The 42,210-nt window shown below is 63.6% G+C and carries 41 protein-coding genes; 19 read left to right on the top strand and 22 right to left on the bottom strand.

Features of this window, described 5'->3' with window-relative positions; all coding sequences use genetic code 11:
• Positions 1–98: 98 nt before the first annotated feature.
• The 5 genes from Q0L57_RS09875 to Q0L57_RS09895 all read right to left on the bottom strand — a co-directional run bounded on the left by Q0L57_RS09875 (position 99) and on the right by Q0L57_RS09895 (position 3,324).
• Positions 99–695: a methylenetetrahydrofolate reductase C-terminal domain-containing protein gene (locus tag Q0L57_RS09875; protein ID WP_296741726.1), complete on the bottom strand. Its 597-nt coding sequence runs from the start codon at positions 693–695 to the stop codon at positions 99–101.
• Positions 688–990: a virulence factor gene (locus tag Q0L57_RS09880; RefSeq protein ID WP_296741729.1), complete on the bottom strand. Its 303-nt coding sequence runs from the start codon at positions 988–990 to the stop codon at positions 688–690. The genes Q0L57_RS09875 and Q0L57_RS09880 overlap by 8 nt, the downstream gene beginning before the upstream one ends.
• Positions 991–1,123: 133 nt before the next feature.
• Positions 1,124–1,906 carry a formyl transferase gene (locus Q0L57_RS09885; RefSeq protein ID WP_296741732.1) on the bottom strand — a complete coding sequence of 261 codons (783 nt, stop codon included), beginning with the start codon at positions 1,904–1,906 and terminating at the stop codon, positions 1,124–1,126.
• A gap of 96 nt (positions 1,907–2,002) precedes the next feature.
• Positions 2,003–2,578 carry a DUF4893 domain-containing protein gene (locus Q0L57_RS09890; protein WP_296741734.1) on the bottom strand — a complete coding sequence of 192 codons (576 nt, stop codon included), beginning with the start codon at positions 2,576–2,578 and terminating at the stop codon, positions 2,003–2,005.
• Between the two features lie 113 nt (positions 2,579–2,691).
• The gene (locus Q0L57_RS09895; protein WP_296741736.1) at positions 2,692–3,324 is read right to left on the bottom strand and encodes a DUF1638 domain-containing protein; all 633 of its coding nucleotides are present in this window, start codon (positions 3,322–3,324) and stop codon (positions 2,692–2,694) included.
• A gap of 53 nt (positions 3,325–3,377) precedes the next feature.
• Between Q0L57_RS09895 and Q0L57_RS09900 the strand changes: the two genes are divergently transcribed.
• Positions 3,378–3,512: an entericidin A/B family lipoprotein gene (locus tag Q0L57_RS09900; protein ID WP_041003961.1), complete on the top strand. Its 135-nt coding sequence runs from the start codon at positions 3,378–3,380 to the stop codon at positions 3,510–3,512.
• Between the two features lie 78 nt (positions 3,513–3,590).
• Here Q0L57_RS09900 and Q0L57_RS09905 read toward each other — a convergent pair whose 3' ends face one another.
• The gene (locus Q0L57_RS09905) at positions 3,591–4,289 is read right to left on the bottom strand and encodes a B12-binding domain-containing protein (protein WP_296741759.1); all 699 of its coding nucleotides are present in this window, start codon (positions 4,287–4,289) and stop codon (positions 3,591–3,593) included.
• Between the two features lie 269 nt (positions 4,290–4,558).
• Here Q0L57_RS09905 and Q0L57_RS09910 point away from each other — a divergent pair, with 269 nt between their 5' ends.
• The 5 genes from Q0L57_RS09910 to Q0L57_RS09930 all read left to right on the top strand — a co-directional run bounded on the left by Q0L57_RS09910 (position 4,559) and on the right by Q0L57_RS09930 (position 9,894).
• Positions 4,559–6,133, top strand: coding sequence for a trimethylamine methyltransferase family protein (locus Q0L57_RS09910; RefSeq protein ID WP_296741762.1), 1,575 nt, complete (start codon positions 4,559–4,561; stop codon positions 6,131–6,133).
• Between the two features lie 89 nt (positions 6,134–6,222).
• The gene (locus Q0L57_RS09915) at positions 6,223–6,918 is read left to right on the top strand and encodes a hypothetical protein (protein WP_296741764.1); all 696 of its coding nucleotides are present in this window, start codon (positions 6,223–6,225) and stop codon (positions 6,916–6,918) included.
• Positions 6,919–7,041: 123 nt separating this feature from the next.
• Complete coding sequence (locus Q0L57_RS09920; protein ID WP_296741766.1) at positions 7,042–7,719, top strand: FadR/GntR family transcriptional regulator; 678 nt, start codon at positions 7,042–7,044, stop codon at positions 7,717–7,719.
• Entirely contained in the window at positions 7,716–9,017 is a 1,302-nt protein-coding gene (locus Q0L57_RS09925) for an MFS transporter (protein WP_296741769.1), read from the top strand. The genes Q0L57_RS09920 and Q0L57_RS09925 overlap by 4 nt, the downstream gene beginning before the upstream one ends.
• 139 nt (positions 9,018–9,156) lie before the next feature.
• Entirely contained in the window at positions 9,157–9,894 is a 738-nt protein-coding gene (locus tag Q0L57_RS09930; RefSeq protein ID WP_296741770.1) for a dienelactone hydrolase family protein, read from the top strand.
• A 52-nt stretch (positions 9,895–9,946) separates the two neighbouring features.
• On the opposite strand, the gene Q0L57_RS09935 is transcribed toward Q0L57_RS09930, so the two are convergent.
• From Q0L57_RS09935 to Q0L57_RS09945, 3 genes are read right to left on the bottom strand one after another with little or no spacing between them, the layout of a single operon-like run.
• Complete coding sequence (locus Q0L57_RS09935; RefSeq protein WP_296741773.1) at positions 9,947–10,504, bottom strand: chromate transporter; 558 nt, start codon at positions 10,502–10,504, stop codon at positions 9,947–9,949.
• Positions 10,504–11,088, bottom strand: coding sequence for a chromate transporter (locus Q0L57_RS09940; RefSeq protein ID WP_366940887.1), 585 nt, complete (start codon positions 11,086–11,088; stop codon positions 10,504–10,506). The genes Q0L57_RS09935 and Q0L57_RS09940 overlap by 1 nt, the downstream gene beginning before the upstream one ends.
• A gap of 57 nt (positions 11,089–11,145) precedes the next feature.
• Positions 11,146–11,286: a hypothetical protein gene (locus Q0L57_RS09945; protein ID WP_296741779.1), complete on the bottom strand. Its 141-nt coding sequence runs from the start codon at positions 11,284–11,286 to the stop codon at positions 11,146–11,148.
• Positions 11,287–11,309: 23 nt separating this feature from the next.
• On the opposite strand from Q0L57_RS09945, the gene Q0L57_RS09950 reads away from it, so the two are divergent.
• The 3 genes from Q0L57_RS09950 to Q0L57_RS09960 all read left to right on the top strand — a co-directional run bounded on the left by Q0L57_RS09950 (position 11,310) and on the right by Q0L57_RS09960 (position 14,468).
• A complete protein-coding gene (locus tag Q0L57_RS09950) occupies positions 11,310–11,870 on the top strand; it encodes an RNA polymerase sigma factor (protein WP_296741782.1) in 561 nt (186 codons plus the stop codon).
• Between the two features lie 2 nt (positions 11,871–11,872).
• Positions 11,873–14,044: a VWA domain-containing protein gene (locus tag Q0L57_RS09955; protein ID WP_296741785.1), complete on the top strand. Its 2,172-nt coding sequence runs from the start codon at positions 11,873–11,875 to the stop codon at positions 14,042–14,044.
• Between the two features lie 139 nt (positions 14,045–14,183).
• A complete protein-coding gene (locus tag Q0L57_RS09960) occupies positions 14,184–14,468 on the top strand; it encodes a hypothetical protein (RefSeq protein WP_296741787.1) in 285 nt (94 codons plus the stop codon).
• A 10-nt stretch (positions 14,469–14,478) separates the two neighbouring features.
• Here the strand turns inward: Q0L57_RS09960 and bmt are convergent, their stop codons facing one another.
• The 3 genes from bmt to Q0L57_RS09975 form a co-directional block, all read right to left on the bottom strand.
• On the bottom strand, positions 14,479–15,495 hold the full coding sequence (gene bmt, locus Q0L57_RS09965) for a betaine--homocysteine S-methyltransferase (RefSeq protein WP_296741789.1): 1,017 nt from the start codon (positions 15,493–15,495) through the stop codon (positions 14,479–14,481).
• An 88-nt stretch (positions 15,496–15,583) separates the two neighbouring features.
• Positions 15,584–16,186 (bottom strand): urea carboxylase-associated family protein, encoded by a 603-nt coding sequence (locus Q0L57_RS09970; RefSeq protein WP_296741792.1) that lies wholly within the window; start codon positions 16,184–16,186, stop codon positions 15,584–15,586.
• Between the two features lie 68 nt (positions 16,187–16,254).
• Positions 16,255–17,112, bottom strand: a complete 858-nt coding sequence (locus Q0L57_RS09975) for a helix-turn-helix transcriptional regulator (RefSeq protein WP_296741795.1) — start codon at positions 17,110–17,112, stop codon at positions 16,255–16,257.
• Positions 17,113–17,341: 229 nt separating this feature from the next.
• Here Q0L57_RS09975 and Q0L57_RS09980 point away from each other — a divergent pair, with 229 nt between their 5' ends.
• A complete protein-coding gene (locus Q0L57_RS09980; protein WP_296741797.1) occupies positions 17,342–18,352 on the top strand; it encodes a fatty acid desaturase in 1,011 nt (336 codons plus the stop codon).
• Between the two features lie 84 nt (positions 18,353–18,436).
• Positions 18,437–19,255, top strand: a complete 819-nt coding sequence (locus Q0L57_RS09985) for a PhnD/SsuA/transferrin family substrate-binding protein (protein ID WP_296741799.1) — start codon at positions 18,437–18,439, stop codon at positions 19,253–19,255.
• Here the strand turns inward: Q0L57_RS09985 and Q0L57_RS09990 are convergent.
• From Q0L57_RS09990 to Q0L57_RS10000, 3 genes are all read right to left on the bottom strand, one after another.
• The gene (locus tag Q0L57_RS09990; protein ID WP_296741802.1) at positions 19,244–20,602 is read right to left on the bottom strand and encodes a Xaa-Pro peptidase family protein; all 1,359 of its coding nucleotides are present in this window, start codon (positions 20,600–20,602) and stop codon (positions 19,244–19,246) included. The genes Q0L57_RS09985 and Q0L57_RS09990 overlap by 12 nt on opposite strands.
• A gap of 13 nt (positions 20,603–20,615) precedes the next feature.
• Positions 20,616–23,186, bottom strand: a complete 2,571-nt coding sequence (locus Q0L57_RS09995; RefSeq protein ID WP_296741805.1) for an FAD-dependent oxidoreductase — start codon at positions 23,184–23,186, stop codon at positions 20,616–20,618.
• Between the two features lie 81 nt (positions 23,187–23,267).
• On the bottom strand, positions 23,268–24,845 hold the full coding sequence (locus Q0L57_RS10000; RefSeq protein WP_296741808.1) for a trimethylamine methyltransferase family protein: 1,578 nt from the start codon (positions 24,843–24,845) through the stop codon (positions 23,268–23,270).
• Positions 24,846–25,040: 195 nt separating this feature from the next.
• On the opposite strand from Q0L57_RS10000, the gene Q0L57_RS10005 reads away from it, so the two are divergent.
• From Q0L57_RS10005 to Q0L57_RS10025, 5 genes are all read left to right on the top strand, one after another.
• Positions 25,041–26,216 (top strand): MFS transporter, encoded by a 1,176-nt coding sequence (locus Q0L57_RS10005; RefSeq protein WP_296741811.1) that lies wholly within the window; start codon positions 25,041–25,043, stop codon positions 26,214–26,216.
• A gap of 92 nt (positions 26,217–26,308) precedes the next feature.
• Positions 26,309–27,469, top strand: coding sequence for an MFS transporter (locus tag Q0L57_RS10010; protein WP_296741814.1), 1,161 nt, complete (start codon positions 26,309–26,311; stop codon positions 27,467–27,469).
• A gap of 102 nt (positions 27,470–27,571) precedes the next feature.
• Positions 27,572–29,641, top strand: coding sequence for a prolyl oligopeptidase family protein (locus Q0L57_RS10015; protein WP_296741817.1), 2,070 nt, complete (start codon positions 27,572–27,574; stop codon positions 29,639–29,641).
• 220 nt (positions 29,642–29,861) lie between these two features.
• Positions 29,862–31,241 (top strand): aspartate aminotransferase family protein, encoded by a 1,380-nt coding sequence (locus Q0L57_RS10020; protein WP_296741819.1) that lies wholly within the window; start codon positions 29,862–29,864, stop codon positions 31,239–31,241.
• Positions 31,242–31,917: 676 nt separating this feature from the next.
• Positions 31,918–32,553: a cytochrome c oxidase assembly factor Coa1 family protein gene (locus Q0L57_RS10025; RefSeq protein ID WP_296741821.1), complete on the top strand. Its 636-nt coding sequence runs from the start codon at positions 31,918–31,920 to the stop codon at positions 32,551–32,553.
• Between the two features lie 324 nt (positions 32,554–32,877).
• On the opposite strand, the gene mmsB is transcribed toward Q0L57_RS10025, so the two are convergent.
• Both mmsB and Q0L57_RS10035 read right to left on the bottom strand, forming a co-directional pair.
• The gene (mmsB, locus tag Q0L57_RS10030; protein ID WP_296741824.1) at positions 32,878–33,762 is read right to left on the bottom strand and encodes a 3-hydroxyisobutyrate dehydrogenase; all 885 of its coding nucleotides are present in this window, start codon (positions 33,760–33,762) and stop codon (positions 32,878–32,880) included.
• Positions 33,763–33,785: 23 nt separating this feature from the next.
• Positions 33,786–34,952 (bottom strand): isobutyryl-CoA dehydrogenase, encoded by a 1,167-nt coding sequence (locus Q0L57_RS10035; RefSeq protein WP_296741826.1) that lies wholly within the window; start codon positions 34,950–34,952, stop codon positions 33,786–33,788.
• 125 nt (positions 34,953–35,077) lie between these two features.
• Here Q0L57_RS10035 and Q0L57_RS10040 point away from each other — a divergent pair, with 125 nt between their 5' ends.
• Both Q0L57_RS10040 and Q0L57_RS10045 read left to right on the top strand, forming a co-directional pair.
• The gene (locus tag Q0L57_RS10040; RefSeq protein ID WP_296741828.1) at positions 35,078–35,680 is read left to right on the top strand and encodes a dimethylsulfonioproprionate lyase family protein; all 603 of its coding nucleotides are present in this window, start codon (positions 35,078–35,080) and stop codon (positions 35,678–35,680) included.
• The gene (locus tag Q0L57_RS10045; protein ID WP_296741831.1) at positions 35,680–37,155 is read left to right on the top strand and encodes a cobyric acid synthase; all 1,476 of its coding nucleotides are present in this window, start codon (positions 35,680–35,682) and stop codon (positions 37,153–37,155) included. Before Q0L57_RS10040 ends, Q0L57_RS10045 begins: the two co-directional genes overlap by 1 nt.
• A gap of 9 nt (positions 37,156–37,164) precedes the next feature.
• Here Q0L57_RS10045 and Q0L57_RS10050 read toward each other — a convergent pair whose 3' ends face one another.
• From Q0L57_RS10050 to Q0L57_RS10060, 3 genes are all read right to left on the bottom strand, one after another.
• Positions 37,165–37,584 carry a VOC family protein gene (locus tag Q0L57_RS10050; protein WP_296741834.1) on the bottom strand — a complete coding sequence of 140 codons (420 nt, stop codon included), beginning with the start codon at positions 37,582–37,584 and terminating at the stop codon, positions 37,165–37,167.
• Positions 37,585–37,673: 89 nt separating this feature from the next.
• On the bottom strand, positions 37,674–38,507 hold the full coding sequence (locus Q0L57_RS10055; protein WP_296741837.1) for an AraC family transcriptional regulator: 834 nt from the start codon (positions 38,505–38,507) through the stop codon (positions 37,674–37,676).
• 64 nt (positions 38,508–38,571) lie between these two features.
• On the bottom strand, positions 38,572–39,357 hold the full coding sequence (locus Q0L57_RS10060) for a TSUP family transporter (protein WP_296741839.1): 786 nt from the start codon (positions 39,355–39,357) through the stop codon (positions 38,572–38,574).
• A gap of 108 nt (positions 39,358–39,465) precedes the next feature.
• On the opposite strand from Q0L57_RS10060, the gene Q0L57_RS10065 reads away from it, so the two are divergent.
• Positions 39,466–39,897 (top strand): TerB family tellurite resistance protein, encoded by a 432-nt coding sequence (locus Q0L57_RS10065; protein WP_296741847.1) that lies wholly within the window; start codon positions 39,466–39,468, stop codon positions 39,895–39,897.
• A 15-nt stretch (positions 39,898–39,912) separates the two neighbouring features.
• Here Q0L57_RS10065 and Q0L57_RS10070 read toward each other — a convergent pair whose 3' ends face one another.
• Together Q0L57_RS10070 and Q0L57_RS10075 are read right to left on the bottom strand one after the other, a co-directional pair.
• Complete coding sequence (locus tag Q0L57_RS10070) at positions 39,913–41,535, bottom strand: ABC transporter ATP-binding protein (protein WP_296741842.1); 1,623 nt, start codon at positions 41,533–41,535, stop codon at positions 39,913–39,915.
• Positions 41,532–42,210 (bottom strand): ABC transporter permease (locus Q0L57_RS10075; RefSeq protein WP_296741845.1); only part of this gene is annotated, 679 nt, incomplete at its 5' end. The genes Q0L57_RS10070 and Q0L57_RS10075, both read right to left, overlap by 4 nt.

Below are 42,210 nucleotides of genomic sequence, written 5' to 3' on the forward strand. Positions count from 1 at the left end.
CCGCAGCACGCGCTCCAGCCGGCCACGCGAAGAATGGCCGGGCAGGGGGTCGAGCGGCAGATGGATGCCGGCGGGGTTCTCGTCGCGCTGGCGGGCGGTCATGCGGCGGCTCCGGTCTTGGGCGCGTCGGCGACTTCACGCGCCGCCGCTGCCTGCGCGGTAACCCGCAGCCAGGCCGACGTTTCGCGCAGCGACTGGTCGACAGGCTTCTGCACGGTGAGGATCTTCTCGCTGTGCACCATGTTCTGCGAGCCTTCCCACGCCTTCACCCAGACACACGGCATGTCGGGCTCGACCTCGCAATTGCCGTTGGCGCGCACGCCGCCACACGGACCGTTGCGCAGCTGTTTGGGGCAATTCATCGGGCACGACATGCCTGTCGAAGACAGGATGCATTGGCCGCACATGCGGCAGTCGAACATGAAGCCCTTGACGCGCTTCTCGACGAATTTCACCGGAGCTTCCACACGGCCGTAGCCGATGCCTTTCCACAAAGGGTGCAGCAGCAGGAAGGTATCGGCGAAGCGGGCGTAAAACCATTCGAGCAGGCGCGAATGACGGATCGACCAGAGCCGCACCGCAAAGGTGCGCTGGACGCGCCGCTGCGGCGACACGTCGGCCGGTTTATAGTCGGACTTCGGCGCTGCCTTCTTGACCAGGGTGGCCTGGGTAACCGCCGGCTGTTTCTCAGACATTTTCTTTTCCGCCCGCCTTGACCAGGGCGACCAGCCGCTCCCGGTCGTATTTTGCGTCGAGTTCCTGGTAGGCCTTCTCGACTTCGGCCTCGAGGTCGTCGCCGACCGCAACCGGGTCGGCCTTGCGCCATTCGGCCAGGTAGTCGTCGGTGCCGCCGGCGCCGGTGCGCATGGCGCACATGTCGATCGCCTCGGTGAAGCGCAACGGCAGTTCGCGCTTGGCATTCTGCCTGCCCTTCTTGACGATGACTTGGGCAGGGATGTCGCGCCAATAGACGACGATCAGGTCGGCCATGAAATCTTACTCCTCAATGGTTGGAGCATTGCCGCATGCGTCATGGGGCCGCTTGTTATGGGACGACGCGCGCGCCTTCAAAAGCGACGCTGTGGATGACGCAAAGCGGATGGCGAAATTTGGTGCCGGCTGATTACCAGACACGCTTGGTCAATCCGGTCCAGAGATAGAACCAGATCGTCGGGTGAAACCACTGCTTTGACGGCAGGCCGGGATCGATCGTCACGAGCTTTCCGGCCAGCGCATCGTTCACCGCCTCGACACAGATGTCACGGGAAAACACGGCCTGCCGCAGCGCATGGGTGGCGATGGTATCCCCCGGCTTCTGCTTGCCGCGCGCCTGTTTCAGCACCGCACCGGTGTCGACCCCGGCATCGACGAGGTGGACAGTGGTGCCGAAGTTCTGGGCGTCGCCGGAAGCCAGCGCCCAGTAGCCGCCGTTCATGCCGCGATATTTCGGGTTGATGCCTGCGTGATAGTTGAGCACCGGGCAAGGCATCTTCGCCAGCGTGCCTTTCGACAACATCCTGCAGCCGGCAAGCAGAACGACACCCGGGCCGATCCTCTCGATCGCCTGCAGGCATTCCGGTCCGTCGGCGGACGGTACATGGACGATCGCCTGGCCCTGGCGCGGCCTGATTTCGAGTTTCTCGTCGGCAATCAGGCGCTCGGCATGGCTGGCGAAGAACCGTTTGCCGGCCCTGGTCAGCGCCATCGTACCGAGCTGGCCGATGGCCGAGATCCAGCCTTGGCGGCGGGCGCGTCCGAGCAGCAAACGCTTTTTCGATTCAGGGGTTTCGAGGATGACGCTGACATGGCCGACGCGGTCGGCGAGCGTATTGACGATGGCCCAGATATGCGGGCCGCCTTCGGTGACGACCACGACCGGTCGCAGACCGGACTCCGACGCTGTCATGGCGAGGCCCCGTTCTCAAAATCGGGCGCATGCTAGGCGGGGACGGGTTAATCCTTGGTGTGCCGGCAGCCTTCGGCCCGGATGCGAAGGCGCAGCTCAGCGCCTGAATTCCATGATGTCGAGCTTCGATTCGTAGTAGGGCGCGGGAAACTCGATCCGCCATTCGGTGGCGCTGTTGCGGAAGGCGTAGCCAACCTGGTCGCTCTCCGGGCCACTGCCATAAGGCTTGGCCTTGTCGTTGTTCACGGAGAACGAGCCGAGATAGATAGCGCGCTTCTCGCCATCGTCGAAGAAGCGCCCCGTCGTGCGCTGAGAGCCGCTGGTCTTCTCGAGCTTCCAGCCCGAGCCGTCGTCGGTCACCTTGCATTTGAACCAGCCATAAATGACGAGCGGGCTGATCCCGCCCACCTTGATGGTGCGGCATTTCCAATTGCCGGTCAGATCATTCTCGGAAAAGGCGACCAACGGCCCGGCGAGCAGGTCGTCCAGTTGCTTGACCTCGGCGGGTTTGCCGGCACTTGCTTCCGCAAGGGCCGCCTTGCGCGTCTCGTCATATTTGTCGAGCCGCGCCTTGTCCGCGGTCGTGATCAGCTTCTGAACTTGACCGTCGGCAAAGGCCGGCGCCGTGACACTGATGAGGCCAAGAGCGGCAAGCAGCAGACGAGGGATCATAGAGGGGTTCCCGTGTCGTTAGATGCTCAAAGCCGCGAAGCGTACACAGCTTTTGGCAACAACGCCAACTTCGGCCAGGGCAGCTGAAGCAAGGATCTGAGCGCGGGACAACTTCAGGCGGCGTTTGTCGCCGCTCGCGCCAGCTCGCCGGTCAGATCGCCATAGCCGGTCGAGCGGCGCTCGTAAGCAAGTCCAAGCATGGCTGCGGCCTTCTCAGCAACCTTGTCGAGTTCCGGGTCGTCGGTCTGGGCGAGGTAGATCAGCTTCTCGTAATTGCCGAAATAGTCCTTGATCAGCTCGGGATGCCTGTCGAGGCCGAGCGGCTTGATGAAGAAGGAGTCGAACTGACGGCAGAGGAAGTCGGTCATGTAAAACGACATCATGTCGTCGTCGGCGACCTTCGCGTAGGCCTCCATGCCCTGGTAGAAGGCAAAGCAGTGAGGCCCGGCCATGCGCTCGACGCCGTGCTTTTCGATGACGCGGTCGAGCAGGCCGCCGGTGCCGCAATCGGCATAGCCGACGAAGATATGCTCGTAGCCTTCCGCCTTGGCCTTCTCGATCGCCTTGTCCATCGCCGGGGCGATGCGGTCCGGGTAGAAATGGAACTCTGCCGGCAGGCAGGTCAGTTCGAGATGGTCGAGCTTTAGCTGTTGCTTGACGGCCAAAACTTCGCGCGCAATCATCCCGCAGGCGATGACGAGCAGCCTGTCTGTTTGATTCGGTTGTGTTTTTTGCGTTTTGACCAAGTCGGGCCGGCTTTCGCTGCGGGGCTTAATATCTGTCGAGGGAGACACTGTTCATGAAACTGCTACGCATCGCGCCGATCGCCATCCTGGCCTGCGCGCTTGCCCTCACGGCCTGCGCCAATACCATTCGGGGCGTCGGCAAAGACGTCAAATCGACGGCAAGGGCGGTCAAAGACACTGTCAACTGATCGGCACCTCTTCCATCATCTGGAACAAAAAAGCCGCGCTGCAAGGCGCGGCTTTTCAATTCATCCTGATGCCTTGGATCAGGCCGAAGCGCGCACGTTGTGCTTGCGCTTCATGAAGTCCTTGGCGGTCTCGACCGCCACCGCCGCGTCGCGGCAGTAGGCGTCGGCGCCGACGGCCTTTCCGAATTCCTCATTGAGCGGCGCGCCGCCGACCAGCACGACGTAGTCGTCGCGGATGCCCTTTTCCTTCATGGTGTCGATGACGACCTTCATGTAGGGCATGGTGGTGGTGAGCAGCGCCGACATGCCGATGATGTCGGGCTGATGCTGCTCGATGGCGTCGAGATATTTTTCGACCGCGTTGTTGATGCCGAGGTCGATGACGTCGAAGCCGGCGCCTTCCATCATCATGCCGACGAGGTTCTTGCCGATGTCGTGGATGTCGCCCTTGACGGTGCCGATCACCATCTTGCCCTGCTTGGGCGCGCCGGTGGCGGCGAGCAGCGGGCGCAGGATGGCCATGCCGGCCTTCATGGCGTTGGCCGAGAGCAGCACTTCCGGCACGAACAGGATGCCGTCGCGGAAATCCTCGCCGACGATGCGCATGCCTTCGACGAGAGCCTCGGTCAGCACCTTGTAGGGAACCCAGCCGCGCTCGAGGAGGATGTGGGTGCCTTCCTCGATCTCTTCCTTCAGTCCGTCGTAGAGGTCGTCATGCATCTGCTGCACGAGTTCGTCGTCGGAAAGCTCGGAGAGGATGATCTCGTCGTCGGCCATTTTTTTCTCGGGCTCCTTGCTGCTCGCAATGATTACGGCAGCCTAAAAATCGATGCGCCAATACCTAACCCGCGAAGGCAACATAGCCATAGCTGATTTGCGACTTCCCGCAAAAGGAAAGCGACTGAAAAGTTAGCGCTTTTCTTGTCGATTTTGCGACAGGCGTTGGCGCTGGCTGGCCGTTTCCAATAGGGTGCATGGTTACGATCCGGCAAGAAGCGGCGCGACGGGCCGCGAACCAATTCAGGTCAAGTTTAGGATGAACGATCATGAGCGATAACGCGGCAGTCGATCACGAGGCGTCAGGCGGGCGACGCGGACGCGGCGCCAGCGGCGGAGCGGCGGCGAGACGCGCGGCGCGCTCCGGCGGCGGCCCCGGCACACAGCTCACCTACATCAAGCGCAAGATCAATGTTTACGAGGTCCTCAACGAGGAAGGCCTCGCGTTGATCGAGAAGAACACCGACACGGTGCTGGAAGAAATCGGCATCATCTTCCGCGACGACGCCGAGGCGCTCGCGCTCTGGAAGGAGGCCGGCGCGGACGTGAAGGGCGAGCGGGTGCACTTCCCGAAGGGGCTTTGCCGCTCGCTGCTCAAGACCGCGCCTTCGATCTACACGCAACATGCGCGCAATCCGGAACGCTCGGTGCAGATCGGCGGCAACGCCACGGTGTTCGCACCGGTCTATGGTCCGCCCTTCGTGCGCGATCTCGACGGCAATCGCCGCTATGCGACGATCGAGGATTTCCAGAATTTCGTGAAGCTCGCCTACATGGCGCCGTCGATCCACCACTCGGGCGGCACGGTGTGCGAGCCCGTCGACGTGCCGGTGAACAAGCGCCATCTGGACATGATCTACGCCCACATCAAATACTCCGACAAACCCTTCATGGGTTCGGTGACCGCGCCGGAGCGCGCGGAAGATACGGTGGCGATGGCCAAGATCGTCTTCGGTGACGACTTCGTCGAGAACAACACCGTGCTCACCAGCCTGATCAACGCCAATTCGCCGATGGTGTTCGACGAAACCATGCTCGGCGCCCTGAAAGTCTATTCACGCCACAACCAGGCCTGCATCGTCACGCCGTTCATCCTGGCCGGCGCGATGAGCCCGGTGACGGTCGCCGGCACGCTGACGCAGGTGCTGGCCGAAGTGCTGGCGGGCGCGTCGTTCACGCAGCTGATCAAGCCCGGCGCGCCGGTGCTGTTCGGCACCTTCGCCTCGTCGATCTCGATGCAGTCGGGCGCACCGACCTTCGGCACGCCGGAGCCGTCGCTGGTCTCCTACGGCGCCGCGCAGCTGGCCCGGCGGCTTGGCCTGCCGTTCCGCACCGGCGGTTCGCTGTGCGCCTCGAAGGTTCCCGATGCGCAGGCGGCCTATGAGAGCGCCAACACGCTGAACTCGACGATCCTCGCCGGCACCAATTTCGTGCTGCATTCGGCCGGCTGGCTCGAGGGCGGTCTCGCCTCCTGCTACGAAAAGTTCATGATGGACATCGACCAGCTCGGCATGCAGCAGAAATTCTGCGAAGGCGTCGACCTGTCGGAAAACGGCCAGGCGATGGACGCCATCCGCCAGGTCGGCCCGGGCAGCCACTATCTCGGCTGCGACCACACCCAGGCGAATTTCCAGACCGCGTTCTATCGCTCGAATATCGCCGACAACAATTCCTTCGAGCAGTGGCTGGCCGAAGGCGAGAAGACGGCGCCGCAGCGCGCCAACGAGCTCGCCCGCCGCTGGCTGGAGACTTACGAAGCACCACACCTCGATCCGAGCATCGACGAAGCCCTGAAGGACTTCATCGCCAAGAAGAAGGGCTCGATGGCCGACGCCTTCACTTGAAAGGAGCCCGATTCAGGCGGGGCTAAAGTCGCCAACATCATCCACAAGGAAGTCTGGCGGAGCGCGTTCTCCGACCCGGACAAGAAGGGATGACGTCCGCATACCGCAGCGCTGGGTCCATCGCTGCGGCGCTTTCCGCGCACGGCCTCATCCTTCGCGGCGGCCTCAATTTCACGGCGGACGATGCGCCACCGGCCGGCCCCTCGGGCGTTCCGGCCCGATCCGCCCTGCTGGTCGGGCAAGCGGGCGCGGCGCCGTGGCCGCATTTCCTGCGCTGGCGCGAGCAGCAACCACAGGCGATCGCCAATCCGCTCGATACGTGGTCGCGCCAGGTGATCGGCGCGGTCGCAAACGAGTTCGGCGCTCGCGCCGCTTCACCGTCGGACAAGCCATATCTGCCGTTCCAGCAATGGGCGATGCGGGCGGAAGGGCTGAAGCCGTCGCCGCTCGGTATCCTCATGCATCCGGAATATGGGCTTTGGCACGCCTATCGCGGCGCGCTGCTGTTCGAGGATGAGATTGCGATCCCGGAACCTCAGGTGGTGTTTCATCTTTGCGATACATGCATCGATAAACCCTGCCTGAAATCCTGTCCGGTCAACGCCTATTCTATGGAAGGGTTCGCATATCAGTCCTGCCTGGCGCATGTGCGCGGACCCGAAGGCGAACCCTGCCGCAGCGGCGGCTGCCTTGACCGCAACGCTTGCCCGTACGGCGCTGACTATCGCTATCCGGCCGAAGTGCAGGCATTTCACATGGCGAGCTTCGCGCCGATGGCGGGCTGATCGGAGAACCGCCTCTCAATAGGTCCTTGCTGGCGGATATCGCGGCGCCTTTGTTGGTCGCCTTGACTGCGGGCGCGAGTGGGCCTATTCATCAAATCATCAGATGACTTTATGAATAGGCCGATGCAACCTGCCACCAGAACCAATCTTGCCGCCAGCGCCACCGAAAGCCTGCGTGCCGAAATCATCGGCGGTCGCTGGAGCCTTGGCGAGCGCATTCCCAACGAAGCGGCCCTTGCCAACCTCCTGTCGGTCAGTCGCGGCACGGTGCGCGAAGCGGTGAGGGTGCTTGTCGCGCAAGGGCTGCTGGATACGCGACAGGGTTCGGGCACCTATGTGCGTTCGACCGTGGATTCGTCGGCCGCGCTCGATCGCGTCAAGCGCACCGGCCTGCGCGATCAATGGGAGGCGCGGGCAGCGCTGGACCTCGAAGCGGCACGGCTTGCCGCCATCCGTCGCACGCCCGCCGATCTCGACCGTATGCGCCAGCTGCTCGCCGAGCGCGGCACCGTTGGCGATGGCGGGGGCGAAGCGTTCATCCGGCGGGATCTCGCCTTCCACAAGTCGGTCGTCGCCGCGTCCGGCAACAAGGCGATGATGGAGCTCTACGACTTCTTCACCGCCGCCATCACCGAAACCATCCAGGCCACGCTAGGCGGCGATCTTCCGGAACCCGATCAGCAGGCGCATGCCGCCATCGTCAACGCCATCGCCGCGAGCGATCCGGAGCGCGCGGTTGCCGCCGTCCGCGCTTTCATGGCGCCGGTGCTTGCCCAACTTGGAAGATTGCTTTCCCAATGAACCAGACGTTTCGCCAGCCCGCACCGAAGCGGCAATCCGGGGCCGTCGAGGGGCTGGAACTGATCGACGCGGAGGCCGACAGCCTGCCCAGGCCGCAACCTCCCGAACTGCGCAGCCGAGCCGCCCGGCTTGTGCTTGGCGCGAGCCTCGTCCTGATCGCCTTCAACCTGCGGCCGTTGTTTTCCAGCCTGTCGGTGCTGTTGCCCGAGGTGATGCAGGCAACCGGGCTCTCGACGGCGGGCGCCAGCCTGCTGACCACGCTGCCGGTCCTGTGCCTGGGCCTGTTTGCGCCGTTTGCGCCAAGGCTCGCCCAGCGCTACGGGGCTGAGCGCGCCTTGCTCGGCGCCCTTGCGCTGCTGGCTGTGGGAACAGGCCTGCGGTGGTTCGAATCGGTGCCCTTGCTGTTTGTCGCGACTTTCCTCGCCGGTGGAGCCATCGCCATCGGCAACGTGCTGCTGCCGGGATTGGTCAAGCGCGATTTCGCTGGTAGCGCCGCTGTCATGACCGGACTGTATACGATGGCGCTGTGCGCCGGTTCGGCCGCGGCTGCCGGGTTCACCCTGCCGATCGAGCGCCTTGTCACGGGTTCATGGTCCGGCGCCCTCGCGGCGTGGGCCGTGCCGACATTGCTGGTGTTGTTGATCTGGATCCCGCAAGCGCTGGGCAACCGGCAGCAGGTCAGTCATCGCGGGTTCCGCGTGGTGGGCCTCTGGCGCGATAGGCTGGCCTGGCAGGTGACTTTGTTCATGGGGCTGCAATCGGCGCTTGCCTACTGCATCTTCGGCTGGCTGGCGCCGATCCTGCGCGAGCGCGGCTTCGATGCCGCCGCCGCCGGCGCCATCGCTTCGGTTTCGGTGATGGCGCAGGTCATCACCTGCCTCGCCGTGCCGTCGGTTGCGGTCCGGCTGAAGGACCAGCGCGGCATCAATGTCGCGCTCGTCGCCATAGCGGTGGTCGCGCTGCTCGGCATCCTGTTCGCGCCGACCTCCACCGTGCTATTCTGGGCGGTTCTGCAGGGTATCGGGCAGGGCGGTCTGATCGCCGCCGCCATGACCCTGATCGTGCTGCGCTCGCCGGATTCGCATGTCGCGGCGCATCTTTCGGGCATGGCGCAGGGCGTGGGCTACGTGCTCGCCGCATTCGGCCCGCTGCTGGTAGGCCTGATCCGCAGCTGGACCGGCAGCTTTTCGGAGTCGGCCTTCCTGTTTGTCGCGCTCGGACTTGGCGCGGCCGTCATGGGGTTCGGCGCCGGCCGGGCGCTGCATGTCGGCGCGCGGGCTGAGCGCCTGGACGGCTGATCCGCGCAAGCCTCCAGCCCGTAGGCCTGCAGTCGTGTCACGTGGCCTTGCACAAAATGTTGACCGCCACCTTCAGGGAACGCCTTGTCGCGTCCGCCCGCGCGGATATGTATCGCACAGCTGACAAACGGAGCAGGCAATGACGAAGCAGGACCTTCAGATCAAGACCCGTGACGGCATGGCGAAGGCGGGCCTGTTCCGCTCGACCAAGGCTTCCCCGACAAAGGCCGGCGTCATCCTGTACATGGATGCTTTCGGGCCGCGCCCGGCGCTCGACGAAATGGCGGAGCGTCTTGCCGGCGACGGCTATGCGGTGCTGGTGCCGGATCTCTTCCATCGCAATGCGCCTTATGGGCCGTTCGACGCCAAAACAGCGTTTACCGTGGAAAAGACCAAGATAGAGCTGATGGCCCTGGTCACCGGGACCACGCAGGAGATGACGATCCGCGACAGCGAGGGCTTCCTCGAGGCGCTCACCGCCGAAGGCATCAGCGGACCGATTGGGGTCGTCGGCTATTGCATGGGCGGCGCGCGTGCGCTGAATGCGGCCGCGACCTATCCCGAGCGTATCGTTGCCGCAGCCAGCTTCCACGGCGGCAATCTGGCGAGCGACGCTGCAGACAGCCCGCATCGTAAGGCGGCGTCGATCAAGGCGCGCGTCTATGTCGGCGTGGCCGGCGTCGACCGCAGCTTCCCGCCGGATCAGTCGGCGCGACTGGCTGAGGCGCTGCGCGTGGCCGAAGTCGACCATGCGATCGAGAACTATGTCGGCGTCGGTCACGGCTGGTGCGTCAAGGACCACAGCGTCTATGACAAAGCTGGCGCCGAACGTCACTGGAAGCGGCTGACGACGCTTTTCGCCGAAACGCTGATCTGAGTTTGCGGCTTGGATGCCTTGGTCGTTCGCGGCATCCGGCGGCCCCGGCGTTTCAAGCCTGTACGAAGCCAATTAGGTGCAGCCCGACGAAGACCGCCACGCCGGCACCGATCAGGACAAGCGGGTTCACCCTGGTCAGCAGCAGCACGGCCGTCGAAGCGAATGCGATGGCGCGCGCCAACCAGCCACCGTCGATAGCCTGCAGCAGCACGTAGGTCGCCGCGAGGATCATGCCCGCGGCAACCGGCATCAGTCCGGTCTCCAGCGCCCGCTTCCAGCGCGCCTCGCGGTTGCGGGACCAGACATGGGCAACGGCATAGATAAGAAAGGTTGTCGGGCCGAAAATAGCTGCCGTCGAGACAACGGCGCCCCAGAAACCCGCCACTTGCCATCCAATCAAGGTGACCAGGAGGGACCCAGGTCCCGGGGCCATTCGCGAGATGGCGAATGCGTCGACGAATTGCGACTGGCTCATCCAATGGTGGACGTCGACAACCTGCCAGTTGATATCGGCGATGGCGCTCTGTCCGCCGCCGATGGTCACCAGGGAGAGTGGGGCAAATACCGCCAGCAGGCTCAGCAACAAAGAGGTGTGCGGCGTCTCGCTCATCACGTCCTCCTGACGAAGGCATGGGCCACGCTGATGAATCCGGCAACGAGAACGACCCAGAAGAGAGGCCAGTGCAGGATTGCCACTGCGTTGAATGTGGCGACCATGATCGTGAGGGCGACGGCGTTTCGAGGGACCGCCCGCACGGCCGTGATACCCATCGACAGCGAAAGGCCGACAACGGCGGCCGCGGCTCCGGTCAGCGCCACATGCGTCAGCGGATAGCCCGACAATGACGAGAACACCGTTCCCAGGAGAACAATGACGACCGCGGGCGGGATGATGATGCCGACAAATCCGACAACGGCGCCACGCCAGCCCTGAAGTCTGTAACCGATCCAGACGGCCATGTTCTTGACGTTCACGCCCGGCAGAGCCTGGGAAATTGAAAGGCCGTTCAGGAACTCTTCCTGCGTCATCCACTTGCGGTTTTGAACGAATTCCCGCAACAGCCAGCCGCTCAGTCCACCACCGAAACTGGTCAAGCCGATGCGCGTGAAAATCCAAAACAGCTGCGCGCAACTGGGAGCGGATGGTGATTCCGGTTTCGACATCTTCGACGTTCTGGCCGTGGCCACTGGCATGGAAACCAGAGACCGAGTCGAGCCGGAATTGCCAGCGCCATGCCCGCCGGCAAAAGGTCAATCTTTCTTGCGTTTGTCGTGAGAACCTTTTGAAAAACCTTCGCTTCGCAAAGGATCCAAGTCCTGCCGACGGATTTCGGGATGGGCAAAAATCGCCGGGATGAAAAATTTCTTCCCATCGCCCCAAGGAATCGCCATCAGCCTTCGTCCAAGAGACAATGATGGCGATGATGCTGGATGAGGGCGAAGCCTCCGACGCTGAACTGATCGGGCGGGCGAAGGGCGGAGACAGGGAGGCATTCAGCTTGTTGCTGGAGCGCCACTATGACTTCGTCTATCGCGCCGCCTACCGCTGGTGCAGGGCAAAGGCGGATGCCGAAGACATTGCCCAGGACGTCTGCGTCCGGCTCGGCCGGGCTATCCGCGACTACAACGGCGGTGGCGCGTTCACGACATGGCTTTACGCCATGACGCTCAATGCCGTGCGCGACAGGATGCGCAAGGCCGCCCGTGAGACTGCCAAAACCGAGGCCTACGGCGTCCACGCGCTCATGGCCGGCGAGGCCGCCTTCGAGGTCGAGGAACCCGTCGAGGCGCTCTGGGCGGCGGTGCGCTTGCTGCCGGACAAGCAGCGCGACGCGGTGCTCCTTGTCCATGGCGAAGGGTTGAGCCATGCCGCGGCAGCCGAGGTGATGGCGATCTCGGAGACGACGGTTTCCTGGCACATCCATGAAGCGAAGAAACGGCTGAGGATGCTGATGCGCTCAGCCGGGGAAGTGTGACCATGGTCGACGACAACGAACTCGGAAGGCTGCGCGACCTCGCCGTGCCGGCGCCTGACGGCGAAGCGAAGGCGCGCGCCTTCGCCGCGGCGATGCAGGCCTTCGACATGGGCGAAGAAAAATCGACCGCCACCCAAGGATCGGCGAGAAGCCTTCGTCTCACGGAGCGAGCAAGAAAGCTCTGGAGAGACATCATGCAACGGAAACTCATTGCCACGCCGGCCATCACCGCGCTGGTTGCGCTGCCTATCGCCGGCTATGCCGCTTTCGAGATGCTGAAGGAGCAGCAGCCGGTCGTCAGTGACAGGGCGAAGATCACCGAGACCGTGGCCGACAAACCGGCAGTGCGGAAGCTGGCAACAGAGCAGCCCGCGATTGCCGAACCACTGGCCGCCGCGCCCGCCGCTGGTAAGAAGACCGATGCGGACAGTGAAAGGCGCGCCGCAGATGGGACGCAGCTTGCACCGACGCCAGCGCCGAAAGCTGAATTGGGCCGATCCGATGACCAGGCGAGCCAAGAATCCGGAACGTTGAAGGATTATGCCAGGCAGACGCCCGAGGCGCTGCCCGCGCCGTCGCCTGCTCCTGCGAGGGTTGACCAACTGGCCGCTGGCGGGAGTGCAAACGCCCAGGCGCCTGCAGGCAGCGCGGCCGCCATACCTGCGTCTCCCCCGGCGATGGCCGAATCCAGGCTGATGGTGCAGCCTGCGCCCCTGCCGGCCGACCAGATGCAGGCGCAGGAGGAAAACCGTGATCGCATCCAGAGCTTCAACACCAATCCGGTGCACGAAACCGCGCAGGATCCGGTCTCGACCTTCTCGATCGATGTCGACACGGCTTCCTATTCTTTCGTGCGGCGCTCGCTGAAGGATGGCATTCTGCCCGACCCGGACACAGTCCGCGTCGAGGAAATGATCAACTACTTCCCGTATGACTGGAAGGGACCGGACTCGGCCGCGACGCGATTCAACCCGACCGTCACCGTCATGCCGACGCCGTGGAACCAGGGCACGAAGCTGATGCATGTGGCCATCAAGGGTTTCGACGTGAAACCGGCCGAGCAGCCCAAGGCCAACCTGGTCTTCCTGATCGATGTCTCGGGCTCGATGGACGAACCGGACAAGCTGCCGCTAGTCAAATCGGCCTTCCGGCTGCTGGTCAACAAGCTCAAGCCCGACGACACGATCTCGATCGTCACCTATGCGGGCGAAGCCGGAACGGCGCTGATGCCGACCAAGGTGGCGGAGAAGAGAAAGATCCTGGACGCCATCGACACCCTGCAGCCGGGCGGTTCGACGGCCGGCGAGGCGGGCATCAGGGAGGCCTATAAGCTTGCGCAGCAGTCCTTCGTCAAGGATGGCGTCAACCGCGTAATGCTTGCCACCGACGGCGACTTCAATGTCGGCCAAACCGACGACGACGACCTCAAGAAGCTGATCGAAAAGGAGCGCGGCACCGGCGTGTTCCTGTCAGTGTTCGGCTTCGGCCATGACAATCTGAACGACCAGATGATGCAGACGATCGCCCAGAACGGCAACGGCACGGCAGCCTATATCGACACGCTCGCCGAGGCCGAGAAGGTGCTGGTGGAGGATGCCTCCTCGACGCTGTTTCCCATCGCCAAGGACGTCAAGATCCAGGTCGAGTTCAACCCGGCCAAGGTCGCTGAATACCGGCTCGTCGGCTACGAGACCCGCGCCCTGAACCGCGAGGATTTCAACAATGACCGCGTCGACGCCGGCGAGATCGGTTCCGGCCATTCGGTGACGGCGATCTACGAGATCACCCCCAAGGGCAGCGGCGCGGAACGGATCGATCCGCTGCGCTACGGCCAGGCGTCGGTCGACAATGGCGGCGTCGCCAATGCGGACGAATATGCCTTCGTCAAGATCCGCTACAAGCTGCCGAGCGAGGACGTTTCCAAGCTGATCACGACACCGGTGACCAAAGGCAATGAAGTGCCGTCTTTCGATGCGGCCGGCGCCGATCAGCGTTTCTCGGTTGCGGTAGCGGCGTTCGGCCAGAAGCTGCGCGATGAGGATCAGACGGCGAATTTCGGTTATGACCGGATACTGGAGATCGCCAATGCCGCGCGGGGCGCCGATCCGTTCGGCTACCGAGCCGAATTCCTGTCGCTCGTGCGCCTGGCTTCGTCGCTGGGCGCCAACAAATAGCCATCAGCTGCATTGGCAGGGGCCGGCGACGATTTTGCCGGCCCTTTTTTGCGATCGTTAAATTGCTTGGCTTTTCCGGAACCTCGTCGCAATGCCCCTCTGTTAGGCAGTGCTGATAGAGGGGTTCGAGGGGTTGGAATTGCATATCACCGCAACCGGGAACGCGACGCCGACGGCTAACACCAGCCGTGAGCACGGCTCGTCCGGGCCGTCGACGGAAACGGCGCGCATCAGAAACGATGTCGATGCCGCCCGCAACACGGCGCTCTCGGCGCTGAACAATGACCGCTTTCGCGTCATGCTGGAGCAGATCAGCGACCCGCGCGCGTCGGGCGCCTTGCTGGCCATGGGCAGCACGTCGCAGAACAACTCCGGCACCGACGTCAATACGGCGCTGTCGCGTTACGCTGAAAACAGCAGATAGCCGATAGGTGTCAGGCGCGGCTGCGCCGGCGCTCGCGACGGCCTTCTCCCGCGTCGCCGGCACTTGCAGTCTTGTTGCGCATGGGGCCGATGCGCTCAACGATCGTTTCGACGGTCGGGCGCACGGATTTCGTGTGCGCGTCGAGCGCCTGGCGCATCGCAGCGAGATGACCGAACGACGTGCCGCAGCAGCCGCCGACGATTTTCGCGCCGGCATCGACCGCCAGCCGGACATAGTCGGCCATCAGCTCGGGCGTGCCGGAGTAATGGATCTCGGTACCGCGGAATTCGGGAATGCCGCAATTGCCCTTGACGATCACGGTCGCCTCGGGCTTCGCCTCGGTCATGTCGAGCAGCGAGGCGAGGATGTCGGATGCGCCCACTCCGCAATTGGCGCCGACGCCGAGCGGAGCCTGCGACAGCCCGTCGACGACGCCGTGGATGTCCTTCGGCAGCAGCCCCATCATGGTGCGGCCGGCCGTGTCGAAGGAACCGGTATAGGTATAGGGCAGGCCGACGCGGATCGCGGCTTCGGCGGCGGCTCGGATTTCGTCCGGCGCCGACATGGTCTCGATCCAGGCAACCTCGGCGCCGCCTTCCTTGAGACCTTCGATCTGCTCGGCGAAGGCATCGACTGCGTCGTCATAGGTCATGGCGCCGAGCGGCACCAGCAGCTCGCCGGTCGGGCCGACCGAACCCGCCACGATCACCTTGCGGCCGGCCTTTTCGGCGACGGAGCGGGCGATCTCGGCGGCGCGCTTGTTCAACGCGCGCACACGGTCCTGCGCATGATGCAGCTTCAGCCGGTGGCGAGTGCCGCCGAAGGAGTTGGTCAGGATGATGTCGGCGCCGGCATCGACGAAATTCTGGTGCAGGGTGGCGATGGTGTCGGGCGCCGTCTCGTTCAGCAGCTCAGGCGCCTCGCCGGCTTCGAGACCCATCGCGAACAGGTTGGTGCCGGTGGCGCCGTCGGCCAGCAGCACGCCCTTTTCGGCAAGCAGCGCATCGATGGGGTTGGTCGTGGTCATGGCTCTGACTTTCGTATCTCAAGCTCGGATAACGATATAAAGAAGTCTTTATATCCAGTCAACGAAATTGCGGTGCGATGGCCGTCGCCTATGCGGCCGGCACGACCTCGACCTCGATCTCGGTGCAGACATCGCCATTCGTCGGATGGTGGTCGACCGAGCAGGCGGTGACGACGAGCAACAGGTCCTGTTCGGCGCGCAAGGTCACATAGCCGCCAGGCGGATTGATAGAGGCCTCGACGACAAGCGTCCCATCCGGCTGTGGCAGGGAGTTCTGGAAGAGATCGACGGGGTCGGGCGCAAAGGGCAACTCGATGCCTTCCTTGCCGAGCGCCATCATCAGGTTGTCGCGGCAGTTCGGATGGTTCGGCAGTCCGGCGCGTTCATAGAGCGTGCTGTCGCAGGCCGGGTAGAGCATGTCGTGAGGACCGGGCGAGGCGTCCTCGATCAGTGTCAGCATGATCTTGCCGGCTGCACTGTAGAAATGGTCGCCGGGTTTCGGAAACAGGCGCTCGACGATGTCGCGAGTCTGCGAGGTGCTCAGCCAGTCGAGCTTGCCTTCGGTCGAGAAAGCCCAGAGGTCGGAAACCTGCTGGCCCTTGGGATCGATGATGCGGATCAGGTCGCCGCGCTTGACGCGCAGCGAGCGGCCCGACTGTGGAGCAACGACAATGCGATGTGGTTCTTGCATGGGTTTCCCTGGAACGACGAATGGGTGGCCGGTGATGGCCGCATGCATGATGATGGAGAAGCCTGCGATCAGACAGAGCCTGATGCGAAGGAGACGCCGGCCAGCCTCTGAGCGAAGCTTGCCGCCTCATGCGCGTTGATGTCGGCGGCGCGGATCAGATTGTCGAAGTGGCTGGTCAAGGTGCGGATCGGCTGGGTGGCGTTCAGCACGATATACATGTCGCCGACATAGATGGCCGCGCGATAAGGGCCGAAGATCGTGTAGGGGATCGAATAGCGCATGCGGCCGTCATAGAGGAACAGCCGGAAGGTCGGGTAGAGGTCGTCGAGCAGGGTCGCCATGTGCAGCAACTGCCTGCGCCGCTCGGCCTCGGGAAAACGGTCCCAGACGCCGAGGCCGCGCGCGAAAATCTCCAGCGTATGGCGCGGCATGCACACTTCCATGTCAGTCTCCGGCCGCCTGGTGTAGTCGATGCGGTACTGCGTTTCGCCGGCCTGCGCCTCGCGGCTCTTGTTGGCGATACCGGCCTCGTAGTCGACCAGCGCCTCGGTACGCAAAAGGTCCGGGATGCCTGCCGGCACGTAGCGTATCTTGGTGCCTGCCGCTTCGGCATGCCATCTGGCGAGCAGCGTGCGGTCGAAGCCGTCTGGCGCTTCCTCTATCTCCAGGCTCTCGCGGATCTCACCGGTCACGCCTTCGTCCTGACTCAACCCCAGCAGCCAGTCGAGCGACACCTTGAACTCGGCCGCGATGTTGAGAAGCGTCTCGGCGCGGGGCAGGCGGGTCGAGGCTCCGGAGAGCAGTTGCGACAGTGCCGAACGGTCGATGCCGACCGCGGTGGCGAAGGCCGACTGGTTGAGGTCAGAACGTGTCAAGAGCAATTTCAGCCGCTCTCGGAAGAGCGTCGACAGATCGCGCTTGTCCATCAGGTTACTCCTGCTCGACGGAGGATAATTTTGCGCCCTGGCCTGCCTTGGCCTCGACTGTGGCGTAAATGAATCCCCAATTTTGTTTACAATCTATAACACTTGCGGCTAAAAATGCGCACTCGCAACAGTTTGTGCGCTTTGTCGCGTTGCGACAACGGCAGGCTCCTGACACAATGCTGTCAGGGATCAAACTGGTTCCGGCGACTGGAAGGCAGTGGTCGATAGCATGGCGAGCATGAACAAGAGACGCAGCAACACACCGGCCGTGGAATGGCCGACAGCATTCCTCACATTCTTCTGTTACGGCGCGTGGCTCACCGTCGGATTTCTGCTCTGGCCATCCTATCCGTTGATCTCGTTGCCCGTGCTGGCGCTGATCCTGGCTCTTCAATCCTCGCTGATGCATGAAGCGCTGCATGGCCACCCAACCCGCAATGCCAGAATAAACGAAGCCTTCGTCTTCCTGCCGATTGGACTGGTCTGGCCGTTCCGCCGCTTCAAGACGATTCATCTTCGCCACCACGCCGACGAGCGGCTCACCGATCCGCTGGACGATCCCGAGAGCTATTATCAGGCGCTCTGGATGCATGAGGAACTGCCGCCGGCGATGAAGTTCCTGCTCAAGCTCAACCACACCATGGTCGGCCGTTTTATCCTCGGTCCGTGGCTGTCGTCGATCGGCTTCTTCATCGACGACGCCAAGCAGATCGTCGCCGGTGACAAGGCCATCCGCAAGGCGTGGCTGCTCCATGCCATCGGCCTCGCCGTGGTCGTGCCCATCGTGACGCTCGGCTTCGGCATCCCGCTTTGGCTCTATATCCTGGTGCCGGTGTGGCTCGGCCAGTCATTGATCTCGATCCGTACCTATGCTGAGCACCAGTGGTCCGAGCACCCGGAAGGACGCACGATCATAGTCGAACGTTCGCCGCTGTCGTTCCTGTTCCTCAACAACAACCTGCATTTCGTGCACCACAAGAGCCCGACGGTGGCTTGGTACAAGCTGCCTAAAATGTTCCGCGATCGCCGCGAAGACTGGCTGCGGATGAACAATGGCTATGTGTATCCCAACTATTTGGCGCTGATGAAGTCCTACGCCTTCAAGGCCAAGGAACCGCTCGTCCATCCGGTGCTGCGGCGCACGCCGGAACCTGGCCGCGCCTTCAAGCCGCGCGTCAGGGCGCGCAATGTTAACGGCCTTGGAACCGCTCCGGTACCGGCTGAGCCGCCCAAGGAATAGTTTTCTACTCGCCTCGACGGAATTTTCGGCGGATATTCCTCGCGTCCGCCGCTATCGCATTTCGAAAGCTATGGTCATATCGTCATGAGCGAATTAGTTGCGGCCTTGCCGATGTATGACTGGCCCGAAGCGCATCGCGAGGTCGACGCGCAGTGGGTGAAATTGCGCGACGCCTTCCGGCTAAGAGGCGTCGATGCGCCGGAAACTATCGTGCGCCGCAACGGCGACCTGCCGGCGGTGCCCGGTGGTGTTCGAGACGACGCAGGCAAGCCGATCGGGCCAGATCCGGCGACGCTTCCTCCGGATGAGCTCGATTTCCATCAGCTTTGGCTGAACCCGGCGCTGCTGTTCGCGCAGACATGCTGGGGGCCGATGGAACTCGGTCTGGCCGAACATGTACAGGTGGTGGCGCAGCCCAGCTACGACGCCTTCGAGGGCGGGCAGGGCGGGCTATACTCCAGCGCATTGGTAATGCGCGCCGATGGCGGAAGGCCGGTGCCTTCGCCAGCGGACGGCAAGGCCGTCATTCCGCTCGACCTCATCCGAGGCAAGCGTTTCGCGTTCAACAGCCTCGATTCCATGTCGGGCGTCATTGGCCTGACGCGCGACTTGGAAGCGATGGGCGAAAGCCTCGACATCTTCGCTTCGCGCCTGCCGAGCGGCGGCCACCGCTCGTCGATCGTCGCTGTCGCCGAGGGCAGGGCCGACGTGGCGGCGATCGATTGCGAAAGCTGGGCGCTGGCGCAGCGTTTCGAGCCGGCGGCGCAAGACGTGAAGGTGGTAGGCTGGACCGCCCGGCGGAAGGGCTTGCCCTACATCACCGCCAGGACGACGCGGGCAGCGACCGTCGCGGCGATGCGCGAAGCCATCGCTTCGCTCGGCCTTGACGGCTCAGTCGCCTAACAGCCTCTTGTCGAGCGGGTAGGCTGACAGCTTTTCGTTGCCGGTCTCGGTGATCAGGATCTGCTCCTCGATCTTTACACCCTCGCGCCCGCCCAGCCTGCCGATATAGCTTTCGACGCACAGCACCATGCCGGGTTCGAGGACGCCGTCGGGCGTATCGGACGTCCAGTCGCTGGCATGCGGCAAGGTCGGATATTCGTCAGCCAGGCCGACGCCGTGATAGAGCACGCCGTAGCGGGTCGGGAAACAGTCTCCCGGCGGGACCATCGAGCGCTCCACGAGGTCGCGGAACGACGTGCCCGGCTGCATCAAGTCGGTGTTGTGGACGATCTGGTCGGCGGCGATGCGGAAGAGGTCGCGCTGTTCGTTCGACGGTTTCCTGTCACCACAGAGCCAGGTGCGCGAGAGGTCGGCGCAAAAACCGTAAGGGCCGATCAGGTCGGTGTCGAAGGCAACGAGATCGCCATCCTCGATGGCGCGCGAGGAACATTCCTGGAACCAGGGGTTGGTGCGCGGTCCCGATGACAGAAGCCTGGTCTCGATCCACTCGCCGCCGCGCGCGATGTTGCCGCGATGGAGCTCCGCCCACAATTCATTCTCGGAAATGCCGGGTTTTAACGCCCGTTCCATCTCGCCCATTGCCGCCTCGCAGGCGACGATCGAGCGGCGCATGGCGAGGATCTCGTCGGGCGACTTGATCAGCCGCGCATTCTCCATCACCGCTTCGCCGTTGCCGATGGAAATGCCAAGGCGGGCGAGTTCCTCGACGCCTTCCGGATTGACGTGATCGACGGCGATCCGGCGGTTGCCGCCGCCATGTTCCCTGACCAGATCGGCAATACCTGCGGCCCAGCGGCGGACCTTCTGCTCGGTGAGTTCGCCGCCGTAGAGATACATCCATGAGATGGCCGGACGTACTTCGTCGACGACGCCGGAATGATCCGACAGGTGCTCGCAGGAGAAGTAGTCGAACAGCACCACCGGTCCTTCGGTGGCGACGAAACAATGCCGCGTCGGGTTGTGCGAGACCCAGAGCTGCATGTTGGTCGAGTCGGTCGCGTAGCGGATGTTGACCGGATCGTAGAGGAGCGCACCGGCGTAGCCGCGGCGCTTCAGCTCGGCGCGGATGCGCTCGAGCCGGTATTTTCGCATCGTCGGCAGATCGGGGGCGGCAATGCCTGCCGCCGCCCATTCCGCCTCGGCCTGGGCGCCGTAGCCCAGGACGTGCTGGTTGAGCGACGCCGCCTTCTGGCGGGAGTCCTCGCGCAGGGCCTCGATCGAGCCTGGCTCGAAGGGCATGATCTTGCGATGGCGGCCGAAGCCTCCCTTTGGCACTGCGCTGTCCATGGCCCGATTAACCTCAGGTCCGCATCTTCTCGCCGCTCGGGTCGAAAGGCGGCTCGACATTGATGCGGGCCGGGCGGCGGTGACCGAGGATCTCGATCTCGAACACGCCGGCGCTCTCGTCCTCGGCTAGGGCGGCGGGCACGTAACCCTGCGCCATCGACTTCTGGACGTAGTGGGCGTAGCCACCCGACGTCACCCAGCCGACGACGCGCCATTCGCCGTCGACGATGCCGCGCACGGCCGAAGCGCCTTCGGCGGCCTTCGAGCCACGTACTTCCTTGCCGGTGGTGTCGAAGCGCGGAGCGCCGTAGCCGTGCGGCTTTTCCACCGTGCCGTAGTCCTTGCTGACCTTGGCCCAGATCGGCTCGTCGCCCATCACATCGGCGTCGATGGCATCGACAATGAAGGAGACGCGGCGCAGCTTCGGCCCTTCGGCCTGCTCTTTTGCAGAGGCTTCACGGCCGATGAAGTCGTTCTTCTCCAGCTTGATGAAGCGGTCCATCGAGCCCTCGAACGGTCCGTAGATCGGACGCAGTTCGCGGAACCAGGTGGGGAAGTTCTTTTCCAGACGCATGGAGAGGAGCGCGCGCATGCCGAAATCGACGATGCCGAACTCCGCGCCGGCGTCCTTGATCGCCTTGTAGACCAGGCGCTGGTAGGCCGGCGCCATCCAGATTTCGTAGCCGAGGTCGCCGGTATAGGTGATGCGGTTGACCATGCAGGGCGCGCCGCCGACAGCCATCTCGCGGAAATCCATGAAGCGGAAAGCCTTGGTCGAGACGTCGACATCGACCAGCTTCTGCAACAGGTCGCGCGACTTGGGTCCGGCAATGGAGAGGCCGACCAGCGTCTGGTCGAAGCGGTGGATGCGTACCGATCCGTCCTTCGGCAGGTGCTTCTCGAACCAGCGCATATGGTACTTTTGTGCTGCCGACGAGCCCCAGATCATGAAGCGGTCCTCGCCGGTCTTGGCGATGGTGAAGTCGCCGATCAGCTTGCCGAATTCGTTGACCATCGGGGTCAGCACGATGCGGCCGGTCTTCGGCATGCGGTTGGTCATCAGCCGGTTGAGGAAATCCTCCGCGCCCGGTCCGGAAACCTCGTATTTGGCGAAGTTGGCGATCTCGGTGACACCGACGCTCTCACGCGTCGCGCGCACTTCCTCGCCGATCGGACCGAAATCGTTTGAGCGGTGGAAGGAGACGATGTCCTTCGGCTCGCTGCCCTTCGGTGCGAACCAGAGCGGGGTTTCCAGACCCCACGAGTCGCCCATGACCGCGTTGTTGGCGAGCATGGTGTCGTAGAGCGGGGTGGTCTGCGCCGGACGGGCGGCCGGCAGTTCCTCGTTCGGGAAGCGGATCGAGAAGCGTCGCGAATAGTTTTCGCGCACCTTGGCGTTGGTGTAGCGCAGGCTAGCCCATTCGCCGAAGCGCGCGACGTCCATGCCCCAGACGTCGAAGCCCGGATCGCCATGCACCATCCAGTTGGACAAAGCGAGGCCGACGCCGCCGCCCTGGCTGAAGCCAGCCATGACGGCGCAGGCGCACCAGAAATTGGTCAGGCCCTGTACCGGACCGACCAGCGGGTTGCCGTCGAGCGCGAAGGTGAAGGGGCCGTTGATGATCTGCTTGATGCCGGCCTTCTCGATGCCGGGGAAGTGCTTGAAGCCGATCTCCAGCGACGGAGCGATGCGGTCGATGTCGGGCTGCAGCAATTCGTGGCCGAAATCCCACGGCGTGTTGACCGGCGACCACGGCTTGCAGGCCTTCTCATAGGTGCCGAGCAGGATGCCGTTGCGCTCCTGGCGGGTATAGATCTCGCCCTTGAAGTCGAGCACGCCGATCATCTCGCGGCCTGTCGACTTGTTGAATTCCTCGACTTCCGGCATCGGCTCGGTGAGCAGGTACATGTGCTCCATCGCCAGCACCGGCAGCTCGACGCCGACCATGCGGCCGATCTCGCGCGCCCACAGGCCACCGCAGTTGACGACGTGCTCGGCGTGGACCGTGCCCTGCTCAGTGACGACGTTCCAGGTGCCGTCGGGCTGCTGCGTCAGGTCGACGACGCGGTTGCGCAGCACGATCTCGGCGCCGAGCTTCTTGGCCGCCTTGGAATAGGCGATGGTGGTGCCGGACGGATCGAGGTGGCCTTCGACCGGATCCCACATGGCGCCGACGAAGTTCTTCTCATCCATCAACGGGAACATCGCCTTGGCTTCAGAAGGCGTGATCAGTTCGGTGTCCATGCCGAGATAGCGACCCTTGGCGTGCGCCAGCCGCAGGAAGTCCATGCGCTCGGGCGTATCGGCCATCATGACGCCGCCGGTGAGATGCAGCGAGCAGGACTGGCCGGAAATCTCCTCGATCTCCTTGTAGAGCTGCACGGTGTAGGCCTGCAGCTTGGCGACGTTCGGGTCGCCGTTCAGCGTATGGAAGCCGCCCGCCGCATGCCAGGACGAGCCGGAGGTCAGCTCCGAGCGCTCGATCAGCATGATGTCTGTCCACCCGGCCTTGGCGAGGTGGTAGAGCACCGAACAGCCGACGACGCCGCCGCCGATGACAACCGCTTTTACGTGAGATTTCATGAAGATAGGTCCGTCTTGTGCAATGTGGAGTCGGAAATAAGGTTCAACCGCCCGCGAACTACCGGGCTGTTCGACCAGCGGTCAGAAGTCGGTCGGAGCGCCGCCTTCGGCTGTGCGCTTTTCGACGAAGGCGTTGAGTTCCTCGCGGATGGCCGGGTCCATATAGGGCTCTTCGTAGGACGCGAGGCGTTCCTTCCAGACCTTGTTGGTGCGTTCCATCGCCGTCGGCGAGCCGGCCTCGGTCCAGGTCTCGAAATTGCGCCAGTCGGAAACGATCGGCGAGTAGAAGGCTGTCTTGTAGCGCTCCTGGGTATGCTGGGTGCCGAAGAAATGGCCGCCCGGACCGACCGACTGGATAGCATTGAAACCGAGCGCGTCCTCGGACAGATCGAGCGGGGTGAGGTATTCGGCCACCATCTGCAACAAGTCGATGTCGAGGATGGTCTTTTCGTAGGAGCAGCGCAGGCCGCCTTCGAGCCAGCCGGCCGCGTGCATCATCAGGTTGCCGCCGCCCTGGACTGCACCCCACAGCGAGAACACGCTCTCGTAAGCAGCCTGCGCGTCGACCGTGTTGGCGGCGCAGGTGTTGGAGGTGCGGTAGGGGATGTTATAGCGGCGGGCGAGCTGGCCGCCGACGAGCTGCGCCTTCATGTATTCGGGCGTGCCGAAGGCCGGCGCGCCGGATTTCATGTCGACGTTCGAGGTGAAGCCGCCATAGCCAACGGGCGCGCCCTTCTTGACCATCTGCGAGAAGGCGATGCCGGAGAGCGCCTCGGCGTTCTGCTGCACAAGTGCGCCGGCTATGGTGACGGGCGCCATGGCGCCCGAGAGCGTGAACGGGGTGACGATGACGACCTGGCCCATACTCGACATCTGGATGATGCCTTCCATCATCGGGACGTCGAGCTTGAGCGGCGAATTGGTGTTGATGATGGTGAAGACCGACGGCTCGGCCATCAGCTGCTCACGGCTGATGCCGCGCGCGATGCGGGTGATCTCGATGCCGTCGACATTGCGTTCCTTGCCGAGCGAATAGATGTGGAACACCTTGTCGGTCAGGGTGGCGAGATCGCGGATGCATTCGAGGTGACGGACCGACGGATGGATGTCGATCGGCTCGACGGGATAGCCGCCAGTGCAGTTCAAGATGTTGTGCATCTGCGCCAGGCGCAGGAAGTTGCGGTAGTCCGCCTGGTTGCCGGGACGGCGGCCGCGATCAAGGTCGGAGCAGTTGGGCGCCGAGGCCATCATCGAGATGATCAGGTTATTGCCGCCGAAGCGCAAATTGTGCGCCGGGTTGCGGGCATGCAGCGTGAATTCCGAAGGGCAGTGCGAGATGAGCTCGAGGATCATATCGCTGTCGAAGCGAACCCGCTCGCTGCCTTCGCGCACGTCGGCGCCATGCGCCTTCATGATGCGGCGGGCTTCGTCATGCAGGACGTCGACGCCGATTTCCTTGAGGATGCGCAGCGAAGCGAGATGGATCGATTCCAACTCGTCGTCGGACACCAGCTTCGTCGGCGTCAGCGGGTTTTTCAACTGCCGAAACGCGGGCTGCTCGAAAGCCGCTCCGGCGCCCGCGCGCTTGCCCGCGCGGCCGCCACGGCGGGCGCGATCGGTTGCCAATGCCGGTTCGGCGGGGTGAAGGGCAGCGGTCATGACAGGCCTCATGGGATGCGAATTTGGCCGGCATAATGGACCGGCGGCAACGCTGCTTGTAAGGAGGCGGCGACCACTAGAGCGAGGGAAGCGACATGACGGAGGGGCAGCGGGCTGGATCGCAGAATTGCTGCCACTGAAGCATCCGCACGGTCTTCGCTCGCGCTAGGTTGCGCGGAAAAATGACCGCGAGCGATGATGACTGCATCCACCCACACCGCCGAAGATCGACCCCAATGGGCGGCCCTTGCCGGCGTGACAGCAGCGCTTGCCATGTTCGGCGCGGCGCAGGGCCTTAGCTCGCCGCTGTTCACCTTGCTGATGCAGAAGCAGGGTTTTTCGCCGGGCCTAATCGGGCTGTCGGCGGCAATGATGCCGATCGGCCTTATCCTGTCGGCCTCCTTCGTCCCAGCGGCCGTTCGGCTGGTTGGCGCGCGAAACCTGGCGGTCGGCTGCTCGCTGGCCGGAGCGCTGTGCTTCCTGGCCATCGGCTATCTGCAGAATTGGATAGCCTGGTACGTCATCCGGTTCATCATCGGCGTGGTCATCAACCCGCTCTACGTCCTTGGTGAGGTCTGGGCGCTGTCGCTGGCGCCACCATCGCGGCGCGGACGCGTCATGGGCGTGTTCAACACGCTGATGGGCGCCGGTTATGCGGCCGGCCCGTTCACCCTGACCCTGGTCGGCACCGCCGGCTGGGCTCCCTTCGGCGTCGGCATAGTCGGGTTCGCGCTTTGCGCTGTTATTCTTCGTCTGGTCTCATCGAAGCTTGCCGGTTTCGAGGATGACGGCCAGCCAGCCGGCAGCTTCGTCGGCTTCGCCCGCCTTGCTCCAGCGCTGCTGCTGGCGGTTCTGGTTTCCGCTGCCGTGCAGCAAAGCACCTACGCGCTTGTCCCGGTGTTCGGCGCGGGATACGGCCTGCCCGAAGCCGCGCTTGCTGCGCTGGTGATGATGCTCTCCCTGGGCAACATCGTCCTGCAGATACCGCTTGGCCTGCTTGCCGAACGCTTCGGCGGCCGTGTCATGATCCTTGCCTGCGCGGTGGCGACGACGAGCTGCGCGGTGCTTTTGCCATTGGTAATAACAACGCCGCTCGTCTGGGGCGTGCTGCTGGTGATGGGCGCGGTCGGCTACGGGGTCTATACAATGGCGCTGGTTGAACTCGGCAGCCGCTTCAAGGGCTCGCTGTTGGTTACAGGCAACGCCGCCTTTGCGTTGCTCTGGGGCGTTGGCGGCATAGTCGGCCCACCCGGCGCGGGCGCGCTGATGCAGGTGATAGGGCCGCTCGGGCTGCCGGTGGTGATCGCCGGCCTCGACGCGCTGCTCGTCGGCTTCGCGCTCTATCGATCGTATCAGCGCCGTCGATCTTGACAGGGTTTGGCTGGAGCAAGCGCTTGTCGCCGGCGGGGCCTACCGTTGTCCCTTGCAACCGCTAATCCTGCCGCGACGAGAATCTCGGGGGGATGGTTCTGTCGACTTCGACAACCGACGAAACAGTGCAGTGGGCCGCGATCACTGGGGTGATCGCGACGGTGTCGGTGTTCGCCATCGCGCAGGGACTTTCCTATCCGCTGCTCAGCTTCATCCTGCAGCGACAGGGCGTGTCGCCGGCGATGATCGGGCTGTCGGCGGCGATGACACCGGTCGGCTTCATCCTGTCGTCGCCGCTGATCCCCGGGTTGGCGCAGCGGTTCGGGGCAGGGCGCACGGCGCTCACCTGCGCCATACTCTCGGCGCTGGTGCTGGCTCTCATCGGCTGGACGCAGAATGTCTATCTCTGGTTTCCGCTGCGCTTCCTGGTTGGCGTGGTGACCAACCCGCTCTACGTGCTCAGCGAAATCTGGGTAATTGCGCTGGCGCCGCCGTCCCGGCACGGGCGTCTCATGGGCGTCTACTCAACGATCATCTCTGCGGGCTTCGCGGCCGGTCCGCTTTGCCTGCTTGCTGTCGGCACCGAAGGCTGGCCGCCCTTCCTTGTCGGCATTCTCGCCTTTCTTTTTTGCGGCGCTTGCCTGGCCTTGGTTGTGAAGCGCCTGCCCAAGGTCCACGAGGCGGGCGGGAAGGTTTCGGTGATCGGCTTCATGCCGCTCGCCTGGCTGCTTCTATCGGCGGTGGTCGTCGCCGCGGGTTTCGAGCAGGCGGTGCTGGCGCTGCTTCCTGTCTACGGCATTCACTATGGCATCCTCGAAACAAGGATGTCGGCGCTGCTGTCGGTGATGATTGCCGGCAACATCGCGATGCAGGTACCGCTCGGCCTGCTCGCCGAAAGGCTTACGGCCCGGCTGGTGCGCTTCGGCTGCCTGCTGGTGACGCTCCTCGGGTGCGTTCTCCTGCCGGCGTTGATCGAGACGCCGCTGATCTGGCCATGCGTCTTCGTCTGGGGCGCGGTCTCATACGGCATCTACACGATGTCGATCATCGAGCTCGGCGAACGGTTTAGTGGCTCGGCGCTGGTCGCCGGCAACGCCGCTTTCTCGCTGATGTGGGGCGTGGGTGGAATCGTCGTGCCGCCGTTCACCGGCAGCATCATGGACGTCATCGGCGCCGCGGGATTGCCTGCAACGTTGGGCGCGATTTGCGCTGCGCTGGCGGCAGCCACTGTCTTGCGGCGGCGAGTGCTTTAGCCAAATCGTCGCGGAGTCCGCCTCGAATGGTCTTGCCCTTGAATGTTGGCGTGGCGAGCGCGATGTAGGCAATGCCGCCAGATGACATTCCGGAGAGTCAGTATGAGCATTTCGAACATCAAAACTCATCCAGAGCCGGCGGCCGAGGATCCCTTCCTCTGGCTGGAAGACCGCACCGCCAAGCAGTCGCTGGACTGGGTTCATCGCCAGAACGCGGTGACGGTCGCGGAACTGCAGGGCGATCCTTCCTACCAGGCGACCTTCGAGACTGCTCTCGACCTCATGACGGCCGAGGACAACATCCCGGTCGGATCTGCACTTGCCGGCCATGTCTACAATTTCTGGCAGGACAAAACCAACGCGCTGGGTCTTTGGCGGCGCACGACGGTGGCGTCCTACAAGACCGACAAGCCTCAATGGGAAACGATCATCGATTTCGATCAGCTCTCGGCCAAGGAGGGCGTGAAGTGGGTGTTCGGCGGCGCAAGCCGGCTCCATCCGGATTTCAACCGCTGCCTGCTCTACATGTCGCCCGATGGCGGCGACGCCAGCGAGATGCGCGAGTTCGACATCGCGACCAAGTCCTTCGTCGAGGACGGGTTTCGGGCGTCTGCCTCGAAGTCCGGCTTTTCCTGGCTGGACAAGGATACGGTGATCGTCTCGGCGGCATTCGAGGAGGAGGACAAGACCCAGTCCGGCTATCCGCGCGTGATCAAGCTCTGGCGGCGGGGCACGAAGCTTGAGGATGCAACGCCGATTTTTGAAGGCGAGAAGCACCACCTCGCGGTTGGCGGTGGCGTGGAATTCGACGGCGACAAGAAGCATGTGCTGCTTGGCAGAACGCTCGACTTCTTTACGTCGCACAGCTTCCTGCGGCTGGCGACGGGCGAGATCTGGCGCGTGCCGCTGCCCGACGACGCCACCGATACGGCGATCTTCAAGGGCCAGCTCATCTTCGGCGTGCGTAGTCCCTGGACGACGCCGGACGGCACGCAATGCCTGCCCGATGGACTTTACTCGGTCGATTTCGACCGCTGGATCGATACGGGCGCCTTCGGCCCATTCGAAACCGTGCTCAAGCCCGCGCATCGCGTTTCCATCGCCGGGCTTGCAAGGACGCAGGAGCGGCTGTTCATCAACCTGATGGACAACGTCCGCGGCAAGGTCATCGCCTGCGACCGCACCGACAAGGGTTGGTCGCTGAAGCCGGTGGCGCTGCCCGACAATGGCAATGTCGGCATCAGCCATGTCGAGCATTTCGGCTCGAGCGTCTCCTTCTCATTCACCGATTTTCTCACGCCGAGCTCGATCATCTGGTCGGACGACGACGGCGAGACGCTGCAGACGGTGAAGTCGCAGCCGGCCCGCTTCGATGCCGCGCCCTATGTTTCGGAGCAATTCGAGGCGCGCTCGAAGGACGGGACGATGATCCCGTATTTCGTCGTGCGGCGGCGCGACCAGAGAGGGCCGGTGCCGGCATTGCTCTACGGCTATGGCGGTTTCGAGGTGCCGCTGTTGCCCGGCTATGCCGGTATCCGCGGCCGACTGTGGCTGGACAAGGGCAATGCCTATGTCCAGGCCAACATTCGCGGCGGCGGCGAGTTCGGTCCGGCCTGGCATCAGGCGGCATTGAAAGGCAAACGCCAGAACGCTTTCGACGATTTCGCGGCGGTGGCCGAGGATGTGGTCAGGCGCGGCATCACCACGGCGGCGCAACTCGGCATCCAGGGCGGCTCGAACGGCGGCCTGCTCACAGGCACGTCGCTGACGCAGCGGCCGGAGCTGTTTGGCGCCGTCATCATCGACGTGCCGCTGCTCGACATGCTGCGCTACACCGAATTGCCGCCCGGCGCCTCGTGGATCGCGGAATATGGCGATCCGTCAAAGCCGGAGGACGCCGCATGGCTCGGCGCCTATTCGCCCTATCAGCATGTCAATGCCGACGCCGCTTACCCGCCGGTTCTGCTGATGACCTCGACCGCCGACGATCGGGTCCATCCCGGACATGCGCGCAAGATGGCGGCGCGGCTGCAGGAGGAGGGTCACGCCAGGACCCTGTTTTTTGAGGAAACGGAAGGTGGCCATGGCGGGCGCGGCGATCGTCGTCCGCAGGCCGCGCAGACGGCGATGCGTTATATGTTCCTGCAGCGCGCACTCGGTAAGACTGCCTGACCGGAACGGCTTGAATTTTGGGCCTGAGGCGGCATAAGCTGTCGCCATGATCCGCTTCAGCACATCAGGCGCCTTCGGGGTCGCGGTGACGCCGTCACCGCGGACCCTTCGCGCCGAGCTTTTGCGGCTGTGCGCACGCATCGGCTATTCGCCGCCTGCCTTCCTCTGACGAATCCGCCCCGGCCGCTGCCGGATTGATTCAAGAGGAAAGATCAAACCAATGACTTATCAGAATTATTCGCTGAAGCAGCTTCAGCAGATCGATGCCGCGCATCACCTCCACCCCTTCACCGACCACAAGGAACTGCGCGAGATCGGCTCGCGCATCATCACCCGCGCCGAGGGACCCTTCATCTACGATTCCGAAGGAACGGAGATCCTCGACGGCATGGCGGGCCTCTGGTGCGTCAATGTCGGCTACGGCCGCGACGAACTGGCCGACGCCGCCTCCGCGCAGATGAAGGAACTGCCTTACTACAACTCCTTCTTCAAATGCTCGACGCCGACGCCGGTGCTGTTGTCGAAGAAGCTGGCGGAGCTGGCGCCCAAGCATGTCAGCCAGGTTTTCTACGGTTCGTCCGGCTCGGAAGCCAACGACACGGCCCTGCGGCTCGTGCGCCACTACTGGGCACTGGAAGGCAAGCCCGAGAAGAACCGCGTCATTTCACGCAAATCGGCCTATCACGGCTCGACGATCGCCGGCACTTCGCTCGGCGGCATGGAGCCGATGCACAAGCAGCTCGGCGGCGCCGTGCCGAACATCGTGCATGTGATGATGCCTTACGCCTATGAGCTCGCGCTGCCCGGCGAAAGCGATCATGATTTCGGCATTCGCGCGGCGAAGGCGGTCGAGGACGCGATCCTCGAAGCCGGCGCGGAAAATGTCGCGGCCTTCATCGGCGAACCGGTGATGGGCGCGGGCGGTGTGAAGATCCCGCCGATGAGCTACTGGCCGGAAGTGCAGCGCATCTGCCGCAAATACGATGTGCTTCTGATGCTGGACGAGGTCATCACCGGCTATGGCCGCACCGGCGAGTGGTTCGCCGCGCAGACCTTCGGCATTGAACCCGACACCATCACCACCGCCAAGGCGTTGACCTCGGGCTACCAGCCGCTGTCGGCGCTGCTCGTCGGCGACCGCGTCAGCAAGACGCTGGTCGAAAAGGGTGGCGAGTTCTATCACGGATACACCTATTCGGGTCATCCGGTGGCTTGTGCGGTGGCGTTGAAGAACCTCGAAATCATCGAGAGGGAAGGTCTCGTCGATCGCGTCAAGAACGACACCGGGCCGTATTTCGCTCAGGCGCTGCAGGAGCGCATCGCCGGCCATAGCCTGGTCGGTGAGGTGCGCTCGATCGGCCTCATGGGCGCAATCGAGATCGTCAAGGACAAGGCGACCAAGGAACGTTACCTGCCGTCGGGCAGCGCGGCGGTCGTCGTGCGCGACCATGCGATCGCCCACGGCATGATGCTGCGCGCCACCGGCGACACGATGATCCTTTCGCCGCCGCTGATCTGGACGCGCGAGACGATCGACATGGCTTGCGACCGCATCGCCAAGGCGCTCGACCTGGCGGCGGCTGACTTGCGGAAACGCTAACACAGAACGGCCGGGCGCCTGTTGCCATGCGGCGCCCGGCTCAACTTTTCCGATGTGTCGGGAACGAATACCCCTCCAGGTGCTTAGTGTCGTGTCCGGCCACCAGCGGCGTTGGGGCTTAACCCGTCCTGAATTAGGTCGGATGGTTTGCCGGCCAACCGTTGCAGTGACCGACTTCGTGTCGGATAACCGCCTGTGGCGTTGCCCGCATGAATGTCCTGTTCACGACGATAATTATGCATGAGCGTTTCGACACGGGAAGCGAACAGCCGCGCCAGTTGGTAAGGGACCCAACGCGGATTTTGTGTTTCACGAAAAGTGCACGACAAGCTCTTTCGACTTCGCGCGGGGGCAAACGCTTGATCGTCAGCTTGCCGGCGAAGGCATGATCGAAGCGACGGGGCGGGTTCCAAGTGGGATCGTTGGCTCCCGCAAATGCCGAAGAGCATCCGAACAATAGCAGAGCCACAAGTACTGTCCGCATGCTGTTCAATATAGTCATGTCCTGCCCATTTTCGTCAGCATCCGGCAACATCGATCAATAGGCAAGCCGTGCCCTCGTCGATGGTCTCGGCGAGGTGCACGCCGCACGGCTAGGAGGTGAGACCCGTTCCGCTTTTGCAGTGTCTGCGCTAGAATCCAGCGCTGCAGTCATTTTCGCCGATGGGGGGACATCATGGCTTTGCAACCGATCAATCAGCCGGCGATCCCGCCCGAGCTCGACCGATGGAACTGGGGCGCCTTTTTCTTCAATTGGATATGGGGGCTCGCCAACAACACCTTCATCGCACTGTTGATGTTCGTGCCGCTGGTCAACCTGGTCATGCCCTTCGTGTTAGGTGCCAAAGGCAGCAGCTGGGCGTGGCGCAATGGTTCATGGCGCGACGCCGAGCATTTTCGACGAGTGCAGCGCAACTGGGCGGTCGCAGGGTTCGCTTTCCTCGCGCTCTGGCTTGCCGTCGGCGCTTTACTGGCCGTTGTCGTCCCCAGTCAGGTGAAGAGTAGCGATGCCTACCGGCTAACCATGGAAACGGTACGCGCGGATGACCGTGTTAAGGCGGCGTTTGGCGACAATATCGACGGCGGGTATTGGGCGCTTAGCAATGTCCGGGTGTTTGGCGGCGGCTCGGACGATGCCCTACTCGGCATTTCGATACACGGTAGTCGTCGATGGGGTTGGGCATTTTCACATGCCGTGCGCAGCGCGGGAAAATGGGATCTGCGGCTGGTTGTCGTCGTGGGCGGCGAGGCGTCGATCGTGCTGGTCGATGAGGACCATGTCACCAGTCGGGCGGCGTCGACTGGAATTTAGTTCTGCCCGGCAGCATGGCCCGCCAACTTTCGGACGGAAGGTCGGCTCAGTCTCTTCCTGGAAACCGTCCTAAATGCAAAAACCGCGCCCCAACGGGAACGCGGCTTTGCCAGATACGCATGGCGTTTCGCGACGAAGCACTTGCGAAACTTACGGGCTCCGGTACGCGAGACCTGATCCGGAGCGCCGGGCGGTTGCGATGTCCGCCTCGCAATCCGTTTTAAAGGCACATCGTTACCGGTGCGTTATCGAGACCTTAAGCAAATCTAAATTTGCCGGCTTCCAACCAAAAAAAACCACTAATAATCCTGTTTCGACAGACGCTTAGGTCTGATCTCCGCGCAGGAAATTAATAATGCCGGAAAAATCGACGCCGGCGTGGCCTTGCGCGTTGAACAGCGCGTAAAGCTGCGTTGCCTCGGCTCCCATTGGTGTCGCCGCACCGGTGCTTTGCGCGGCTTCCTGCGACAGCTTCAGGTCCTTCAACATCAGGGCAGCAGCAAAGCCCGGCTTGTAGTCGCGGTTGGCGGGCGATGCCGGCACCGGGCCGGGAACCGGGCAATAGCTGGTCAGCGACCAGCATTGGCCGGAGGAAGTGGAGGCGACGTCGAACAACGCCTGGTGCGACAGGCCGAGCTTCTCCGCAAGCACGAAGGCCTCGGCGACGCCGATCATCGAAATGCCGAGGATCATGTTATTGCAGATTTTTGCCGCCTGGCCGGCGCCGTCGCCGCCACAATGGACGACACGGCCCGCCATCGGCTTCAGGATCGGCTCGGCGGCAGCGAAAGCCTCATCCGAGCCGCCGGCCATGAAGGTGAGCGTGCCGGCGGTGGCTCCGCCGGTGCCGCCGGAGACCGGCGCGTCGATCGACGGCAGACCGTGCTTTGCCGCGATGGCATGCGCCTTGCGCGCCGAATCGACATCGATGGTTGAGGAATCGATGAACAGCGCGCCCTTCTTCGCTTTCGGCGCAATGTCCTCATAGACCGACAGCACATGCTTGCCAGCAGGCAGCATGGTGATGACGACATCGGCGTCCTTCACGGCGGCCGTCGCATTCGCCATCACGGTCACACCGTGTTCCCTGGCGGTCGTGAGGTTCTCCGGAACAAGATCGAAGCCGTTCACCACATGCCCCGCCTTTACGAGGTTGGCGGCCATCGGATTGCCCATATTGCCTAGCCCGATGAAGGCGATCGTTGCCATCTTCTTCTCCCGCATTGTTGCCGTCAGCGCCCGATCAATGCCCGCGCGATGATGACGCGCATGATCTCGTTGGTGCCTTCGAGGATCTGGTGGACACGCAGGTCACGCACCAGCTTCTCGATGCCGTAGTCGTGCAGGTAGCCGTAGCCGCCGTGCAGCTGGAGCGCTTCGTTGGCGATGTTGAAGCCGGTATCGGTGACGAATCGCTTGGCCATTGCCGACCATTTGCCGGCGTCCGGCGCCTTGCGGTCGAGCTTCGAGGCGGCGGCGTAGAGGAAGATACGGGCGGCCTGCAGCTCCGTCTCCATGTCAGCCAGCCGGAACTGCAGCGCCTGGAACTGATTGATCTTCGACCCGAAGGCCTTGCGTTCGGCCGTGTAGGCCAGCGCCTTGTCTAGCGCCGACTGCGCCCCGCCCAGCGAACAGGCGGCAATGTTGAGCCGCCCACCGTCGAGCCCGGCCATGGCGATACCGAAGCCGGCGCCTTCGGTGGCGAGCAGATTTGCGGCCGGCACCTTGCAGTCTTCGAAGATGACCTGACGGGTCGACTGCATGTGCCAGCCCATCTTGGTCTCATTGGCGCCGAAGGAAAGGCCTGGCGCGTCCTTGGGCACCACGAAGGTCGAAATGCCCTTCGGACCGTCGCCACCGGTGCGCGCCATGACGACGTAGAGGTCGCTGTCGCCGGCGCCGGAGATGAACTGCTTGGCGCCGTTCAGCACGTAATCGTCGCCGTTTTTCACCGCGCGGGTCTTGAGGGCCGCCGCGTCCGAGCCGGAACCGGGCTCGGTCAGGCAATAGCTAGCCAGCCATTCCATAGAGGTCAGTTTCGGCAGGAAGCGCTGGCGCTGCTCGTCGCCGCCGAAGCGGTCGATCATCGAGGCCGCCATGTTGTGGATGGAGATGAAGGAAGAGAAGGCAGGATCGGCATGCGCCAGCGCCTCGAAGATCAACACCGCGTCCAGCCGGCCGAGCGCCGAGCCGCCGACGTCGTCGCGAACATAGATGCCGCCGAGGCCGAGTGGCCCGGTCTCCCGGATTACGTCGGCCGGGAAGTGCTTTGCCTTGTCCCAGTCGAGCGCGTTCGGCGCGACCCGGTCGGCGGCGAAAGCCTGAGCCATCTCCTGGATAGCGCGTTGATCCTCGGTAAGTTCGAATTGGCCAGTGCCCGCATCGACTGCCGCGTCCATGGCGTGCTCCCTGTCGCTTTATCGTTTTTGGCTTTGCGCGGCGTTTAATCTAGACCAATGATGCCGCCGTGCAACCCGGCCGCTTGCGAACCGGATGTGCATGGAATGACCAACGGAGTTCTTGCGTGCCGACAATTTTCGATGAGTTGCTGGACCGGTTCCACGGCTATCTCGGCAGCGTTGACAGCAAGTTGGTCAGCGATGCCGTGGCTCGCGTCGATTGGGATATGCACGCTCGCGCGCTCGAACCGCGCTTGCTCGGCTGCCTTCGCCATCTTGATCGTATAGCGGAGGCGGCGCCCCCTGAGATCAAACCGCTGGTAGGGTTCGTGGCGGAACATCGCAACGATCTGCATTGGGGACAGACCTACACCGCCGCCGATTTCGGCCAGGCCTTCATCGACAATTACGGCTGGCTGGAGGTGTTCGGCACCCGCGGGCATTTCGTCAATGGCGAGGTCGCGGCCGGCCTGCTGATCCTGGGTCCTGATATCGTCTATCCCGACCATCATCACATCGCGGAGGAAATCTACATTCCGCTGACAGGCGGCACGGAATGGCGCATGGGCGAGGGCGGCTTTCACGTCCGCGAGGCCGGCAAGGTCATCCACCATGCGTCCAACGTCAACCATGCCATGCGCACCGGCAATGAGCCGTTGATGGCGCTCTATATCTGGCGCGGCGGTCCATTGGCGCAGAAGTCGACCATCGCGAAGGACAGCGCCTGATGGCCAAGGCGATCATGCTTCAGGGCACCGGCTCGGATGTCGGCAAGACGGTGCTGGTCGCGGGCTTATGCCGAGCCGCAAAGAAACGCGGGCTGAAGGTCCGGCCGTTCAAGCCGCAGAACATGTCGAACAATGCCGCCGTCGCCGATATTCCGGGCGACAACGAGTCAGGGGGCGGCGAGATCGGCCGTGGGCAATGGCTGCAGGCGCTGGCCTGTGGGGTGACGCCGACCGTGCATATGAACCCGGTGCTGCTCAAGCCGCAGAGCGACATCGGCTCGCAGGTCGTGGTGCAGGGCAAGGTGTTCGGCGAGGCGCGGGCGCGCGACTATCAGGCGATGAAAGCCGGGCTGATGGATGCGGTGCTCGATTCCTGGGTGAAGGTCGGCGAAGATGCTGATCTCGTCATCGTCGAAGGCGCCGGCTCCCCGGCCGAGATCAATCTGCGCAGTCGCGACATCGCCAATATGGGCTTTGCGACTCGCGCCAATGTGCCGGTGATCCTCGTTGGTGACATCGACCGAGGCGGCGTCATCGCCTCTGTCGCCGGCACGCATTTGATCCTGCCGGACGAAGACCGGCGCATGGTCGCCGGCTACATCATCAACAAGTTCCGCGGCGATCCCTCGCTGTTCGACGATGGCATCAAAGCGATCCATGAGTTCACAGGCTGGCGCTGCTTTGGCGTCGTGCCCTGGTTGAAGGCTGCGGCGCGGCTGCCTTCTGAGGATTCGGTCGTGCTCGAGCGCCTGGCGTCGGGCGAAAGGCGCGCCTTGAAAGTGGCGGTGCCGATGCTGGCGCGCATCGCCAATTTCGACGATCTGGACCCGCTCAAGGCGGAGCCGCAGGTCGAGGTGGTGTTCGTGCCGCCCGGCAAACCCTTGCCTGAAGATGCGGGGCTGGTCGTCATCCCCGGCTCGAAGTCGACCATCGGCGACCTCTTGAAATTCCGCGAGAATGGTTGGGATCGCGACCTTCTTGCTCACCGCAAACGTGGCGGCCATGTCGTCGGCATCTGTGGCGGCTATCAGATGCTCGGCCGAATTGTGCGCGACCCCGACGGCATCGAAGGCAGCGTCACCGAGGCGGAGGGCCTTGGCCTGCTCGACATCGAAACGGTGATGGAACCGGAAAAGACGGTGCGCAATTCGAGCGCCCGTTCGGTGCAGTTCAGCCTGCCGCTCGAAGGCTACGAGATCCACTTGGGCCGCACCACCGGCCCGGATACGGCGCGGCCGTCCGCGATCATCAACGGCATCGAGGACGGCGCGGTGTCGGGCGACGGGAAGGTCGTCGGCACCTACCTGCACGGGTTGTTTTCGGCCGACGCGTTTCGCGCCGCGTATGTGGAAAGCCTGGGCGTGAAGGGCGGCGGCGTCGACTATCGCGCCGAGGTCGAGAACGCACTGGACGACATCGCGGCCGAGCTGGAAGCCCACCTCGACTGCGACGCAATTTTCGGGCTGGCCCGCTGAAGCAGGCGCTTACGCCTTCTGGCCAGCCTTCGGCCAGTACGTGCCGAAGGACCAGACATTGCCTTCCGGATCGAGGCAGATGAACTCGCGGCTGCCATAGCCGCGGTCGACCAATTCCTGGACAATCCGGGCGCCAGCCGTCTTGGCCTTGGCGTAGGCGGCATCGGCATCGTCGACGGCGATGTAGATCGACTTGCCTCCACCGCCGCCCGGCTCGCCGACCATCTTGCCGTAATCGTCGTCGCGCGCGGTGCCGAGCATGATCATCGATGAGCCGAAGGTGAGCTCAGCGTGATGGATGACGTCGCCTTCGCCATAACGTGCGCGGACCTCGAAGCCGAAGGCTTGGCAGAGCCAGTCGATCATCGTGCCAGCGTTCCTGTAGCGAAGAGCGGGGTAGATGCGAGGTGCTTCCGTTGCCGTGGGCATGACTTTCTCCTGTGTAAGTCGATGAACCAACTGTCCGCGAAAGCCGTTCCTGCGTCTTGAAGAAATGTTACCTCGCCCCGAGCGCAGGTCTATGCCAGCGCGGCGAGAGCCGTCGGCGTCTCACCGGCGAGTTGGCGGAACTCGCGCACCAGATGGGCCTGGTCGGCATAGCCGCAATCGGCGGCGATGCCGGCCCAATCATCGTCTTGCTGTTTCGACAGGGAAAGCGCGCGGTTGAAACGCACGATGCGCGACAGCGTCTTCGGCCCGATGCCGATCGCGTCGGTGAATTTCGCCGCCAGATGCTTGCGGCTCCAGCCGAGTTCTTCGGCGAGGGCCGAGATGCGGGTGCGGCCGCCGGAGGCGATGACCATTCGGCAAGCCCAACGGACCTCCGGTGCGAGTTCTTTCGCCTCCGCCAGCCGGCCGGAGACGAAGTCCTCGGCAATCGCAAACCGGCTACTCCAATCGGGCGCCTCGCCAAGGCGCTCACGCAGCGCGATGCCGTCAAAGCCGAGCGCGTCGTCCAGGCCGACCATGCGATCCCGCAACTCGCTCATCGGCAAGCCAAAGAATCGCCTGGCGCCGAGCGGGGTGAAATTGACCTGGACGCAGCAGGAACCGCCGAAGGATTCGATCATCACCGGGCCGGCATAGAGGCCGGCGGCAAAGCTGGCGTAGCGATCATTGTCGCCTGGGTCGCGGCCAAGCCCTATGGCGAAGGCCTCGGCGAAGCTGATCACCAGCGGCACGGTGAGCGAGGCATATTCGACGATGCGGAAATGCCCGGACCTTGTTTCGCGGTAGCCGCAGATATCGGTGACGATGCCGGAGAGCGAGGGAGCAGGGGCGCGCCGCGCCATCTCGAAATGGAGGGCGGGCGAGCGGTTGTCCTGCCGATGGCGCTCTGTCTCGACCGACATGGCAAAACTCTAGCAGACCGCCCCTCGAATCCAAACCGTCTGACGTGGCAGGGGCAGTGTGGCCTTACACGCCCAGCATCTGACGCAGCGGATTGGCCGGGTCGGCGAGCAGCTTCACGGCCAGCGCCAGGCAGACGACGACCAGCAGCGGCTTGATCAGTTTCGCGCCGATGCGAATGGCTAGACCGGCGCCGAGACGGGCGCCGAGGAACTGCGCTACACCCATCATCAAACCGATTTTCCAGTCGATGACCCCGACGGCGGCGAAGACGACGAAGCCGCCGATGTTGGAGGCGAAGTTCAGCAGCTTGGTGTGTGCGGTCGCCTTGAGCACGCCGTAGCCGGCGAGAGTGACAAAGGCGAGCATGTAAAAGGATCCGGCGCCGGGGCCAAACAGACCGTCATAGAAACCGATCAGCGGTGGGATGACGAGGCCGAACAGGAACGGCGACAGCCGCTCGGCACGATCGACGTCGTCCATGTTGGGCTTGAAGGCGAAATAGAGCGCAATTGCGATGAGAAGCAGTGGCAGGAGCGCGCGCAGAAAGTTGCCGGGCACGACGGTCGCCAGCAGCGCGCCCACGGCGCCGCCGACAAGTGCGAGGACCGCGGACGGCAACTGGCGGCGCAGATCGACATGGCCCTTCGCGGCATAATGGATCGTCGCCGAGCCGGAGCCGAACATACCTTGCAGCTTGTTGGTGCCCAGCGCCGCGACCGGCGAGAAACCCGCCAGCAACAGTGCCGGGATGGTGATCAGCCCGCCGCCGCCGGCGATCGAGTCGACAAAACCCGCCGCGAACGCGGCGCCTGCAAGCATCAAGACGGTTTGGAAAGTCAGGTCGATCATTGGGTTGCCAATCGCGGCGAGGGAAACGCAGCTTGCAACATGCCCACCCCGTTTGCGCAAGACCGATTCCACGCTAACAATTCTGCAGGAATCGCGAAGGGGAGGCTGATAGCGATGGCGCTGCTTGATCAGATACGTTCGATCTTTGACGGCGATCCGGGCGTACGCAAGGTGGCGGACGATCCGGTGCTGTCTGCTGAGCTGCTGATGCTGTTCCGGATGATCCTGGCCGACGGCTCGGTCTCCGAGAGCGAGATGGCTGCCTTCCGACGTATCTGCAAGGAGGCGTTCGGCATCCCCGAAAGCAGCATCGATAATGTCATCGAATATCTCAACGACTACGGCTACGAGACCAACGGTTCGCAGGCGATTGCGCTGTTTCGAGACCTCGATATCGAGCGGCGCAAGCTGCTTGCGCAGCATATGGCGGAAATCGCCAAGGCCGACTCAAAGCTTGCCGAGAGCGAGGTGAAGCTTCTTCGCCGCACGCTCGACCTGCTTGGCATCAGCCCGGTCGATCTGGTGAAGCCAGGCGGCTGAAAACCGCCAGTTCGTTCAGCCCTGTTCCTGCATGCGCCGCGCGATTGCGCGATGGAGATCGGGCGCCGCGACGACCAGCTCTCGAGCCGCTTCCGAGCGCGGATTATCGAGCACATCGCCCGTCCTGCCGCGCTCGACGATCTTGCCGTCGTGCATCACCAGGACCTCATCGGTGATTGCGCGGGCGACCGTCAGGTCGTGCGTGATGAAGAGATAGGCGATGCCGAGCTTCTGGTTGAGTCCGGCGAAGAGGTCGAGGATCTGCGCGCGGATCGAAACATCCAGCGCCGAGACGGGCTCGTCAGCGACGACCAGTTTGGGCCGGGTGATGATGGCGCGCGCGATCGACAGCCGCTGGCGCTGGCCGCCCGAGAATTCATGCGGATATTTGTCCATGTCGCGGGGACCGAGCCCGACTTCGTGCAGCGCGTGCGCGACCATCTCGCGGCGCTCGGCCTTGGCCGGCTGTTTCTCGAGCAGATGCAGCGGTTCGGCCACCAGCTTCTCGACCTTCTGGCGCGGATCGAAGGAACCATAGGGATCCTGAAACACCACCTGCATGTCGCGCCGTGCGGGCTTCAGCGTGGCTTCGCTTTTGCCGGTAATGGTCTCACCGCGAAAACGGATAGCTCCGGCCGTCGGCTTGTCGAGTGCCAAGATCATGCGGGCGAGGGTGGATTTGCCACAGCCTGAACGCCCGACCAGCGCCACCGATTGCGCAGGCTCGATCGTCAACGAGACATTGTCGACGGCGCGGACCGGCTCGGCGGGGCGGAACAAGGACACGCGCCGTCCCGGATAATCCCGGCTGACGCCGTCGACTTCGAGCAGCGGTCTGGCGGAACCGGTGGGGTGTGTCTTCGGACGCGCCGGCACATGCATCGAAGCCAGCGCCAGTTCGCGCGTGTAGGGGTGGGACTGCTCCGACAGCGTGCGGGCCGTGTCGCCCGCTTCCGTCACTTCGCCGCGGCGCAGGATGGTCAGACGGTCGGCCATTTCAGTCACCACAGCGAGGTCGTGCGAGATGAGCAGAAGGCCCATGCGGTTCTCGGTCACCAGGTCGCGCAACAGGTCGAGGATCTGCGCCTGCAGCACCACGTCCAGGGCCGTTGTCGGCTCGTCGGCGATCAAGAGCTTCGGTTTCAACGCGCAGGCAATGGCGATGACGACGCGCTGGCGCTGGCCGCCGGACAATTGGTGCGGGTAGCGAGACAGCGGGAATTTCGCTTCCGGCAGGCCGACGCGGTCGAGGATTTCTCGCGCGCGCGCCTCGGCTTCAGCGCGGCTTGCCCCGGTGTGCCAGCGAATGCCCTCGGCCACCTGCTCGCCGATCGTCTTCACCGGATTGAGCGCCGTCATAGGCTCCTGGAACACCATGCCGATGTCGTCGCCGCGTAGCGCGCACATCTGGTCCTCGGTCGCACCAAGGATATCGATGCCGGCAAAAGTGACGCGCCCGCTGGTGCGCGCCAGATGCGGCAGAAGGCGCATGACGGTCAGCGCCGTCATCGACTTGCCGGAGCCGGATTCCCCGACAAGACCAACCACCTCGCCGGGTGCGATGGCGAGCTCGATATCTTTCAGGATCGGCGTCTCGCCGATCGTCAGCGACAGGTTTTCGATCTCGAGCAGGCTCATCGCTGCCGCCGCGATTTCGGATCGAGGATGTCGGCGATACCATCGCCGAGCAGGTTTAGCCCGAGCACGGTGATGACGATGGCCATGCCTGGAAAGATCGCCATCCAGGGCGCGGTGACCATGCGCGTCTGCGCGTCGAACAGCATGCGGCCCCAACTCGGCATTGGCGGCTGCGCGCCGAGGCCGACATAGGAAAGGCCGGCCTCGGCCAGGATACCGAGCGCGAACTGGATGGTGCCCTGGACAAGCAGCAGCGTGGCGATGTTGGGCAGAATGTGCTCGACCGTGATCTGCGTCATGCCCTTGCCGGCGGCGCGCGCGGCGAGGATGAATTCGCGCGGCCAGATCGCCAGCGCGCCTGCGCGGGCTACCCGCGCAAACACCGGTATGTTGAAGATGCCGATGGCAATGATGGCATTGACAGCGCCCGGGCCGAAGATCGCGGTGATCATGATTGCCGAAAGCAGGGCCGGGAAGGCGAAGACGAGGTCGTTGACGCGCATCAACGCTTCGTCGGCAATGCCGCCGCGCGCTGCCGCGAAGGCACCGAGCGGCACGCCGACGCCCATGCCGATGCCGACCGCCACCAGCGCGACCGCGATGGAGTTGCGGGCGCCGACCATGATCATCGACAGGATGTCGCGGCCGAAATGGTCGGTGCCGAACCAGTGCGCC

Origin of the sequence: Mesorhizobium sp. (assembly GCF_024509055.1) — a bacterium.
Taxonomy (GTDB): Bacteria; Pseudomonadota; Alphaproteobacteria; order Rhizobiales; family Rhizobiaceae; genus Mesorhizobium.

Excerpts from the sequence above, each read along its gene's own strand:
- Q0L57_RS09910 (WP_296741762.1), top strand. The coding sequence starts at position 4,559 with ATGAGCGATAACGCGGCAGTCGATCACGAGGCGTCAGGCGGGCGACGC.
- Q0L57_RS10055 (WP_296741837.1), bottom strand. The coding sequence starts at position 38,507 with ATGTCGGTCGAGACAGAGCGCCATCGGCAGGACAACCGCTCGCCCGCC.
- Q0L57_RS09925 (WP_296741769.1), top strand. The coding sequence starts at position 7,716 with ATGAACCAGACGTTTCGCCAGCCCGCACCGAAGCGGCAATCCGGGGCC.
- Q0L57_RS09955 (WP_296741785.1), top strand. The coding sequence starts at position 11,873 with ATGGTCGACGACAACGAACTCGGAAGGCTGCGCGACCTCGCCGTGCCG.
- Q0L57_RS09885 (WP_296741732.1), bottom strand. The coding sequence starts at position 1,906 with ATGACAGCGTCGGAGTCCGGTCTGCGACCGGTCGTGGTCGTCACCGAA.
- Q0L57_RS09875 (WP_296741726.1), bottom strand. The coding sequence starts at position 695 with ATGTCTGAGAAACAGCCGGCGGTTACCCAGGCCACCCTGGTCAAGAAG.
- Q0L57_RS09970 (WP_296741792.1), bottom strand. The coding sequence starts at position 16,186 with ATGCAAGAACCACATCGCATTGTCGTTGCTCCACAGTCGGGCCGCTCG.
- Q0L57_RS10035 (WP_296741826.1), bottom strand. The coding sequence starts at position 34,952 with ATGGACGCGGCAGTCGATGCGGGCACTGGCCAATTCGAACTTACCGAG.
- Q0L57_RS09940 (WP_366940887.1), bottom strand. The coding sequence starts at position 11,088 with ATGCCAGTGGCCACGGCCAGAACGTCGAAGATGTCGAAACCGGAATCA.
- Q0L57_RS09935 (WP_296741773.1), bottom strand. The coding sequence starts at position 10,504 with ATGAGCGAGACGCCGCACACCTCTTTGTTGCTGAGCCTGCTGGCGGTA.
- Q0L57_RS10045 (WP_296741831.1), top strand. The coding sequence starts at position 35,680 with ATGGCCAAGGCGATCATGCTTCAGGGCACCGGCTCGGATGTCGGCAAG.
- Q0L57_RS09905 (WP_296741759.1), bottom strand. The coding sequence starts at position 4,289 with ATGGCCGACGACGAGATCATCCTCTCCGAGCTTTCCGACGACGAACTC.
- Q0L57_RS10050 (WP_296741834.1), bottom strand. The coding sequence starts at position 37,584 with ATGCCCACGGCAACGGAAGCACCTCGCATCTACCCCGCTCTTCGCTAC.
- Q0L57_RS10000 (WP_296741808.1), bottom strand. The coding sequence starts at position 24,845 with ATGACCGCTGCCCTTCACCCCGCCGAACCGGCATTGGCAACCGATCGC.
- Q0L57_RS09880 (WP_296741729.1), bottom strand. The coding sequence starts at position 990 with ATGGCCGACCTGATCGTCGTCTATTGGCGCGACATCCCTGCCCAAGTC.
- Q0L57_RS09920 (WP_296741766.1), top strand. The coding sequence starts at position 7,042 with ATGCAACCTGCCACCAGAACCAATCTTGCCGCCAGCGCCACCGAAAGC.
- Q0L57_RS10005 (WP_296741811.1), top strand. The coding sequence starts at position 25,041 with ATGATGACTGCATCCACCCACACCGCCGAAGATCGACCCCAATGGGCG.
- Q0L57_RS09980 (WP_296741797.1), top strand. The coding sequence starts at position 17,342 with ATGGCGAGCATGAACAAGAGACGCAGCAACACACCGGCCGTGGAATGG.
- Q0L57_RS10020 (WP_296741819.1), top strand. The coding sequence starts at position 29,862 with ATGACTTATCAGAATTATTCGCTGAAGCAGCTTCAGCAGATCGATGCC.
- Q0L57_RS09990 (WP_296741802.1), bottom strand. The coding sequence starts at position 20,602 with ATGGACAGCGCAGTGCCAAAGGGAGGCTTCGGCCGCCATCGCAAGATC.
- Q0L57_RS09945 (WP_296741779.1), bottom strand. The coding sequence starts at position 11,286 with ATGGCGATTCCTTGGGGCGATGGGAAGAAATTTTTCATCCCGGCGATT.
- Q0L57_RS09995 (WP_296741805.1), bottom strand. The coding sequence starts at position 23,186 with ATGAAATCTCACGTAAAAGCGGTTGTCATCGGCGGCGGCGTCGTCGGC.
- Q0L57_RS09985 (WP_296741799.1), top strand. The coding sequence starts at position 18,437 with ATGAGCGAATTAGTTGCGGCCTTGCCGATGTATGACTGGCCCGAAGCG.
- Q0L57_RS10010 (WP_296741814.1), top strand. The coding sequence starts at position 26,309 with ATGGTTCTGTCGACTTCGACAACCGACGAAACAGTGCAGTGGGCCGCG.
- Q0L57_RS09930 (WP_296741770.1), top strand. The coding sequence starts at position 9,157 with ATGACGAAGCAGGACCTTCAGATCAAGACCCGTGACGGCATGGCGAAG.
- Q0L57_RS09900 (WP_041003961.1), top strand. The coding sequence starts at position 3,378 with ATGAAACTGCTACGCATCGCGCCGATCGCCATCCTGGCCTGCGCGCTT.
- Q0L57_RS10025 (WP_296741821.1), top strand. The coding sequence starts at position 31,918 with ATGGCTTTGCAACCGATCAATCAGCCGGCGATCCCGCCCGAGCTCGAC.
- Q0L57_RS09950 (WP_296741782.1), top strand. The coding sequence starts at position 11,310 with ATGGCGATGATGCTGGATGAGGGCGAAGCCTCCGACGCTGAACTGATC.
- Q0L57_RS09890 (WP_296741734.1), bottom strand. The coding sequence starts at position 2,578 with ATGATCCCTCGTCTGCTGCTTGCCGCTCTTGGCCTCATCAGTGTCACG.
- Q0L57_RS10015 (WP_296741817.1), top strand. The coding sequence starts at position 27,572 with ATGAGCATTTCGAACATCAAAACTCATCCAGAGCCGGCGGCCGAGGAT.
- Q0L57_RS09915 (WP_296741764.1), top strand. The coding sequence starts at position 6,223 with ATGACGTCCGCATACCGCAGCGCTGGGTCCATCGCTGCGGCGCTTTCC.
- Q0L57_RS09975 (WP_296741795.1), bottom strand. The coding sequence starts at position 17,112 with ATGGACAAGCGCGATCTGTCGACGCTCTTCCGAGAGCGGCTGAAATTG.
- mmsB (WP_296741824.1), bottom strand. The coding sequence starts at position 33,762 with ATGGCAACGATCGCCTTCATCGGGCTAGGCAATATGGGCAATCCGATG.
- Q0L57_RS10060 (WP_296741839.1), bottom strand. The coding sequence starts at position 39,357 with ATGATCGACCTGACTTTCCAAACCGTCTTGATGCTTGCAGGCGCCGCG.
- Q0L57_RS10070 (WP_296741842.1), bottom strand. The coding sequence starts at position 41,535 with ATGAGCCTGCTCGAGATCGAAAACCTGTCGCTGACGATCGGCGAGACG.
- bmt (WP_296741789.1), bottom strand. The coding sequence starts at position 15,495 with ATGACCACGACCAACCCCATCGATGCGCTGCTTGCCGAAAAGGGCGTG.